Here is a 57,671-nt window from a genome sequence, read left to right on the forward strand (position 1 = left end):
TTTCTATGTTTCTAGAAATATACTTGACAGTGATTGCAATGGCAATCTATCATCCACCGATAATTCCATATTACTAGAAATATAGATATTTGGAGAATTAGAATGTCTTCTCAATTGCAAGAAACCCTAAACATGTTTGTCTTCCTTGCCATAGAATTATCAGCCTTATTCATTGGTGTGAGTTTATTGATAGGTCTTCTCCAGCGACATATACCTCCATCCAAGGTGGAAGCCTTACTGAGCGCTAACCGGAAAAGAGGATATTTTTTGGCTGCAGCTCTCGGATCTATTACTCCTTTCTGTAGTTGTTCGACTATTCCTATGTTGAAAGGGTTAATTCGTGCCAAAGCTGGTTTTGGCCCAATGATGGTATTTTTATTTTCCTCCCCTTTGTTGAATCCCATCATTGTTGTACTGTTTGTTGCTACTTTTGGTCTGACGTTAACAGCTATTTACGTACTATCTGCACTTCTAGTCTCACTTGGAGCTGGGTGGTTGCTACAAGTATTGGGATTTGAACGTTATATACGCCGTGAAGTGGTGTCTGGTGGCGGTGATTCTGGAAGTAATTGTGGCATTAAATCCACAATATCAAATAGTTGTGCATCAATAGCGACTTCCTGTTGTCCTGTTACTCAAACCACTACACAATCGACAAGTTGCTGTGATAGCCAAATTGTTAAAACTGATCGCCAAAAAAGTAAATACAGCGGTTTATGGCAGGAAGTTTGGTCAGATTTTAAGGGGGTACTACCATATTTATTTATCGGTATTGCAATCGGCAGTGTTATCTATGGTTATATACCGACCAGCCTGCTAGAACAATATGCTGGCTCAGATAATCCTTTTGCTATCCCCGTTGCTGCTGTCATTGGCGTACCGCTATATATTCGTGCCGAAGCTTTGATACCCCTTTCAGCAGCTCTGATGGCGAAAGGAGTCGGTGCCGGAACAGTTCTGGCGTTAATTATTGGTGGTGCCGGTGCCAGCCTGACTGAGTTAATTTTATTACGCTCCCTATTTACATTTAAGCTCTTGGCCGCCTTTGTCGCTGTTATCTTTGCTATGGCAACGATCGCAGGTTACACGACTTTCCTGTTTTTCTGAATATTCCCTTAGATGACAAGCAAATGAACATATTGAGCCGAGAGGCCACTAGAGTCATATCTGGCCTGAAGTTGGATTTTATTAGAGGAATGGAATGATGAAAACCAAAGAACAAGAATTATCTCAGCGAGTTGAAAATGTACAGCGTTACTATGGTACAACTCTTTCAAGTAAGGAAGATTTGGTAACTAATGTTTGCACTGTCGATGAATCACCTTCCGATGAGATAAAAGACATATTAAAGGCAGTTCACCCAGATGTGCAGAAGAGATTTTATGGCTGTGGTACTCCTTTTCCTCCTTTACTGACTGGTTTAACTGTGTTGGATTTAGGCTGTGGTAGTGGGCGGGACTGCTTCATTTTATCTAAGTTGGTAGGGCAAGAAGGGCATGTTATTGGCATCGATACTACACTTGAACAAATTGAATTTGCCAAGAGTCACATTGAATATCATCGGGATGCCTATGGTTACAACGAAAGTAATGTACATTTTATACACGGTAATATTGAGTCCTTGGATCAACTCAATTTACCGTCGAATAGTGTCGATATCATAGTTTCCAATTGTGTCATTAATCTGGCCGCTGCAAAATTTAATGTGCTTCAGGGGATGTTTCAGTTACTTAAATCTGGCGGCGAAATTTATTTTGCTGATATTTTTTCCGATCGCAGGCTCTCATCGGAGTTAAAACATGATCCATTGTTGATTGGAGAATGTATTGGCGATGTGTTGTATTATGGCGATTTCGTGAAAGTCGCTCGTGATGCAGGCTTTCGGGATATACGGGTTGTTTCAAGTCATTTAAAAACCATCAACAACAAGCCCATTGAAGAAAAGTTTGGGGGTGCAAAACTGTATTCAATGACTCTCAGATTATTCAAGATTGATCTAGAGGATAGTTGTGAGGATTACGGTCAAGTTGCTATATACAAAGGTAATCTTCCCGGTGCTTCCATTCGCTTTATGCTTGATCAAGAACATGTATTTGAGACAGGTAAAGCGGTGCCGATATGTCGAAATACAGCAGATATCATTTGTAAAAGCCGATATTACAGCTTGTTTAGTGTGATTGGTGAAGGACGCACCACATTATGGGTTTTTTAATTGTGGAACCGCTTTGAACAATTTTTCAGCATCAAGTGAGGTTCCCATGTGTGCACCGAGTGGCTGTAGTTGCTAAGCACTGACAAAATCAGATACAAAAGGTTATCTCATAAGGTTGCAAGAGGCCACTCCGGATATAATTTAGTGAAGTGGCGGATACTTTGTGACTTTTGTCTGGCAATCTATTATTGTTGGTTAGATTGCCGTTCCTGCAATCGACGGATAATTTGACTGAGATCCAGTTCCTGATCTTGCAATAAAACCAGCAGATGATAAACCAAATCTGCGGCTTCGTTGGTTAACTCTTCTCTATCATTCACTGTGGCTGCCAGTGCTGTTTCTACACCTTCTTCACCTACCTTCTGAGCAATCCGTTTTGTTCCGCTTGCGTACAATCGAGCGGTATAAGAGCTGTCTGGAGAAGAGTTTTTTCGGCTTGCCAGTAGTTGTTCCAATTGATAAAGAAAACCCCAGTCAGTTTGTGCAGGGGCAAAGCAACTTTCAGTGCCATTATGGCAAGTTGGGCCAATAGGATCTACGAGAATAAGTAAGGTATCGTTGTCACAATCAGGATAGATGGCTACCAGATTGAGGAAATGGCCGGAGCTTTCTCCTTTTGTCCATAATCGTTGCTTGGTACGGGAAAAAAAGGTCACTTTTCCAGAATCAAGTGTGACATTCAGTGCTTCCTGATTCATGTAACCCATCATCAATACTGATCCGGAAACGGCATGTTGAACGACAACAGGCATTAAGTTCTCTACTTTTTCCCAATCCAGTTTCTCGATTTCTTGTGTTGTGAATTGTTGTGTCAGCATGTTCTAACCTCGATACCCTGTGTAGCAAGATATTGTTTGAGTTCACTGATGTTGATGATTTTTTTGTGAAAAACAGATGCAGCCAGAGCACCATCGACATTGGCAAATTTAAAAGCATCCAGAAAGTGTTCGGGTGTTCCAGCTCCGCCAGAAGCGACCAGTGGCACAGAACAGATATCACGGACTCGTTTTAATTGTGTAAGGTCATAACCATTGCGGACACCATCCTGATTCATCATATTCAGGACGATTTCACCAGCTCCGCGTTGTTGAACTTCCTTGACCCAATCCAGTGTTTGCCTGCCCGTCATAGTTGTAAGTTGTTCATCTCCTGTAAATTGGTAAACTTGATAACTATTTGTTTTTTCATCAAACCAGGTATCAATTCCTACAACGACACATTGAACACCGTAGCGTTCAGCCAGACGGTTAATCAATTCCGGATCAGTCAGGGCGGGGGAGTTGATGGAAATTTTATCTGCACCGAATGATAAAATCTGTCCTGCGTCTTCAACCGTTTTAATGCCACCTGCCACACAAAAAGGAATATCAATGATTTCAGCAACTTTCGCCACCCAACTTTTATCCACCACGCGACCATCAGAAGAAGCGGTAATATCGTAAAATACCAATTCATCAGCACCTTCTTGAGCATAGCGTTGTGCGAGGGGAACAATATCACCAATAATTTCGTGATTACGGAATTGAACACCTTTGACGACGTGTCCATCACGGACGTCAAGGCATGGAATTATGCGTTTTGCCAACATTGGATAGCCTCCGTCAGTGTGAATTTGCCTTCAAGCAACGCGCGCCCGACAATAACACCCGCTACGCCAGATGCAGGCAGAGGAGAGATATCGGCGAGGCTGCCAATACCTCCGGATGCTTGAAACTGGATTTGCGGGTACTGTTGGCTAATCTCCTGATAAAGTGTGATGTTAGAGCCGCTTAATGTGCCGTCACGGGAAATATCAGTACACAATACATGTTTTAATCCGACAGGAAGATATTGCTCAATGACATTTTCAAGCGTGGCATTGCTGTTTTCCTGCCAGCCGCTGATAGCAATTTGTTTAATTCCATCTTTACTTATGCGAGTATCCAGCGCCAGTACAATCGATTCAGCACCATAACGTTGAAACCATTGCATAACTAACTCAGGCTGTGTAATTGCAATAGAACCCATCACAACTCGACTGGCACCGGCTTCAAGAAGTGCTTTGATATCATTTTCTGAGCGAATGCCTCCCCCGACTTGAATCGGAACGGTGACTCCCGCCAGCAGTTGTTTCAAAAGTGTAATCTGGCGATTGGCTGGATCTTTTGCTCCGGTGAGATCCACCAAATGCAGTAAGTTAGCACCTTCCTGTTCATATTGTTGCAAACGAGAGAGGGGAGAATTGTCATAATCCCGGCGCTGGTTGTAATCTCCCTGATGCAAACGCACCACATTACCGTCAATTAAATCTAATGCAGGTATAATCATGTGCTTATATCCCCAAAAAGTTTTTCAATAATTGTGCACCCGCTGCGCCAGAGCGTTCAGGATGGAATTGCACACCAAAGAAATTATCTTTCTCAATGGCACTGCTAAATGTGTTGCCATATTCCGTTTGAGCAATCGTATATTCACCAACAGGCACGGCATAACTGTGAACAAAATAGAAACGGGCATTGTCTGCAATATGCTGAAATAGAGGGTGTTTTTTCTGTACCTTCACTTGGTTCCAACCCATGTGTGGCAATGGAAAACCGGTGGTTGCCATTTTTTCGACAGGAGCATCAATTAATTTCAGCAGTGGGGTGTTATCACTTTCTTCACTGACGGAAGCTAATAATTGCATACCGAGGCAAATACCCAATACGGGTTGGGAAAGTGAGTTAATCAAGGGAATTAATTGGCGTTGTTCGAGTTGCTCCATTGCAGCTCTGGCTGTTCCTACTCCCGGCAACAGTAGTTTATCCGCTGAACACACAATTTCTGTGTCCAAACTAACAATCGGTTGATAACCTAATCGCTGAACTGCATAGGTAACAGAAGCAAGGTTGGCACAGCCTGTATCCAGAATAACAACGTTCATCATGGCTTCCTTTTAAGCATTGCCTTATAAAACACCTTTGGAACTCGGCAAAGTGTCACCTTCTACACGAATGGCTTGGCGTAATGTCCGACCGAAGACTTTGAACAGGCTTTCTGCCCGATGATGGTCATTCTTTCCTTTAGTTTTCAGGTGCAAGGTGCATCCCATCGTGTAAGAAAGGGAGCGGAAGAAGTGTTCAATCATCTCTGTACTTAAATCTCCGACGCGCTGATGTTTAAATTCGGCTTTATATTCTAGATGTGGGCGACCGGAAATATCTAAGGCACAGCGAGCAAGGCATTCATCCATTGGCAGCGTGAAGCCAAAGCGGGTAATACCGCGTTTATCCCCCAATGCTAGCTTCAGGGCCTCACCCAGCACCAAACCTGTATCTTCAACGGTGTGATGATCGTCAATATAAAGGTCACCTTTGACTTGTATGTTCATGCGAAAGCTACCGTGAGTTGCGATCTGATCCAGCATATGATCAAAGAAACCAACACCTGTATTGATGCGGCTTTCACCTTCACGATCCAGCCAAACTGCAATATCAATGGTCGTTTCTTTGGTTTTTCGTTCAACATGGGCGTGGCGATCTTTGTTTGGCTGTTTTTCACGGAGATGTTTTTCACAGATAAGTTTTTCACAAATAGCTGACCAGCCCAGTGATTCTGGCTGATAGCGAATGCCTTGAATCCTCATGTTTTGTGCTAATTGCAGATCGGTTTCCCGATCACCGATGACATAACTGTTTTCGGTATCCATGACATCTTTTGCCAGATATTTTTCTACCAAGCCGAGTTTTGGCTTACGGCAATTACAGTTATCTTCGGGTTTGTGCGGGCAGATCAATATTTCTTCAAAACGGATGCCTTGTGAGATGAAAATTTGCATCATAAGGGCATGCGGAGGCTCAAAATCAGCTTGTGGGAAACTGGCGGTGCCCAATCCATCCTGATTAGTAATCATGACCAGTTTGTATCCTGCTGTTTGCAGGGATAGCAGGGCGGGAATAACTCCTGCTTCGAATGCCAGTTTATCAAGGCGATCAACTTGATAATCATTGGATGGTTCAGTGATCAACGTTCCATCGCGGTCAATAAAAAGTAGTCTCTGTCTCATGGATTCTCAGTTTCCTTGATTTGTTGAGTTTGGCTTGAAAGCACATTGATGGCATTGATCAACTGTTCACATTCATTTCGGCTGCCAATAGTGATACGAAGACAATTATCTAATCCCGGTTGTTTGCGTTGATCACGTAATATAATCCCTTGATCCCATAGGGTATTGAATACCATTTCTGCATCAGTAAATTTCACCAGAATATAATTAGTTTCACTGGGAAATACGTTTTCAACCAGTTCTAATTTAGTCAGTTCTCGCGCAAGATAAGACCGATTGTTCACAATTTCCGCTACTCGGTTTCTCATCAAACAAATGCCAGTTTCTGTCAGTGCTTGTGCTGCGATATCTGCGACAGGTGTAGCAAGTGGATAAGGGGCAATCACTTTTAATATCAGCGTGATGATATCGGCAGATGCCAATGTAAATCCACAGCGCAATCCCGCCAAAGCAAAAGCTTTCGAGAGGGTTCGCAAAATGACTAAGTGAGGGTAGTCTTGCAGCCAAGGGGTGATAGTATGTTGCGGACAAAATTCGATGTAGGCTTCATCGATGGCAACAATGGCACGATTGCGGGAGAGTTCAATAATCTGGCGTAATGCTGCTGGATCGATCAGGTTACCTGTGGGATTGTTGGGGCTACAAATATAGATAAGTTTGACGCGATCAAGATTATTTTCGATAGCGGTAATGTCGGGTTGCCAGTTAGCGCTGACAGGGATTTTTTTCTGTTCTACGCCAAAAGATTCCGCACTAACACTGTACATGCCATAGGTTGGGGGGCAAAACAGGACGGCATCACGCCCCGGTTCGCAAAAAACACGGAGCAGCAATTCGATGGATTCATCGGCACCACGGCTGACAAGAACTTGCTCAGGTGTAAGGCCGACATAATTTGCATAACGTTGAATGACTGTTGCCGGCTGACTTTCAGGATAGCGATTCAGTGTGTTTTCGGTAAGTTGGTAATCGGTCGCTATCGGATATTCATTCGCATTTAACCAAATATTACCATTACCGCCTAAGCGTCGAGCTGACATGTAAGGGACTAAATTACGAACATTTTCTCTTGCCAATGAATTGATATCAAACACTGTATTCATGATTGATCCTTAGCTTTGTGATTCTGATTTTGTGTTATTCAAGGCTGCCATGCGTAATGTAACGGCATTTTTGTGGGCGATAAGTTGTTCTGCCTGCGCCAGTGTTTCAATGGTTGGAGCGAGGTTTATCAAACCCTGCGGTGTAATTTGTTGAACTGTCATTCTTTTTAGAAAGTCAGCCAGTCCTAAACCGGAATAGGTTGAAGTATAGCCATAGGTGGGCAGAACGTGATTAGTACCGGAAGCGTAATCTCCTGCGGATTCAGGTGACCAATCACCAAGGAAAATGGAGCCGGCACTGGTGATTTGTTCTACTAATTGCTCAGGCTGGCGGGTTTGAATAATCAAATGTTCCGGGCCGTATTGGTTGCTGATCTCCACGCATTGGGTGAGATTTTCAGCAATAATGATCCGGCTGGCTTGCAGCGCTTGGGTTGCAATTTGCTGGCGTGGTAATGCGTTAAGCTGGATTTCAATTTCACCAATCACTTGCCTGGCAAAGGTTTCATCAGGTGTTACCAGTATGACTTGAGAATCGGGGCCGTGTTCGGCTTGGGAAAGTAGGTCAGCCGCAGTAAAGATGGGATTGGCTCCGCTATCCGCGATGACCAACACTTCAGATGGGCCTGCGGGCATGTCAATTGTCGCACCATCAATGCATTGACTCACCTGACGTTTGGCTTCCGTGACCCATGCATTGCCGGGGCCAAAAATTTTGTCCACTTTAGGAACAGATTCAGTTCCAAAGGCCATTGCAGCAATGGCTTGCGCGCCTCCAATGTTGAAAATCTCGTTGATCCCGCATAGCTGTGCAGCATAAAGAATTTCATCGGCAATGGGTGGTGGAGAGCAGAGGATGACTTTACGGCATCCCGCAATATTGGCTGGTATACCAAGCATAAGTACTGTGGAAGGCAAGGGCGCAGAGCCACCGGGAATATAGAGACCAACTGAATCTATTGGGCGAGTGATTTGCTGGCAACGAACGCCCGGTAATGTTTCAACATCAATTTCTTCTGGTTTTTGTGCTTCATGGAATCGGCGGATATTGTTCATCGCCTGCTGTATCGCCTGCTTAATCTCTGGTGTCAGGCGGCTGGTGGCTGCATCTACTTCATTGGCTGCAATTTGGATAGTCTCAACGGCTATTTTATCTAAGCGTTGGTTGAATTCCCGCAATGACTGATCACCACGTGCCTTTACCGTTTCCAGAATCTGTTTAACAGTATATGAAATATCTTCAGATGCAGCGACAGCAGGGCGTGTCAGCAAAATTTTTTGTTGCTCTGGTGTACATTCTTGCCAGCGAATGATGGCCTTGAAATTAGTGTTCATCAAAGTTACTCCATCATTTTTTCGATTGGCAGAACTAAAATGGAACTGGCACCCAATGATTTGAGTTTTTCCATCGTTTCCCAAAACAGTGTTTCACTACTGACCATATGCATAGCGACACGATTTTGCGCGCCAGCCAGTGGCAAAATGGTGGGGCGTTCAGCTCCCGGCAGCAGGGAAATAATCTCTTCGAGCTTATCACTGGGTGCATGTAGCATGATGTATTTGGATTCTCGTGCCTGAATGACACCCTGAATGCGGATCATCAATTTGTCGATAAGCTGTTGTTTGTCTTCTGGCACCTTTCCATCACGTTGGATCAGACAGGCTTTTGAACGATAGATGACTTCCACTTCCCGCAAGCCATTGGCTTCCAGTGTTGCGCCTGTTGAGACTAAATCGCAGATAGCATCTGCCAGCCCAGCACGAGGAGCAACTTCGACAGAACCATTGAGGAGGCAGGATTTGAAACGTATACCTTTTTGATCGAGATAACGTTTCAATAAGTGAGGGTAAGATGTAGCGATACGGGAATTTTGCAGGCATTCTACACCGGTATAGTCGCAGTCGAAGGGCGCGGCAAGGGAGAGACGGCAGTCGCCGAAATCGAGACGGTGTAAGGTTGAATAACGGGGATCTTCTCCTTGTGCCCGACGTGTCAGTAATTCTTCTTCAAGAACATTTTCACCGATAATACCTAAATCGACAACACCATCCATGATAAGGCCGGGAATATCGTCATCGCGGACGCGCAAGATATCAATGGGCATATTTTCTGCAAATGCGATCAGGCGTTGCTGTTGCAAATTAATTTTAATACCACAGCGTGCAAGTAACGCCCGTGAATCATCACTAAGGCGACCTGATTTTTGAATGGCTATCCGTAAGCGTGTTTTATCTAACATGTTGTGTTTTACCCTATCTCAATTTTCGGTCGTATAAATCAGAAATAAAAAACCCCCGGAAGATCTTCCGAGGGTTTTTCTTTGTATTCATACCACCGGAAGACGGGTTAAATGTCTTCCAGCACACAGCAGCCTGAAAGACTAGTCAGGATGATGGTGATGATGATGGTTAAATTGAATACGGTTCATAATATGTAAGCTCTCTGTCTGCTTTTTTGAGTTTAATTCTACGTTCGGCACTGCTTTCAAAAAGATGAATTGTGCGTTAAATAATGCTGTTTACAGTGCCTATAATGAAAACTCTGTTTGCGAATAAGCGTGTGGTTGCCTGTTGTTTAACCTATACGATTTTATGTGTAAAAAGCAAACTTTTTTTGGGAAAGGTATTTATTATGATCTAATTATTTGTTTTTTTATACTGAATGTGTGTTGTTGTCATTAGGGCGCTATATGAGTAATGTTAGCTATGTTTCTGGAGGATTTATTCTCAGGACGTAAATGACACGTAATTGGAATCTATGAATATACCTGTCTAATAATCAAAATAATGTCATTTTCAAGAAAATTATAGTTTTCGGATGAGATGGTATTTTTGAGAGGAGCATAGTACTTGGGGGAAGCATAGTACTTGGGGGAAGCATAGTACTTGAGGAAAGTATAGTACTTGGATGAGTCATAGCTTTTTGGAGGGTGGAGTGAGAAAAGTTTCCATTATCGGATTGGGTTGGTTAGGTATGCCACTGGCGCAAGCACTACAAAGCAGGGGAATGCAAATTGTTGGCAGTAAAACAACACCAGATGGCGTTGAAGCTGCATGTATGTGTGGTATAGATTGTTATCTATTGAACTTGAACCCCCAGATTATTTGTGAAGCGGATAATCTCGATCAATTGATGTCCGTCGATGTGTTGGTTTTGACGCTACCCGTTAGTGGTGTTGCTGGTGGCGGGGAAGGGTACGTTAAAGCAGTGCAGCTGGTTGTTGATACAGCACTTTCTTATTCGGTTCCCCGGATTATTTTCACTAGTTCAACCTCAGTTTATGGTTCGGCTGTTGGTTATCTCAATGAAGATGAGTCCTTTTCCCCTGAAACACGATCTGCAAGGGCATTGGTTGAATTGGAAAATTGGCTGCATCAACTACCCAATACATCGGTTGATGTATTACGTTTGGCTGGTTTAGTAGGCAATGGGCGTCATGCAGGGCGTTTTCTCTCTGGGCGTAAGGCTGTTGAAGGTGGGGATAATGTGGTTAATCTGGTTCATCAGGATGATGTGATTTCTGCCATTAAACTTCTTATCCAACAACCGGAAGGTGGGCATATCTATAACTTGTGTGCACCAATACACCCTAAAAAATCAGAATATTATCCATTGGTCAGCCGTCAACTCGATTTGGTGCCACCGGAATTTTTACAATCAGAAGATAAAAATATTGAAAGTAAGATAATTGATGGTAGCCGTATCTGTCGGGAACTGGGATTTGTGTATCAGTTTCCAGATCCCGGTAGAATGCCAATGACTTAATGACTAACTTATTTCGGTCATAACAATTTTTTGAAAAGCCGATCTTTTGGTCAGTAATTGATACCAGCGCTCTAAATTTGGCAGTGGTGATCTCTCTATCTCTACGTTTAGCCACAGATAAACCAGTGGAGCCAGAGTAATATCAGCCATTCCAAACTTTTCACCGGAAAGATATGATTGGTTGTTGAGTGTTCCATTAACAATTGTCAGCAACCTTTCAATCTCTGATAAGATTCTAGAGAGGGTTTCCGGGTCTTGTTGATCTTTTGGTGTTCTGACAAAACTGATCATAAATTGTTTGATAAGCGGAAACAGATTGCAACCTGCCCAATCCATCCATTTTTCAACATTGGCTCTTTCTTGCAGGTCGGCAGGATAAAGACTATCGCTGCCAAATTTTGCGGCGACATAACGCACAATTGTGTTTGATTCCCAGAGGATAAAACCCTCTTCTTGCAAACATGGGATAACTGCATTGGGATTCATACGTAGATATTCAGGCTCGTTGAGCTTGCCAAATTTTCCCCCAATATCAACTTGTTGATATGGAACGTTTAATTCTTCGAGACACCAAAGGACTTTTTTTACGTTTGATGAGTTTTTACGACCCCAGATCGTTATCATTATTTTTCCCCTGCATCAGGTCATTCTGAATTATCAATAATATGACAATAACATTAGATGAATAACAGGGGAAACTTTACTTTATTGGGTTGGAGTCTTTCTTCATAACATCCTATATTAATAAGGGTTTTTATATTTTCTTTGTAGATAGAAATTTATTTGTAAATAAAAAATCGGGTAGTAGAGAAAAAGGGCGAGCGATGATGAAAAAAAGACGACAGACACCGGTAATAAAATCTTTTGCTGTTGGCTTGAGTGTTTTTTGGCTGGCGAGTGTCAATATATATGCAATGGACGAACCCGCAGCACCCGAAATTGATGCTAAGGCCTATGTTTTAATGGATTATTCCAGCGGGAAAATTTTGGTCTCAAATAACGCTGATGAGCGGTTAGACCCAGCCAGTTTGACAAAGATGATGACCAGCTATGTCGTTGGGCTGGCGATCGCGTCAGGAAAAATTTCCACAGAAGATATGGTGACAGTAGGTAAAGATGCTTGGGCGACGGGTAATCCAGTGCTTAAAGGTTCGTCCCTGATGTTTTTGAAGCCCGGGGACAGAGTTAAGGTTATTGATCTGAATCGTGGCGTTGTTATCCAATCAGGTAATGATGCCAGTATTGCTTTGGCGGATTATGTGGCTGGCAGTCAGGATTCTTTTGTCGATTTGATGAATAAATACTCGAAAACACTGGGGTTAACGAATACTCATTTCAAGACTGTGCATGGTTTGGATGCAGCGGGACAGTATAGTACAGCCCATGATATGGCACTTTTAAGTCAAGCTATGATCCGTAATGTGCCGGATGAATATGCGTTGAATAAAGAAAAAGAATTTACTTTTAATAATATCCGCCAGCCTAACCGCAATCGTTTATTGTGGAATAAAAATATGAATGTGGATGGTATAAAAACCGGACACACCAGTGGTGCTGGCTATAACCTTGTTGCATCAGCAACGGAAGGGCCAATGCGTCTGATTTCAGTGGTATTGGGTGCTCCCAATGATCGGGTTCGTTTTTCTGAGAGCGAAAAACTATTGTCGTGGGGATTCCGTTTTTATGAATCGGTGACACCATTGAAAGCCTCTGACACACTGATGACAGAAAAAGTGTGGTACGGGACTCATTCCGAAGTAGCTTTGGGAGTGGAAAAAGATGCTTCGATAGTAATACCCCGGGGACAGGTCGGAAATTTAAAAGCTAGTTTTACATTGAGTCAAGAATCCCTTGAAGCACCATTGATGAAAAACCAGGTGGTGGGAACTGTGAATTTTATGCTGAATGATAAAATGATCGATCAGCGTCCATTGGTTGTTAAAAAGGCTGTCGAGGAGAGTGGCTTCTTTGGACGTATATGGGATTTTGTTGTCAAGACGGTTAGTGGCTGGTTTAAGTCGATTTTCAGTTAGTGGAAGTGCGAAAGATGTAAGTTGTCAACAAATAGAAAAATGCCAGTCATTGATAAAGATGACTGGCATTTTTTACGGGGTTGCTCAGCGATAAAGATCAACCCAAATCTTTGGGCTAAAGCAGAGAATAAACAGCAGCAGAAATTGCAATACTTCCCATCACAACAACAAAGATGTTGCTGAGTTTGCCGGAGTATTTGCGCATAGCTGGAATTTTGCTGATAGCATACATTGGCATGATGAACAGGATCATAGCAATGATTGGTCCACCCAAGGTTTCGATGATATTCAGGATACCTGGATTAAGAGTTGCAATCGCCCAAGCACTCACCAACATAAAGACACTAGTGATACGATTCAGCGTTTTATGCTGAATAGTTTTGCCCTGAGTGCTTAATGCCTTGTTTACGATACCGTTGAAACCTTCACGAGCACCCAGATAGTGACCCAGGAAAGATTTAGTAATTGCGATGAAAGCGATAAATGGAGCAATGTACTCAATAGTTGGCACACGGAAGTGGTTAGCCAGATAAGACAGGATGGTAATGTTCTGTGCTTTTGCTTCTGCCAAATTTTCAGGTGACAGGCTCAGTACGCAACTAAAGACAAAGAACATGACTGTCAGAACCATCATGATATGGGCATAGGCAAGAATACGTGAACATTTTTTCTCTGCGTTCTCACCATATTCCTCACGTTTTGCCACTGCAAATGCAGAGATGATTGGAGAATGGTTAAAAGAGAAAACCATGACAGGAATTGCCAGCCACAGAGTGAACAGAAGGCCATTACTGCTTGTTGAAGACATTGCGCTATCCAGTGACAAGGTGTCAAAGATAGTCATGTTCCAGTGTGGGATAAGATACACGGCCAATAGCATCAAAACAGTAACGAATGGGAATACCAGTACACTCATTGCCTTGACGATGGTTTGCTCACCGAAGCGGATAATGCTCATCACGCCAAGAAGCAATACCAGAGCCAATAGTGCACGTGGAGGGGCATCCATTTGCAGCTGGTGGATGATAAAACTCTCTACGGTGTTGGTCAGCGCAACACTGTAAACCAGCAGAATAGGATAAATAGCAAAAAAGTAGAGGATCGTGATCAGAAAACCTGCAACTTTACCAAAATGTTCTTCTACTACACCGGTGATATCTTCACCTGTGGTTTTGCCAGACAGAACAAAACGGCACATCCCACGATGAGCAAAAAATGTCATAGGAAGAGCAAGTATTGCCATGATAATGAGTGGAATTAAACCACCAATACCTGCATTGATTGGGAGAAACAAAACACCAGCACCAATTGCAGTGCCATATAATCCCAACATCCATACAGTGTCTGATTTACGCCAGGTAGTGTAATCGCTTTTGCCGGAAGCAGTGGCTGTGATTGTGCCTGATTGAGATGTGTCCATAAATATCTCCGAAATGACGCGATAAAAGTAAAATTTGAAAACTAGTAAACCCGCACATTATTTAAATGCGCGAGTTGGATTTTTTATATGAATAATAAGTTGTCAGATATTGTGCTGATGTTTATCTAAACGTTTTTATTACTACATTAATAAGCCGGCTAAAATATGTTCACCTAAATCAAAAAATTTAATTCCAGACTTTTGATAAGGGAAATATAATTATTTTTAGTGAAATGTACCGTGATCATTCTCGCAATTGCAAGATTTATATAGAAAAGAAATTATGTTATAAACTTACCTAAAATGTTAATTAAATATTAAACAAAATAAACGGAAAAATTGAGAGAAGGTTTATCATTATTTTTATTTAAAATTGTTGCATCGCTTAAATTACCTTTCATTATTATTTACATATTAACATTTTTGGTATAATTAAATTAATGAAGTTCTAAATAGGATGATAAATATCAATGTTTTTATTTGCAATACCCTTGCAGGTAATGATTTTTTATTTAATGCACTGATAATAAATGGTGTTTTCTGTTGTTTCATTGAAGTACATGGAGTGTTTTTCTAAGAAAAAATTTCCTTTTTATTGATTATTCATTAATAAACATTCTGTGAGTGAGTTTGTTATGTGTGTGAAATTTATCCATACACCCTGATTTTATAAAGGAATGGTAATCATTTCATGGTCATATATGTTAAATATAACAGATAACCTTGTTCTAATGTTTTCTCTGATCTCCTAATGTAAAGTAAATGTTAAAACTAGTCTGGTAAAATAAAGCCTCAAATTTATTAAGGTTATCTGACTTAAGGTAAATTTAATTAAATCTCAGAAGGGGAAATGTAAATTTTATTGATAGCATGGATTTTAAGCAAAGTATCTATACTCAATAGATTTCAAGTTGCAACATCATAGTCAGCAGAGCTGCAACTTGAAAAATAAAGATATCTATTTGTATTCGATTAATTTCTTATCCATCCTTTTCGGATCAAGAATGCGCAGCAGAATTGATAAAGTTGAGTAAGTTTGTTTTGTAAGAACTGACCATATAGATTCCAAAATATCTGGGAAAGTGCACATCCCAATAGGCTGACTAAAAATGCACCAATCATATCTATCGGCCAATGAACACCCACATAAACCCGAGACCAGGCAATTGCACAGGCAAGAATCATTAAGCATAAACCTGACCAAAGACGGTGCCAAAAAAGAAATGCTAATGCGAAAGTGAATACTGCAGTACCATGGTTACTGGGAAAAGACTCCGTAGGAGCATGATAGAGAAAATTATAGCCAACGCCTTCAACAAAGGGGCGGGCGTGAGGAACAAATATTCCAATGGCATATGATGTTGCCATTCCCAAAGCAAAAGCAATACAGGATTTACTGACTACAATGCGTTGATGTGTTATGGATTCTTCTTTTCCCCAAAGCCAGCAAATGGCTAATGTGACAGGATAAATAAATACGCAATATTTCGAGATAAAGATTGCGAGCCAGATCATAGCTGGTGATGAATCTGGAGTTGCATTGATAAAAGTAAACAAATTATGGTTAAGTTGTTCTAGCAAAGTAAGCCTCACAAGCGCGATATTTACGTAAATATGATCAATCTATTTTATCAACTCATTGTTAAAATGAATATTTTATAATTCCGAAATGTAAAAAAGATTATTTTATTTCATAATTTTATTTAACGATTGTTGATGTTGCATGAGTAAATAATATAGCAGTGATAGTAAAGAAAGATAGCCGATATTTTCTTCATCTCTCTATCAAAGAATAAAAGAATAGCCCTGTTTACCTATGCTTTTAGAAGGCTGTTTTCTTGCCAGTGTGCACAGATCTAACATTATGGGACGTATATTGTACATGCAACAGGATAAACGACAAAAAACCCGATAGCCTTTAACCAAAGTGGATGACTACCGGGCTCCTCAAAATGGGGACATCAAAGAAAAGCAGTGGCAATAGTTAAGACTGCACTGTGATATAAAAGTTCTCATCATTGAGAAAAAAACGCAAAATTTTTTCAGTAAAATGATATTTGGGATTAGCGAGTATGGCTAAACTTACCGCTATCCCGTAGGATGGGGACGATTTGGTTGGATAGCGGCTTTTTTGGGATTTATTTTTAACTATTTGTATATAGTTCCAGATTTTCTTTAGCATAAGCTTCAAAATCAGTGCAACCACCGATATGGTTCTCATCAATGAAGATCTGAGGAACCGTTTCAACGGGTTTACCCACCGTTTTTGATAAGTCGTCTTTGGTGATGCCTTCTGCCCATATATCGACATAACGATAATCAAAGTCTTCGCGGTTTGTTTTTAATTTTTCAGCTAGCTCTTTGGCGCGAACACAATATGGGCAACCTGGGCGGCCAAAAATGACAGTATACATACAGACTCCTTTAATGGTAATGATCATGAACTTCATGGATTGTCATCCAGAGTTACTATGCCTGTAAGCGGAGGTAAAAAAAAGCAGGAATTACCTTTTATTGTAATTAGCCCTGCCAATTGAAGGGATTTGTTCCGCTTACTATATGATAATTTTGCGATAACCTACGGAGAGTCTGTTTTTTCAGGATGGGAAACAGGTAAAGTATGAAAGAAAATTCGTCAAAAGAGATGCATTCATTGGCTGATATGCCTAAGTTAGTCATTTTATTGGAAGCATTGGGAATAGGCTTATTAGTTCTGGCGTATTTGTCGATAAGTGATAGCATAATTCTATCACCTTTATTAATGACGGCAGAAGCGCACATTGCTATGATCTTACTGGGTATCGGTTGTTTGATACCAGCAGCTATCCATATTATCTGGCGTGCGGTCTATAATCTTTCCTTTCTGGGAATTGATCATAAGAAAGCAGATAAAAATCATCAGACTGTTTCTGATGATGAAAAAACAAAATAGTTAATTATTGGTCATACTGCTACCCGGCAGGGAATGTTTCCCCAAGGTAGCATGTGTAACTTTCTGGTCATATGAGGTTAATTCGATGGATTCTATGGTTATTCCCGATATGTCAATATTGCGCACATGGCTTGAACAGCTAAAAATCTCTTACTTTGAGAATGATTCATGTTCAGTCTTACACTTACCTCATATGCAGAATATTGATGGCTTGTTTGATGCCAAGATCGATCTGTTGGGTGATGTTCTATTGTTTTCTGCTCTTGCAGAAGTAAGACCAACTGCGATAATTCCATTAGTTGCCAATTTGAGTCAGATTAATGCTAGTTCCCTCACCGTTAAGGCATTTCTTGATGTTCAAGATGAAAATTTACCCAAATTGATTGTTTGTCAGGCATTTTCTGTCGCTGCGGGCATGACTTTCAGGCAGTTTTCTAATTTTATGAAACAAGGTGAAGAACAAATTGCTAACGTGATCTTTGAAATTCATAGCAATAATCTTCTCTATGTCAATCATGATATGGAAAGTGAGATGGAAGTAGAAGATGAAGAAGCATTAACCTCAACGGAAACATCAACGTTTACCTTGCACTAATATTTTTTGATACGGTTTTTTACAATGCAATGTGTGCAGTATACCGCGGGGCATTGTCACTCCTGCCAGTGGCTCGATAAGTCCTATTCACATCAATTATCTGATAAACAACAACATTTAAAACAACTTTTACAGGAAGCATCAGTAATACACTGGTTATCACCAGTAACGAGCAAGACAAGTGAATTTCGTAATAAGGCAAAGATGGTTGTAAATGGCAGTGTTGAGCGCCCTTTGCTCGGCATGTTGCATCGTGATGGTAGAACGGTAGATCTTTGTGATTGTCCATTATATCCACACTATTTTCAGCCAATTTTTGAAGTAGTAAAAGTATTTATCGCTAAATCTGGCTTGGTTCCGTACAACGTGGAACGTAAAAAGGGAGAATTGAAATATATTCTTCTGACGGAAAGTCGAGCCAATAATGAAATGATGCTGCGGTTTGTTTTGCGATCAGAAACAAAATTAGCTCAGTTCGAGCGGGCATTACCGTGGTTGAAGGAACAATTGCCACAAATTACGGTGATTTCCGCGAATATCCAGCCGACTCATATGGCAATTCTCGAAGGTGAGAAAGAGATTATTTTTACTGAACAGAAGATGTTAAAGGAAACTTTTAACAATATCCCGTTGTATATTCGTCCGCGGAGTTTTTTCCAGACTAATCCAGATATTGCCTCGGAACTGTATGCAACCGCGGGGCGTTGGGTCAGAGAGCTGAATATCAGCAGTATGTGGGATCTGTTTTGTGGTGCTGGCGGCTTCGGGCTGCATTGTGCGGATAAAGAGACTAAGTTGACGGGCATTGAGATCAGTGCTGAGGCTATTGATTGTGCTAAAAGTTCAGCTAAAAGTATGGGATTGGAATTCGTGGAATTTAAGGCATTGGACTCTACCCATTTTGCTCTCGATAAATCGCAGATACCTGAGCTGGTGTTGGTAAATCCTCCCCGAAGAGGCATTGGCAAAGAGCTTTGTAAGTACCTTAGCCGTATGTCTCCTAAGTTCGTGCTTTACTCCAGTTGCAATGCTCAGACGATGGCGAAGGATATTGCTATGCTTAAACAATATCGAATAGAAAAAGTACAGTTATTCGATATGTTTCCTCATACTGAACATTATGAAACTCTGGCATTATTGGTTCTCGATATTAGCTAACTAACTAAGCTTGCTTGCCTTACCCTGTGATAACAATGAGTTATCACAGGGTAAGGCAGAATATATTCTGTGTAATTGAAGGTCACTTTCGATATTCAAATGATAGGGCACGTTGTTCAAGCATACGCATGAACAGTGTCAGAAGACCATTAATGCAAAGGTAGATTATTCCGGCGGCAACAAATACGGTGACATCATAACTACGTCCGAACTGCAGTTGGCTATATCCCATGATATCCAATAAGGTGATCGTACTGGCAAGTGAAGTACTCTTGAAGATCAGAATGACTTCATTGGAATAAGAAGAGAGTGCTCGCTTGAAAGCATAAGGCAGCAGAATACGCATAGAGTGAATTTTGGACATCCCGAGAGCGTGACAAGATTGCCATTGTCCTGTTGGTATAGCTTTAACGGCACCATAAAATAGTTGAGTCGAATAGGCTGCGCTATTCAATGCCAGAGTAATCATCGCGCAGAGCCAAGGTTCTGACATGAATTTCCATAACCACGGATATTCTTTGATTGATGGAAATTGTCCCGGACCGTAATAAATCAAAAAAAACTGAACGAGGAGGGGAGTTCCGGTAAATAACGTGATATAGCCTTTTACCAATTGGGAAAGCACGGGTAGTTTCATTGTCAGAATCATGGTCAAAACAACCGACAATATAAATGCGGTCAGTAGTGCCGTGAAAGTCAGACTGAGGCTGGTTTGTAATCCCGGTAAAATTTCCCTGATATATTCAAACATTATGAAATACTCCGTTCAAAATGAGTGGCACGCATTTCAAGCTGTCTGAGAATAAATTGACTCACGAGCGTAATTACCAAATAGATGGCGGCAACAATTACATACCATGTGAAAGGTTCTTGTGTGCGAGTTGCGATACTTTTTGTTTGTAGCATCAGGTCATTAACACTAATCAGTGAAACCAAAGCCGTATCTTTCAGCAAAACCAACCATTGATTTCCCAGACCAGGCAGAGCATGACGCCACATTTGTGGCATAATCAGGCGAAAAAAAATGCGCCTTTGGCTTAACCCCAATGCTTGACCCGCTTCCCGTTGCCCCATTGGAACTGCTTTCAAGGCACCTCTGATCGTTTGAGAGGCATAAGCGGAATACAGTAATGAAAGAGCAATCACTCCACAAAGGAAAGGGCTGACATCAAAGCTATCAATTTCCATCTGCACTTTAAACTGCCAGACGATAAGATTAACTTCAAAACCGTCTGACAGAGTTATTAGAAGCTGTGAACTTCCAAAATAAATAAAGAGAACAACTAAAATTTCAGGCAGTCCCCGGATCAATGTAACCCAACAGGAGCCTAAAAAAGCGATCGGTTTCCAGCGGATAGATTCCCATGCGGCAAAAAGCATTGCCAGAATCAAACCAACCATAAGCGAGGAGACAGCAAGGCCGACGGTAACACCGGCGGCGCCGATTAAAGATTGAAGTTCACTCATCGGGACTCAGTTTATTATTCAAACCATTTTTTATAGATGGTGTCATAAGAACCATCTTGTTTAACTTCTGCGAGTGCTTTGTTCAGTTTGTCCAGCAATTCTGTATTGCCCTTGCGAACAGCAATGCCTAAACCTGTACCAAAGTAATTTTTGTCTGTCACTTTATCACCAACAGTGCTTAATTCTTTATTCTTTCTCAGCCACTCGTCAACAACCGCAGTATCGCCAAACACAGCATCAATACGGCCATTTTTCAGATCAAGGATCGCATTTTGATAGCTATCATAAGGTACAGTTTTGATTTCTTTATGCTGCTCCATCAAATACTTCTGATGAGTAGTACCGTTTTGAATACCTACTTGTCTATTTTTCAGATCGGCAATATTGGAAAATTTCCCTTTGATAGCAATGAAAATAGCCGAGTTATCATAATAGGTATGGGTGAAATCAACTTGTTTCTGACGCTCTGGTGTAATATCAATGCCTGCCATAAGGGCATCAAAACGGCGGAATTTCAGACTGGGAATGAGGCTATCAAAAGCCTGATTGGTGAATGTGCACTCTGTGTTGATCTTTGCACATATGGCATTCGCTAAATCGACATCAAATCCCTGAATCTTATTGTTTTCATCAATAAATTCAAATGGGGGATAGGTCGCCTCTGTCGCAAAACGAAGAGTGGCTTTCTCTGCTGCGGTTGCTGATAAAGTTATTGCACTCAATAAGGCTGCAAATAAAAATTTTTTCATAGCCATATCCTGTCGTTCATGAGTATTGTGGTTGGTGTTTGTTTTATGTTCGCTTATCGATATAACAGACTCAATGTGATAATGATATATCAATGTGACAAGTAATGAGCAAAGGCTTCTGTTCGAGGTTGAGTAAAATGAGTTACATCACCTTTTTCGATAATATTCCCTAGTTCCATATATACAATTTGGCTTGCTGTTTTGCGAGCCAGCTCTACTTCATGGGTCACGATAACTTGGGTGATACCGGTTTCGGCCAACTCTTTGATAATATCAACAACTTGAGATGTGATTTCGGGATCAAGCGCCGCAGTGGGTTCATCAAACAACAGAATTTGAGGTTCCATCATTAAAGCCCGCGCAATAGCAACACGTTGTTGCTGTCCACCAGAAAGATGAAGCGGAAAACGGTCAGTGAATTCATCCAGACGAAGACGGGAAAGTAATTTTGTTGCTTTTTCCCGTGCCCGTTGTTTAGATTGCTTCAATACCCGACAGGGTGCTTCAATCAAATTATCCATCACGGTTAAGTGTGGCCACAGATTGTATTGTTGGAAGACCATGCCGACTTTTTGCCGCAATGCCAGAATTTCTTTGTGGTTTGGTTGCTGTTTGAAATCAAACTGATGGGTTGCCACATTAAGTTGCCCAGAGTGAGGCATCTCCAGTAGATTCAAAACACGTAGCAAAGAACTTTTTCCGGCACCGCTTGGCCCTAGTAATACCACGGTTTCCCCTGATGCACATTCAAAATTGATATCGAACAGTGCCTGATGTGTACCATAGAAACAATTTATGTTTTTTAATTGAATGTTCATGCTGAAAATGTGAATAGTTAATATTTTGACTGGATGTTAATCTTATAAGAATAACTATGCAATAATATATGCATAAAATTGTTGTTTTTATTAGATTGGTGGCTTAACTAATCAAGTTATAGACATTTTTTAGAACGTCTTTTGTTCTTATTTTGATGACTGAGATTGGTTTTTATACTGAAAAAGTTTCTTTTTAGTCAGTTTATACTTGATGAATCTCAAGATACAACTTGAAATTCATCAAGTAGATATGTCAGGCCTAAACTCTCGTTATTGGGTAAAAAATGCGATAAACAAGGGGGTCATCAAGCTCAATATAAAACCATGAACGATAGCGGCTGGTACAATCTCTACTCCACCACAGCGTTGTAAAATGGGTAAGGTAAAATCAATTGAAGTCGCTCCTGTTAAACCCAATGCCATTGAACGGTAACGATTTATAAGCATAGGGATAAGTATAATTGACGCAAGCTCCCGAACTAAATCATTGAAAAATGCTGCGCTTCCGAGTACGGGACCATAAGCATCCGAAATTAATATACCGGAAAGGGAGTACCATCCATATCCAGAAGCAATAGCAAGGCCTGTTTTGGTGGGTAATCCGAGTAAAAATGCTGCTAGCACGCCACCTAACAAAGAACTGACGGCGACTGTTATAGCAACAATTGTGCCGCGGCGATTCAGTAGCGTTTGTTTTAAGCTCATGCCGTTATTGCGTAATTGAACTCCGACCAGAAATAGCAAAATAATCAAGACAATTTCGCTGGCATTATTGGAGAAACGGAACCATGACCAGCCTGTTAATCCGATAATAAATCCGAATATCAATGCACTGCATAATTTGACGGAATCTAACGCCATATGTAATCGGGAAGGGGGTTTTTCCTGCTTATGCGTATTAACAATCCATGGATCTCGTTTATCCAAGAGGAAAAGCGCTAGCATATTAAAAATAAAGATACATAGAAAAAATGTCGTCGCATATAGCAGGATAGAAAGTAAATTACTGCCTAAGTTTTCCAGCATAGCGAGGCTAATGCCCATAAGGAGGAGAATAATATAGACCATGGCATTGAGTAGCCGATGAGCTAGAGCTAACACTGATTTATTATTCAAGTGAATAAGGTAGCCTAGACTTAATGGTAGGAGAATAATTAATAATCCTGAATACATGATTCATATCCTTATCCAAAAAATATCTTTTTATCTATTTTTAATAACTGAAAGCAGTCACAAAGACTAATAAATTCATATAAACAAAATAGTTACACTAAAATAACAAATAGGGTAAAGGTAAATACACTGAAATTCAACGCTTTTTTATTCTAAAAAAATATAAATGTTATAAATAAAATTAAATAAATGCTGTACATAAAAAGGGGAGTGTGTGTTCCTGAACGTATGGAAATTTCCGGCTTAAGAGGTATAAAATAGATTATCATTTATACTTGACGATAATATGTCCTGATAGTTGAAAATGCGTCGTGTCTCGTTCCATATTCACTTTAATTGACCATCTTTTCGTGAAGGAGAACCAACACTTCTAAACCTGATTTGACCATTGCTGTTGCTAATCATGCAGCAGAACGTGGTGTTACTGTTATTCCTCCTCTTTTTGAGAAACACGTTTTCCGGGATTGTTGGGTTGACGAGAGGAAAAGTCAATTAAACGTGTAGTTTTGACTCATTTCTATTGATTATTTTCGGGCAGGGTAAGGTGCACTAGAAATTTTTCTTATCAAAAATATCTTGTTGAGAGGATGTGTTGATGTTGTATACAGTACATTTAGATAATTAGATAGCGTGTTCTAATTGTGGGTATTTGTTGATGAATTTTCTTAATGCTAAGCGTCGCTGGATTTTTGCAGGAATTGTCCTCATTGTAGTGGCATTCGCATTAAACTATTTCTTTCACCAAAATAAAATCATTAAATATCAGACTAGTGCGGTGATGAAAGGGAACTTTGAAAGAAATGTTTTAGCGACAGGCAAACTCGATGCTGTCAGTAAAGTTGATGTCGGTGCTCAGGTTAGTGGTCAGTTGAAAGAATTATATGTGAAGTTAGGGGATACCGTTAACAAAGGTCAACAGCTGGCAACAATTGATCCTCAAACAGCGAAAAATACTGTGATAGAAACGGAGGAGACAACAAAATCACTGAAGGCTGATCTGCGTGGGGCACGGGCAGAATTTAAACTTGCTTGGCTCAAATTCAGGCGACTGAAACGATTATTTAAATTACATGCAACGTCAAATCAGGAACTGGATAATAGCATAACGGATATGCACTCTAAGGCTGCCAGAGTGGATAATTTGATAGCACAAATTAAAAAAAATAGAGCCAATCTTGATACTGCGAAAACAAACTTACAATATACCAATATCATCGCCCCAATCACGGGCATTGTGACAGATATCAAAACATTTCAGGGACAAACCGTAATTGCTGCACAAGAAGCACCAACGATCCTGACACTGGCCAATCTCGATACTATGATTGTCAGTGCAGAAATATCAGAAGCGGATGTTATCAACTTAAAGCCCGGGCAAAAAGTATCATTTACCATATTAGGCGCCCCTGACAAACAATTTCATGGTGTTTTAAAAGATATTTTGCCAACACCGCAAGTCGTCAATAAAGCTATTTTCTATTATGCCCGTTTTGAAGTACCTAATCTTGAGCATATTTTACGTTTACAAATGACGGCTCAAGTTAAAATAGAACTTCAATTGCTGCATAACGTATTGATGATCCCTATTTCAGCTTTGGAAAAACAGATATCGCCTACCGAATACGAAGTTAGTGTGCTGCATAATGGTAAAGAAATAAAACGTAAAATAACAACAGGCGTTTTTAATAATGTCAATGTTCAAGTTATCACTGGATTACAAGAGAACGAACGCGTGATCACCGCTCGCAGTGATGATACTGAGGATACTGAGGCATTATGATAAAAACTTTACTGGAACTGAAAGGCGTTAACCGTAGTTACCTTGCTGGAGGAGAATGCGTGACTGTGTTGGATAATATTTCATTATCCATTCAGGCGGGTGAAATGGTAGCTATTGTTGGTGCATCAGGTTCGGGTAAATCTACCCTGATGAATATACTTGGTTGTTTGGATAAACCAAGCAGTGGGGAATATTGGATTTCAGGAACAAATATCGCCAATTTTAATAGCGATGAGCTGGCGGAATTACGCCGGGAATATTTTGGATTTATTTTTCAGCGTTATCATTTACTGAGCCATTTAACTGCTGAGCAAAATGTTGAAATTCCGGCAATTTATTCAGGGACTTCTAAAATACTGCGTCGTGAGCGAGCAATTGAATTACTCAAACGCCTCGGATTGGGTACTCGCATTAGTTATCGGCCAAGCCAGCTTTCAGGAGGACAGCAACAGCGCGTAAGTATTGCCAGAGCACTTATGAATGGGGGACAGGTTATTCTTGCTGATGAGCCGACAGGGGCTTTGGACAGCACTTCCGGTCAGGAAATGATGAATATATTGAAACAACTGTGCCAGCAGGGGCATACGGTTGTTATTGTGACTCATGATCCAAAAATTGCAGCGCAGGCTCAAAGGATAATTGAAATTAAAGATGGGCGTATCATGAGTGATTCACGCGTTTCTGATAATAAAATAGTGGCTCATTTTTCTCCGGTGGAGATAAAAACTTCTTCAATTCAACAAATCTGGGGAAGTTTCAATGAGGCACTGTGGATGGCATGGCGCGCCATGGTCGCCAATAAAATGCGGACTTTGCTGACGATGCTTGGCATTATTATTGGTATTGCTTCTGTCGTCACTATCTTAGTGATAGGTAATGCAGCAAAATCGAAAGTGTTATCACATATTAAAGCTATTGAAACCAATTCCATTGCGGTATATCCAGGGGAAAATTTTGGCAGTGATGACAGTTTAGGCATGCAATCGCTGAAACTTACTGATATTCCGGCAATAAAATCCCAGTATTATGTTCAGGCTGTTTCCCCTGAGATTGCTCAAAGTGGGAATTTACGTCACGGTAATGTTGATGCTGGTGTCAGTATATCTGGTGTAGATGGCGATTTTTTTCGTGTGTATGCCATGAAGTTTTCGCAAGGTATGCCCTTTACCCCAGAAATGATTTATCAGCAAGCTCAAGTCGTTATCATTGATGATAATACACGTAAAAAACTATTCCCTTATCAACATGATGTAATAGGTAAAGATTTACTGCTGGATAATATGCTGTTGACCGTGGTTGGGGTGATTGAGCGTGGGCCGCGTTTTTATGGTAATTCATTACAAATTTGGTTGCCTTATAGCACGATGAATAGCCGTATGCTAAACCAAGATTATTTGGGTTCGATTGTTATCAGGGTGAAAGATGGCTATTCTTCTGATGAGGCGGAAGAAAAAATTACCCAATTGTTGGCATTTCGCCATGGTAAAAAAGATTTCCATATCTACAATGCGAATACAATAATTGCCGCGGTAGATCAAACAACTCAAACTATGCAAATATTTTTAACACTGGTAGCGGTTATATCTTTAGTTGTTGGTGGTATTGGCGTGATGAACATTATGCTGGTATCAGTAACAGAGCGCACCCGAGAGATTGGCATTCGCATGGCTGTTGGTGCCAGAACCAGTGACATTATGCAGCAATTTCTTATTGAAGCCATTCTGGTCTGTTTGATGGGAGGAGCATTGGGTATCTCCCTGTCATATAGCTTTGCTTTGATTGTGCAATTAATCTTACCGAAATGGGATTTCGGTTATAATCTCACTGCATTTTTCATCGCCTTTGGTTGCTCAACTACAATTGGAATAATATTTGGTTTTTTACCTGCACGAAACGCTGCCCGTCTCGATCCTATCGAAGCCCTGGCAAGGGAATAGCTACGAAACTGCGGTTAAATCAAAATTATCTCAGGCGATCTGGACATGCCATGTATATGTTAAAACGAAGAGAAAAAATGAAGTGCGCTAATAGCACGCCGCAAATAAGCCCACTGTTTATTTGTGGCGTGGAATTATAATTTTATTGAGTCGCTCTTTTTTTTGATTTTGAATCGTTTTCTTTCGATTTTGAATCACTTTCCAGAGGCACAATAAGGCTAGCGTGATTACCTTTGGGGCCTTGATTAACACTAAAATTCACTTTTTGCCCAGCTTTCAGAGTCCTATAACCATCCATCTGAATGGTTGAATAGTGAGCGAATATGTCATCTCCTCCGCTGGTCGGGCAAATAAATCCAAAGCCTTTTGCATTATTGAACCATTTAACAGTACCTGTTTCCATACTTCTCTGTCCCTCGTATTACGATTTCGGATTTAGGAATCATAAAAAAATTAAAAATATGAACAGAAACCCAGACAGGGCTGGTGTTCACAAAATATACTGTAGTGAAATTCATTACGCCGTCAAGCATATAAATAACGTCAGGCTGTCTCAAATGGCTAAAGTTTGATATAGATAACGATATCTAATTTTTAAGCGAATTCTTTATCCGATAACCGAAGGGGGTAAGCAGAGTGCTTTATGAAGTGATAAAATATATAGCAGTATAATGGATTAGTTCATACTAAAATCCAACGGAAAGCTAACACCCAGCGGAAGAATGATGACTGAGTTTTATAACAATTTGAAAGTTAAAGAATTTATTAAGGAAGACGCAAAACAAAAGTTACAACCCCCATCAATGTATAAGGTTGTTCTTAACAATGACGATTATACCCCCATGGAGTTTGTGGTTGACGTATTGCGAAAGTTCTTTTCTTATGATGTTGAACGAGCAACGCAACTAATGCTGGATGTCCATTATAAAGGGAAAGCAGTTTGCGGAATTTATACGGCAGAGGTCGCAGAAACTAAAGCTGCGCAAGTGAACATGTATGCTAAGGAGCACGAGCATCCGTTACTTTGCACGCTAGAAAAGGTCTGATCTGGCTCACTGATTTTAGGAGGAGATGCTTATGCTCAATCAAGAACTGGAGCTTAGTCTCAATATTGCTTTCGCCAAAGCAAGGGATAATAGACATGAATTTATGACCGTAGAGCACCTATTGCTGGCGTTGTTAAGCAACACATCAGCGCGGGAAGCTTTGGAGGCTTGTAAAGTCGATCTGGCGATGTTACGCCAGGAATTGGAAAGTTTTATTGCCCAAACAACCCCTTTGTTATCTGAAAATGATGACAGAGATACACAACCTACATTAAGTTTTCAGCGTGTATTGCAACGAGCAGTATTTCATGTTCAGTCTTCAGGGCGCTCAGAAGTTTCTGGGGCAAATGTTCTGGTTGCCATTTTCAGTGAACAGGAATCTCAGGCTGCTTATTTGCTGCGTAAACATGATGTCAGCCGCTTGGATGTTGTAAATTTCATTTCTCATGGAACACGTAAAGATGAGCCTGATCATGATTCTCACCACAGTATTAATCCCGTTCAAGAAGAACAGATAATCAGCGAAGATAGACTGGAGAATTTTACAGCTAACCTGAATCAATTGGCACAAAAAGGTCAGATCGATCCACTCGTCGGGCGTCAGCATGAATTGGAGAGAACTGTTCAGGTACTTTGCCGTCGTCGCAAGAATAACCCACTGTTCGTAGGTGAGTCTGGTGTTGGTAAAACTGCCATTGCAGAAGGGCTTGCATGGCGTATTGTACAAAAAGATGTTCCTGACGTTATGCTGGGCTGTACTATCTATTCCTTAGATATTGGTTCACTGCTGGCTGGTACAAAGTATCGTGGTGATTTTGAGAAGCGCTTCAAATCATTGTTAAAAACCTTAGAGCAAGACAGCAAAAGCATTCTCTTTATTGACGAAATCCATACTATTATTGGCGCTGGTGCAGCTTCTGGTGGGCAAGTGGATGCAGCCAATCTTATTAAACCTTTGTTGTCCAGTGGACGGATCCGGGTAATTGGTTCGACGACCTATCACGAGTTCAGCAATATTTTTGAAAAAGATAGGGCGTTAGCTCGTCGATTCCAGAAAATTGATATTCTTGAACCTTCGCCAGAGGAAACGATACAAATTATCAATGGGTTACGTGCTAAGTATGAAGCGCACCATGATGTTCGCTATACGGCAAAAGCTATTCGCGCCGCAGTTGAGTTATCTGTGAAATATATTACAGATCGCCATTTACCGGATAAAGCTATTGATGTTATTGATGAAGCGGGAGCAAGAACAAGATTAATTCCGGTCAGCCGTCGTAAGAAAACAATCAACGTTGCTGATATTGAATCTATTGTAGCTCGTATTGCCCGCGTTCCAGAAAAAACTGTGTCGGCCAGCGATAAAGATGTATTGAGAACGCTGGATGATCGTTTGAAGATGTTGGTCTTTGGTCAGGATAGAGCCATTGGTGCATTGACGGAAGCGATTAAAATGAGCCGGGCTGGGTTGGGGCAGGAACATAAGCCAGTGGGGTCTTTCCTGTTTGCCGGGCCTACAGGGGTCGGTAAAACGGAAGTTACGGTTCAGCTTGCTAAGGTATTGAATGTCAAATTGTTGCGATTTGATATGTCGGAATACATGGAACGCCACACTGTCAGTCGATTGATTGGTGCTCCGCCAGGTTATGTGGGATATGATCAGGGAGGATTATTGACCGACTCAATTATCAAACATCCTCATTCTGTACTGTTGTTGGATGAGATTGAAAAAGCCCATCCTGATGTATTTAATCTGTTGTTACAGGTTATGGATAATGGCACATTGACCGATAATAATGGCCGCAAGGCGGATTTCCGCAATGTTATTTTAGTAATGACAACCAATGCAGGAGTGCGTGAGACTCAGCGTAAATCCATTGGTTTCTCTGAGCAAGATAACAGCATAGATGGAATGGAAGAAATTAAACGGATCTTCACGCCTGAATTCCGCAATCGACTTGATGGCATAATTTGGTTTGATGCACTTTCCTCTGAAGTTATTCAGCAAGTTGTTGATAAATTTATTGTTGAATTACAAGCTCAGCTGGATGAAAAAGGAGTTTCTCTTGAAATCAGTGCAGGTGCCCGTCAGTGGTTATGTGACAAAGGCTATGATAGGGCTATGGGAGCACGTCCTATGGCTCGTATTATTCAAGATAATCTGAAGAAACCACTGGCAAATGAACTACTATTTGGCTCTTTAATACATGGTGGCTCCGTCAAGATTAATCTTGATAAAGTTAAACAAGTATTAACATACGATTTTAAAAGCTCACAGAAATCAAGTAAAAAGAGATCAGAAGATGCCGTGTTATAAGTAAATTATAGGAATTGGCATTAAAACCAGAGTCACACCACAGGTGCTATTGAATAAACATCACCTGTGGTGTTCAAGTTACTTAATTAGCGGCTACGGAAGGTGATACGACCTTTGTCCGTGTCATATGTAGTTAGCTCAACAGTAACCTTGTCTCCAGTCAGGATGCGGATATAGTTTTTACGCATTTTTCCTGAAATGTGAGCAGTAATGACGTGTCCGTTCTCTAATTCAACACGGAACACGGTGTTTGGCAGTGTTTCTAACACAGTACCTTGCATTTCAACGTTTTCTTCTTTGGCCATCTAATCCTCTAAATGTAACAACCATAAGTTTTTAATCGGCAAGATAATGCCGAAAAACCATCATCATGTAAAGGAATGTCGTATTTTAAGCCATCATTTTAGGCCTGATAGATAGTGACATTCCCACCGTAAACAGCATTAATCCTTAAGGGGTAATGATAAATCAAGCACCTGATTAGACCAGCAGCCTGATTGTAGTGGCTGGTCTCGTAACTGGTAAAGATGCTGGAGAAATTCTTCCCTTGGAATATTTTTGGCACCCAATGATTCTGTATGATGGTTTAATACCTGACAATCAAACAGTTGGCCACCATGACGTAAAAAGTGGTGATAAAATGCTATAAAAGCGCACTTGGATGCATTCTCCATTCGGCTAAACATCGATTCACCGCAAAATAATGCACCTACACAAACGCCATATAAACCGCCCACCAATCGGTGCTTATGCCAGACTTCAATTGAATGGGCCAAACCTTTGTGATGCAGGGTTTGGTAACCTCTCTGAACTTCCGAACCGATCCAGGTACCTTCTGGCCGTTGGGCGCAACTATACATTACTCTATCGAAAGCATAGTTTACCGTAATTTGATAAATATGTTTGCGAATAAAACGACGTAATGTTCGGCCCGTATGCAATTCCCCAGGAATTAATACAGCCCGAGGATCTGGAGACCACCATAAAGGAGGCTCGTTGGGCGAATACCACGGAAAAATTCCCTCATTATAAGCCACTTTTAAACGTTCTGCACTCATATCTCCACCAAATGCCAGCAAACCATTGGGTTCAGCCAAGGCATTGGTTGGATGAGGGAATTCGTATGAAATATCCAGCTGAGCTATTGACATAAAGTGTGTCACTCCTGCCCAGAGTAATTTTGTCGCTGATAAAATTGGTAATAACGCCCTTGTTGAGCCAGCAGAACGTCATGTTTGCCTTGCTCAATAATGCGTCCCCCATCCATAACACAGATCCGATCCATATGTTGTAAGCCAGTTAATCGGTGGGTAACAGTAATCAGTGTCTTGTTTTGGCAGCTATGGCGTAGCAGCGATAAGATTTGTTGCTCAGTATCCGCGTCAAGTCCTTCAGTTGGTTCATCAAGAAGCATTAAAGGAGCATCATGTAACAATGCTCTGGCAATCCCTAATCGGCGTTGCTCTCCACCAGAAAGCTGGCGTCCGCCTTCGCCCATCCAACAGTTTAGATTTTCATCATTTTCTAGCAAGTTTCCTAAACCTACCTTCTTCAATATGGTTATTAATTCATTATCACTTGCATCTGGTTTTGCCAATAAAAGATTTTCGCGCAGGGTATGGCTGAATATATGTATTCTCTGGGGAACGATAGACATCATTGAGCGCAATGTTGTCTCATCATAGCGGGAAATAGGTTTCTGATTTAGTTGGATCTCACCGTTATTGACATCCCATGCACGGGTCAATAGCTGTAAAAGCGTCGATTTACCACATCCTGTTTTTCCCAATAAAGCAATATGTTCACCCGAGACCAAAGTGAGAGAAATATTTGTTAACACTGGCAGAGGTTGGTCAGGATAGGTGAAATCAATGTTTTTTATTTCAATGCTGATATCACCATCTGTCTTAGGCCCATTAGCAGGGAAAGTAACTTCCGGCTTTTGATGCATTAATTGGGAAACACGAGTAGCGGATGAAATAACCTGCCCCATGTGCTGAAATGCTATGGTAACTGGCCCGAGTGCTTCAAAAGCAGCAAGGGTACAGAATGTAAATAGAGCTATTAACGCCCCTGGCTGGCTCTTTTCCCCCACACCGTCGGCTGCTAGCCAAAGCATCAGCGTTACCGCTATACCTGTGGAGAAAATCATAATCGCCTGCGAAAGCCCGGTTAAATTGGCCTGTTTTTGCTGACTCTTCAGCCAATCATATTCAACTTCTACCATAGATTGACGAAAACGCTTGAGTGCTCCGAATACGGTCAATTCAGCCTGCCCCTGTAAGGCACTAGTCAGTAATGTACGATATTGGGCCCGTTGTAAGGTGATGTTTTTGCCATAGGGTTTACCGGCGTGGTAAAACCCGAAAGGCAATATCAAAAGCAGCCCTAACATAATACTGCCGAGAATATAGGCGAGCGAGACATCAAGGAACCCCAAGCCAAATGTCAGTACTAAAATTACGACAAATGCGGCGAGAACAGGGGAAATAACGCGCAGATAGAGATGATCCAACGTTTCGACATCAGCAACGAGCCTGTTTAACAATTCACCTTGACGAAAACGGGCAATTCCTCCCGGAGAAAGTGGCAGAATTTTTTGAAAAGCAAAAACGCGTAAATGTGCCAGAACACGGAAAGTTGCATCATGGCTGACAAGACGTTCACCATAGCGGCCAGCAGTGCGGAAAATGGCAGCTCCACGGACACCAGCAGCAGGTAGCATATAGTTAAACGTATACAACCCCGAAAATCCCGCCAGAGCTGTGCCGGCAAGGAACCATCCGGAAAGTGTCAACAGGCCAATGCTGGCTAACAGGGTTACAATCGCCAATACCATTCCTAAACTAATGAGAAACCAGTGGCGACGGTAGAGGGCGAGAAAGGGGAGTAATATACGCATGGTTAAAGCTCCACACTGCGGTGAGACAACAGACGGAAAAATGCACCTTGAGATCGGCTTAGACTCTGATAATCACCTGTTTCAATCAATAGTCCATTCTCCATTACCCAGATCTGATCATATTCCAGAGTTTCTTCTAACAAGTGAGTAACTAATAGGGTGGTTTGTTGATAGGCGGCTTGATTTAAGGCCATCATCACGCGCTGTTCACTATGGGCATCAAGGCTGGCGGCAGGTTCATCCAATAACAATAATTGACTGGGATTTAATAATGCCCTTGCTACCGCGATACGTTGAGCTTGCCCGACAGACAGACGAGCCGCATTGTCACCAATTACCGTATTGACGCCATCTGGTAGCGCGTGAACAAACTCATCAACATAAGCTTGTTTCATCACATCATTGATTTGTTCTTGCGTTGCATTATATTGACCGAGACGGATATTATCTAACAGAGTCTGCTCTGGCAGATGAGGATTCTGACCAACCCAACTCAAACACTCACGCCATGTAGTGAAATCGAGTTCACGCAGTTCAATACCATTGATTTTCAGTGAGCCATGATAAGGCAAAAACCCCAGCAACAGATTGATCAACGAACTTTTGCCAGCACCACTTTTGCCAACCAGCGCGATTCGCTGATGTTTATCAATCGTAAAATTCAAAGGACCAGCAAGACGGTGACCATCGTGAGACAAAATCACCAATTCGTTGGCTTCAATAGCCACTGATTTTTCATCAGGTAGCCTTTTTTGGCCGCTGATAACAGCCTGTTCTCCATCACTGCTGAGTAGGGTGAAAAGTGATTCAGCCGCTCCAATTGCCTGGGCTTTTGCGTGATAAAATGTCCCAAGATCCCGTAAAGGCTGAAAAAATTCAGGTGCGAGGATCAGCGCAAGGAAGCCGGAAAACAGTGTGACGCCCATTCCGTAGCTGCCAAAGTGCAGTTCTCCCAGATAGGAAAAACCAAAATAGACGGCAACAACGGCAATGGAAACCGCAGCAAAAAACTCCAATACAGCTGAAGATAAGAATGCCATGCGCAGCACTTCCATTGTTCTGCGGCGGAAATTTTCTGTTGATTGAGTAATCTGCTTAACTTCAGCTTCTCCCCGGTGGAATAAGCGTAAAGTTTCCAGACCCCGTAAACGATCGAGGAAGTTGCCGCTTAAACGGCTGAGTGCAACAAAATTTCGTTGGTTAGCATCTGCCGCACCTAATCCTACCAGAGCCATAAATAGGGGAATCAATGGTGCGGTCACAAGCAAAATCAACCCAGCTGCCCAATTAACCGGAAACACGGTAATCAGAATTAACATTGGGATCATGGCGGCCAGAGTCATTTGGGGCAGGTAGCGAGAATAGAAATCCTGCATATCTTCGATTTGTTCCAGGATAATGGTCGCCCAACTGCCGGCTGGTTTCCCCTTAACCCATACTGGCCCCAATTTTTCCAATTTATCTAAAACCATACTGCGAATTTGCTGGCGTACAACTTTGCCACAGATAAAACCCACACGTTCCCGGACGGCATTGATGATTGCACGAAATATAAAGGCAGCTACCAGCATCAGAAACTGATTGATGAGGTTTTCACGGGGAACATTATCCATAATCAGGGCTTGAAGGATTGAGGCTAAAAGCCAGGCTTGAGAAATGATCAGTAATCCACCGATCAGCCCTAGTATCATGGATAGACGAAGCCACCGTCGGGCTGGGGCACTTTGTCGTCTCAGCCATCGAACAAGTTCAGATTGTCTTGTTTTGTCCATAAGAAAAATTTCTGATTAGCAGGTGATGATACGAAATATCAAAACAAACCTTGTGTTACTTATTTAAAAGCGCTATTGAAATAGCGCTTTTAAGGAGGATGGATTACTTGGTTGCCAAACCATCAAGAAAACGTTCAGCATCCAGCGCAGCCATACAGCCTGTACCGGCGGAAGTGATTGCTTGACGATATATATGATCCATCACATCTCCGGCGGCAAAAATGCCCGGAATGGAGGTTTGGGTAGCATTACCGTGCAATCCAGACTGGACTTTGATATATCCATTTTCCAGTTCAAGCTGCCCGTCAAAGATACCTGTATTTGGGCTATGGCCGATGGCGATGAAAACACCAGCGACATCCAGTTCTTCGGTATTGCTGCTTTTCGTATCGCGAAGGCGGACCCCCGTAACCCCCATATCGTCACCCTGAACTTCATCCAAAGTTCGATCGATATGCAGAATGATATTACCGTTTTTCACTTTTTCCATCATACGGTCTATCAGGATTTTTTCTGAACGGAAAATATCACGGCGGTGAATCAAGTGGACTTCAGAGGCAATGTTTGCCAAATAAAGTGCTTCTTCAACAGCCGTATTACCACCACCAACGACGGCAACTTTCTGTTTGCGATAGAAAAAACCATCACATGTTGCACAAGCGGATACACCCCGACCTTTGAAAGCTTCTTCGGAAGGCAATCCTAGATAACGGGCAGAAGCACCTGTCGCTATGATCAACGCATCACAAGTATATTCCTGATCATCCCCATATAAACGGAGTGGTTTGTTTGAGAAATCAACTTTCTTAATATGGTCAGAAATCATCTCAGTTTGAAATTTCTCAGCATGTTGGAACATACGCTCCATCAAGTCTGGACCAGTAAGCCCTTCAGGATCACCGGGCCAGTTTTCAACCTCAGTCGTGGTGGTCAATTGGCCGCCTTTTTCAATCCCAGTAATGAGAACCGGATTTAGATTAGCGCGGGCTGCATAAACGGCAGCGGTATAACCAGCAGGACCTGAGCCAAGAATGATGAGTTTACTGTGTTTGGCTGTGCTCATGAATACCTCATTTCCATTATCTCATATTGCGAATTTAGGGATTGTAGGAGAAATAATAAGTTAAAAAAAGCGATTATCAGATAAAATATTCATGTTATTAACGATTTTACCGATAGATAGTAACTATGATGTGATCGAAATGTAAGGGGGAATTGTTTAACCTTCTGAATCGAACATCATTTATACATTTAAGATATGAAACTAGTTATTTGAACGTCTTACTGAAAATTTGTTTGGTATGTTGTTCTGGTTTTCGCTCATTTACTTTGACAATCGGCTGTGCATTTGCGAAAACATCTGTGTAAGAGATAATTATCTACCTCGCTAATCAATTGTTTCTATAGAATAGACAAATTGAGGTGGATAATTTTCTCATAGAATATTAAAAATTGCCGTTAAGCTACTTTCTGAAAGACATTGTGTTTTGGGAGATAATATCCTGGAAAATGGTGTTCTGGTTAATCGAACGCTGGAAAACCACATACTGGGAAATTGTAGTAGGCCTCAAAACTTGGTTACAGATTGGGCTTTACCTTTGAAGACATCTTTTCCAGCTCAGTTGCTTCAAAGAGATAGGGAAAAGTTATGGGTGTAGGAATATAGAGAGAGAGCAATAAGATGATTGATAATAAGAAGCGTCCAGGAAAAGATCTTGATCGTATAGATCGCAATATCCTTAATGAGTTGCAAAAAGACGGTCGTATTTCTAACGTGGAGTTATCCAAACGTGTTGGTCTGTCACCGACACCTTGTCTGGAACGTGTACGTCGTTTGGAGCGCCAGGGCTTTATCTCTGGTTATACAGCTTTGCTGAATCCTCACTACCTGGATGCATCGTTGCTGGTATTCGTTGAAATTACGCTGAACCGTGGAGCAACAGATGTGTTTGAACAATTCAATACGGCTGTCCAGAAATTAGAAGAAATCCAAGAATGTCATTTGGTCTCTGGTGATTTTGACTACTTGCTGAAAACGCGCGTACCAGATATGTCCGCATATCGTAAATTACTCGGTGAAACCCTGTTGCGTCTTCCGGGGGTTAACGATACGCGTACTTATGTCGTTATGGAAGAAGTGAAACAGAGTAATCGCCTAGTGATTAAGACTCGTTAAGCTTTTGTCTAAAATGTACAGATGCAAAACAGGAAAAACTTAGGTACACTCCTGTTTATGCATACAGTTTCAACGCTGAGCTATCCTCAGCGTTGTTCCGTTTAATCAACAGGAAAACCTGGAGAGTCTTTCTTGAACCAGGAATATACAGAAGACAAACGTGTTAAGTTAAAGAAAATAAGCAGTGGCCGCCGGCTTCTGGAAGCCGTTCTGTTGGTAATTGCTATTTGTGCTGTGTACTTGATGATAACGCTCATTAGCTTTCACCCATCCGATCCAAGCTGGTCACAAACTTCATGGCATGAACCCATCCACAATTGGGGTGGAAGCGTAGGTGCTTGGTTGTCAGACACGCTGCTCTCGGCATTTGGTATTCTTGCCTATGCAGTCCCGCCGTTAATGTTTTTAGGTTGTTGGAATGCTTTCCGCCAGAAAGATAGGCAAGAGTACGTTGATTTTTTTACCCTCGCATTACGTGTTATCGGCGCTTTAGCCTTGGTACTGACTTCATGTGGCTTGGCAGCACTCAATATTGATGATTTGGATGATTTTGCTGCCGGTGGTGTTGTGGGTAATTTATTCAGTAATGCGATTCTGCCTTGGTTCAATATACTTAGTGCAACATTAGCCCTGCTTGGTATTTGGGCGGTTGGTTTTATTTTGTTTACGGGTTGGTCATGGCTCACTATTGCAGAAAAGATTGGTGCAATCATTCTGGATTCTATAAGTTTTATGGTAAACCGCAGTCGTAATGCATCAGAATATGACCGTAATGAGTTGGAAGATGAATATTCAACCAGTGAGCATCAACGAGCCGAACATATTGACCAAAATGAACTGGCTGAGACAACGATTGAAACAGAAGCGGTAAGCGCAAACGAAGATGATGTGTTGTTGACTGCTCCAACGGTAATTGAATTAGCAAATACAGATTCAGCATTACCTACTGCTTCAACTTCTCCTAAAACAGAATTTATTGAGAAAACACAGGAAAAGAGTTCTCCTGAGCATATCTCCGTACAGACAGTACCAACCCAAACTGTGTTACCAGAAATGTCTGAGCAATCATTCAGCAGTAGCAGTGATGAACACATACCGCAATCAGTAATACAACCATTGGTAACTTCGTCAGAACCTGTACAAACTGAAATAACGCATAATGCAAAAGATGAGCGAGAGAAAAAGTCTGTTCGTTATTTCTTTGAATTACCAAACGATTATCAATCAAATTCAGAACCAGACAATCTTTCGCCAGTTATTGCTGATACTGACAGTACCAACCTGAAAAATACGGTTGCGGATATTGCCGGCATTTCTGCCATAACGAAAAACCCTCAGATTAAACAGGGTATTGGCCCTGAAATGCCACGCCCTAATCCTGTCAGAATACCTACACGTCGTGAATTGTATGGTATTAAAGTGCCTTCTCATCGTTTGGCGGAACATCTGCAACGGGAAGAAAAAGAAAAGCAGAATGAACTGATCGCAGAAACTCATGAACAAGACATGGATGAGCAACAGCAAAATATGTTGCGTCAGCAATTTCTTGAACAACAACGTGAACGTTATGGCAATAATTTTGAGACAGAAAGTAGAGAAGCACGCGAGGAAGCTGTATCTTTATATCGGCAACCAACAGTAACTGTATTTACAGAACAGAATAATCTGGAAAATAGTGTAGATGAACAGGAAGCGCAGCAGGAAGAAGCGCTGCGAATGGCATTTGAGCAACAGCAGAGTGAGCGTTATCAAATGAACCAACCTGTTATTTCAACACACATTTCAGAACAAGATGAAGGAGCTGAGTTAAATTATTCTCCTCAGGTTGATGATCTTGATAAATCTGAATCAACTGAGCCTGCATTCAGAGTACCAGAGCCATTGATTCAACAAGAGATTCAGGTGAAAAAAATAGTTCCTGCCCCTGCTTCCCATGAATCGGGAATTCAGCATACTCTTGCGCAGCAACCGCAGCAACCGCAGCAACCGCAGCAACCGCAGCAACCGCAGCAACCGCAGCAACCGCAGCAACCGCAGCAACCGCAGCAACCGCAGCAAGACAGCTTGTTCCATCCATTTTTGATGCGCAATGATCAGCCATTGCCGAAACCAACAACACCTATGCCTTCTTTAGACCTTTTGGCTAAGCCGCCAATAGAAGAAGAACCTGTCGATATGTTTGTTCTAGAACAAACCTCTCGTTTGATTGAATCGCGTCTAAATGATTATCGCGTCAAAGCAGATGTTGTTGGATTTTCGCCTGGTCCTGTGATTACAAGGTTTGAGCTGGACTTAGCGCCGGGTGTCAAGGCTTCCCGCATATCTAACTTATCACGTGACCTTGCCCGCTCTCTTTCCGCAGTAGCTGTCCGTATTGTGGAAGTTATCCCCGGGAAACCTTATGTCGGGTTGGAACTACCCAATAAAAAGCGCCAAACAGTTTACCTGAGGGAAGTACTGGATTGCGATAAATTCAGGGACAATCCATCGCCGTTGACTATTGTTCTTGGAAAAGACATTGCAGGGCAACCTGTTGTGGCTGATTTGGGTAAAATGCCTCACTTACTTGTTGCAGGGACAACGGGTTCGGGCAAATCGGTGGGGGTTAACGCCATGATCCTCAGTATCCTGTATAAAGCGAAACCGGAAGATGTTCGTTTTATCATGATAGATCCGAAAATGCTTGAATTATCAGTGTATGAAGGAATTCCGCACTTATTGACTGAAGTTGTCACTGATATGAAAGATGCGGCCAACGCCTTGCGCTGGTGTGTGAATGAAATGGAACGACGTTACAAACTGATGTCAGCTTTGGGGGTGCGTAATCTCGCCGGTTATAACGACAAGATTAAACAAGCGGAAAATATGGGACGGCCAATCCCTGATCCGTTCTGGAAACCGGGAGATAGTATGGATGCAACGCATCCTATGCTGAAAAAAGAGCCTTATATCGTCGTTATGGTTGATGAGTTTGCAGACCTGATAATGACAGTCGGGAAGAAAGTGGAAGAACTGATTGCCCGTTTGGCCCAGAAAGCGCGTGCAGCAGGTATTCACTTGGTGCTGGCAACACAGCGTCCTTCTGTTGACATCATTACGGGATTGATTAAAGCCAATATTCCAACACGTATTGCATTTACAGTGTCCAGTAAAATCGATTCTCGTACCATTCTTGATCAAGGTGGTGCAGAATCATTGCTTGGCATGGGAGATATGCTTTATTTGGCACCAAATTCTTCCATTCCTGTACGTGTTCATGGTGCATTTGTCCGTGACCAAGAGGTTCATGAAGTCGTTAATGACTGGAAAGCTCGTGGGCGTCCTCAATATATTGATAGTATTATCAAGGGCGGAGAAGATGGTGATGGCGGCTTAGGGTTTGATAGCGATGAAGAGCTGGATACTTTGTTTGATCAAGCAGTTGAATTTGTGGTTGAAAAGCGCCGTGTTTCCATTTCGGGCGTGCAACGTCAATTCCGTATCGGATATAATCGGGCGGCTAGGATTGTCGAACAAATGGAAGCACAGCAGATTGTCAGTACACCCGGACATAATGGCAACCGTGAAGTTTTGGCACCTCCGCCACACGAACATTAATTAATGCTGTTAAATGCAATGCAGTATCAGCCACTGATGCTGGCAATAATACGAATTGAAGGTACTCGCACATGAAAAAACTGATGTTGATTGGTTGTCTGATTATGGGTGTGAGCGTAGGTTCTGCATGGGCTGATGCTACGCAAGACCTGCAAGGGCGTTTAGGAAAAGTAAATAGTTTTCATGCTGGTTTTACTCAAACAGTGACTAGCAATGATGGGGCTACAATCCAAAAAGGGGAAGGAGAACTTTGGATCAAACGCCCTAATTTATTTAACTGGCACATGACTTCGCCTGATGAAAGTGTTTTGGTCTCTGATGGTAAAACTCTGTGGTTTTATAACCCTTTTGTTGAACAAGTAACGGCAAACTGGTTAAAAGATGCGACGGGGAATACACCATTTATGTTGATTGCCCGTAATGATCCCGCAGATTGGAAACAGTACAAAATTGCACAAAATGGTAATCATTTTGAGCTGACTCCGAATAATGCCAATGGTAACTTGAAACACTTTTCAATTACCGTAACACCAGAGGGAACTATCCAGAAATTTACGGCGGTTGAACAGGATGGGCAAAAAAGCGCTTATCAATTGCAAAAGCAGCAAAATACCAGCGTAAATGCGGATAAATTCAAATTTACAGTACCAGATGGTGTTACGCTGGATGATCAGCGCCAGTGAGGTTTAAGTGGATAATCTTTCACTCGATTTTTCACAAAATGAATTTCAGCCACTGGCCGCAAGAATGCGTCCAGTCACATTAGATCATTACATTGGGCAGCAGCATTTATTGGCAGAAGGCAAACCTTTGCCAAAAGCGATCCGGGCTGGTCACCTTCATTCCATGATTTTGTGGGGACCACCAGGAACAGGAAAGACAACGCTGGCTGAAATAATTGGTTATTACGCCCAAGCTGATATCGAACGAATCTCGGCAGTGACATCCGGCATTAAAGAAATCCGTGAATCAATAGAAAAAGCACGCCAAAACCGGAATGCAGGTCGCAGAACCATCTTATTTGTCGATGAAGTTCATCGATTTAATAAAAGCCAGCAGGATGCATTTTTACCACATATTGAAGATGGAACGATCACCTTTATTGGTGCAACGACCGAAAATCCTTCTTTCGAATTAAATTCAGCCTTGTTATCACGGGCGCGAGTTTATTTATTGAAATCTCTCTCGACGACAGAGATTGAGCAAGTGCTTATTCAGGCCATGAACGATAAAGAGCGAGGGGTTGGCGGGCAAAAGATCGTATTACCGGATGATACCCGCCAAATGATTGCTGAACTTGTCGCTGGAGACGCTCGCCGCTCACTGAATTTGCTGGAAATGATGTCAGATATGGCAGAAGTGGATCGGCACGATCAGAGGGTTCTGACACTTGAACTACTAAAAGAAGTCAGTGGGGAGAGAAGCGCACGCTTTGATAATAAAGGTGATCGGTATTACGATTTAATTTCTGCCCTGCATAAAGCAATCCGTGGTTCAGCACCTGATGCCGCACTTTACTGGTATGCCCGAATCATTACCGCAGGTGGTGATCCACTTTATGTTGCTCGCCGGTTACTGGCGATTGCTTCTGAAGATGTTGGTAATGCCGATCCACGCGGAATGCAGGTCGCGATTGCTGCATGGGACTGTTTTACACGAGTAGGACCGGCGGAAGGAGAGAGAGCGATTGCACAGGCAATTGTGTATCTTGCTTGCGCACCGAAAAGTAATGCGGTTTATACCGCATTCAATGCGGCAATGGCGGACGCACAAAATAAACCGGATTATGATGTGCCTATCCATCTGCGTAATGCACCGACGAAACTGATGAAGGAAATGGGCGTGGGTGAAGCATATCGCTATGCTCATGATGAACCGAATGCGTATGCTGCCGGTGAAGTTTATTTCCCACCTGAAATGCAACAAACACGTTATTATTATCCGGCCACCAGAGGGCTGGAAGGGAAGATTGGTGAGAAATTAAACTGGTTGCTGGAACAGGATCAAAATAGCCCGATAAAACGCTATCGTTAATCTTATTGATACGGTAAGGTTTATATCCAATAGATTTCACTACGTTATTCTCAATAACAAGTATCTCAATAACAACTTTTCAATAACAACAAACACAGGACTAGCATGCTCGATCCAAATATGCTGCGTAATGAGCTAGACGCAGTCGCCGAAAAACTGGCTCGCAGGGGTTATACCCTTGATGTGGAGATGCTGCGCAAACTAGAAGAGCGCCGCAAAGTTTTACAAGTTGAAACTGAAACCCTGCAGGCAGAACGTAATTCCCGATCGAAGGCTATTGGTGCAGCGAAAGCCCGTGGTGAAGATATTGAACCACTGCGTCAGGAAGTGAATCAGTTGGGAGAAAAGCTGGATTCAGCAAAAGCTGAACTGGAAACATTGCAGACTGAAATTCGTCATATTGCTTTAAGTATGCCGAATATTCCTGACGATTCCTCCCCTGACGGGAAAGATGACAGTGATAATCTGGAAATCAGCCGTTGGGGCGAACCACGCCAGTATGGTTTTGAAATTAAAGATCATGTATCGCTGGGTGAACTGAGCGGTGGTCTTGATTTTGCGGCAGCGGTTAAATTAACTGGCTCACGTTTCGTGGTTATGAAAGGTCAGATTGCTCGTCTGCACCGTGCTATCGCACAGTTCATGCTGGATTTACATACTGAACAACATGGTTATTTGGAAACCTATGTACCTTATTTGGTTAACCACGATTCTTTGTACGGTACGGGGCAATTACCTAAATTTGGTGAAGATTTGTTCCATACCAGACCGTTGGAAGAAGAATCTGCCAGTAACTATGCTTTGATCCCGACTGCGGAAGTGCCTGTTACTAACTTGGTTCGTGATGAAATTCTGGATGAAAGCGAATTACCATTGAAAATGACTGCCCATACACCTTGCTTCCGTTCTGAAGCGGGTTCTTATGGTCGTGATACCCGTGGTCTGATCCGTATGCACCAGTTTGATAAAGTTGAACTGGTTCAGATTGCTCATCCAGAAAAATCTATGGAAGCACTGGAGGAATTGACGGGTCATGCAGAAAAAGTATTGCAGTTGTTGAACCTGCCATACCGCAAAATGCTGCTGTGTACTGGTGATATGGGTGCAAGTGCAAGAAAAACTTACGATCTGGAAGTTTGGTTGCCAGCACAGAATACTTACCGTGAAATCTCATCTTGCTCGAATATGTGGGATTTTCAGGCGCGTCGTATGCAAGCACGTTTCCGCTCGAAGGACGACAAAAAACCACAGTTGGTACATACACTGAATGGTTCTGGACTGGCGGTAGGCCGTACTTTAGTTGCTGTGATGGAAAACTATCAGCAGGCAGATGGACGTATCGCAATTCCAGAAGTATTGCGTCCTTATATGAACGGATTGGAATACATCGGTTAATAACCTATACCCAGTGAATTTTGAGCTGAAGCTCGGAAAACGAAGGGTGTATATTTTTAGTAAAAAAGCGCCGAGTGTGAAGTAACGGCGCTTTTTTATGAATATATCCCATGCCTTAATTTTTCATGGCCATTTCATCCTTCTTTATTTCATGTAAATAAAAAACATTGCGATAAGAAGAATAATGGCTTGCCATACGGAGTGGTGTAGTAAATAAAAGCCCTAATAATAAAGGAAGGGAAGAAACAAAAATCAAAAGATTAATGAAGAAAAAGAATAGTAATGCACCTAAGAGGTTTTTACATATGCTATTTAAACTGGTTGAAAGTGCTTTTTTTACACTAAAATTATTCAACATAATCAATGTAGGAGCGAACCAAGAATATGCAGTAGATAAAAACAAAGCAATTATGATAGAAAATAAAGATAAAAATGATAAGGATGAATCATCTACGGAAATGGTTGAATCGTAGTTTCTATATAAAGAAATTGAATACATATCATCAAAAACAACTTGAAATAAATCATCACCATCGATAAGTGCAGCAGAGATATACCCCAATGATTTTATTCCGCAAACAACTATTCCTATTAAAAATAATGAACCACATTTATGTCGAAAACCATAAAAAAGCCGTTTTAATTCGAATTTATCTGTGATTCTTTGGTTTTCACATATAGAGATAATTCCGGCGATAAATAGAGGATCTAGTAGACTGGAAAGGATAAACCCAAGATAAGGAATTAGCATAATGCCAAAATTGATAGTACTATAAATAATCCCCATTAACACCCACATACCAAGTTTAGGTAATATAAAGTCCCAGGCATCGCCTATCGAACCAATGGCAGTATTTATTTTAATTGCCTGTCCATTGGGAACAAAGATAGCATTGTTTTTAATAGGGTTATTGGACAAATTTTCTAAATCTGAGTTGATATTTTGTATTTGCATTATTTTATTTGCAATGTTGATGAATAATAAAAAAGCGCCAGTTATAGCACTTTTTGTATACAGATATCTATTGATAAGTAGTTAGCTGCTTAAGCTAGATTTTGTTTCTTTCTCTTCTGGGACATAAAAAATGCTACGATAGATTGTATAATAAGTTGCCATATACAGAGGAATTGTAACAATAAAACCCAAAAATAATGGGATTATTGATATAATTACGATAATTCCCATCAACAATAAAAAGAGGATAATACCGAGCAGATTTTTCTTCACTGCACTCAAACTCATTGATACGGCTTCACCAAATTTTAGATCATTAATGATGATCAAAGCAGGCGCAAATAAACTAAATGGAATGGCAATGAGGCTGAAAAGCATTATCACAAGTCCTATAATCAATAAAGTAGATGCACCATTTATTAATAGGGCTGATTCTGGATCTTGCCCAATTAGAACCGCTTGTAATAGGCTTGCACCGCCGAGTATAAAGACTGCGAAAAAGGCAAGAAAATATATACCAAAAACGAGAGCTCCAACTGCAACTAATGAACCAAGTTTATTTTTAAATCCATAAAAGAGATATTCTATTTCAAAACTGCCGGATATCCTCTGTTTCTCACTAGCAGCAATAAATCCCGCAATAAATACAGGGCCAAAAAAGGCTGTTACGAAATTGACGAGAGGAATAAACTGTAAACCTATCGAGACAACTATATAGATTAAGGTCAGCAGTATCCATTTCATGGGTTGAGCTTTAAACATCTCCCAAGCACTACCGATCCATTCTGTTGCAGCCCCAGCTCCAACAGCCCGGCCACCAGGAATGAATGTATCTTTCTCCTTGCTTAGAGAAACACTATTTTTCCCTGAATTGAAATTAATATCTTGAGTGTCCATTTTTTTCCGATTTATCTTATTGAGTGATGAATTTTGAATTGGTTTTTCTCTATTAGCATTCCATAAATACAAGTTTATAGAGAAAACGACTGAATTATTATATAAAAATTATTAATCAACAAGTGCTATTTGTGATTCTTATCTGCGAATTAATGCATGATTTTTATCGGTATTGATGTATATACTGAATGATTTTATGATTGTAATTATATGATTTTAGTTTAATTTTCTTGTTTATCTTGATGTAAAGTAAATTATTTTGTTTTTAATATGTCATTGCAGGTTTTTTTGGATGAAAACATTTTAATTTGATATCAGAGTTCTGTTCTGGTGTTTGAGTTAGGTAAAGTGACAAAACATATAAAATATCATTTCGTTATAACCAACTTGAGTGATTAAATTAGAAGATAGTTTGATGTTTTATTTAAATAATAACAAAGCGAAATTAACCGAATGAAATAATTTAAAAAAACAATAAATAGTATGGATGATTTGTTATTTTGTTTATAAATTCTGGGTAAATCCATGTGTTATATTGATTAGAGCTTTAAATTAAGGATGGTTAATATGTCTTTATAGTCAGTTATTTCAATTTTTCTGGTATCTTAGAATTAAGACATTTTTACGAAGAAAGTTGGCCTCAATTTATTGAGGCTCTGTTCTTATTGATATTAATTGATTGTTTTACTGAAATATTGGTGTGGAAAGGTGCAGGATATATACCCAATGAGTTTTGAGTTACTGTGCGGCGGAAGGGGAAGGAATCCCCAGAAGCATAGCTAACTATGTAACTGGGGGAATAAATACAGCCAACAAAGAGGTAGCTTGAAAACGATAAATCTAATAAATTACATGGTGTCCATAACTATTCAGAATTTCTTTTACCCTATCCATTGTTTCTTTTGAAGGAGGGTGAACATCTTCTAATTTATATTCTTCACCCATGGCAATCCATTTATGCTTGCCCAACTCGTGATAAGGTAATAATTCAATTTTTTCAATGTTTTTCATGCACTTGGTGAATTCACCAAGCAAATGGACAGAGTTATCGTCATCTGACCAGCCGGGAACGACAACATAGCGAATCCAGGTTTTTTGATTTCGTTTTGCCAGATATCGGGCAAATTCGAGAGTTCGATGATTAGAAACGCCGACTAATTTCTGGTGGATATCATCGTTAATTTGTTTTAAATCCAGCATAACAAGATCAGTATCATCCATTAGCTCATCGATCACCGGATCATAACGGCGGACAAAGCCATTGGTATCTAAACAGGTATGAATACCTTCCGCATGGCAGGCTCTGAACCAGTCACGGACAAACTCGGCCTGGAGAATTGCTTCGCCACCAGAAGCTGTGACTCCACCACCTGAAGCATTCATAAAATGACGATAGGTCGTCGCTTCTTTTACTAACTCTTCAACAGTGACCGTTTTTCCACCATGAGTATCCCAGGTGTCGCGGTTATGGCAATAGAGACAACGCATTAGGCAACCCTGGAAAAACGTGATAAAACGGATACCCGGGCCATCAACGGTTCCACAAGATTCAAAAGAGTGGATACGACCAAGTACGGACATGAAAGGATTTCTCCAAAAACTGACAAGTATTAAAGGCCCCAATTATTAAGGGGCCTTTAGTGTATGTCATTTCATTTCAATGGAAAATAATGACATTTTGAGGTAACACAGCTCTGTTTAACGCTACTCTCACATGCTTAGCCATTACATTGTTTGGGTGAAGGTGCGGGTGATAACGTCTCTTTGTTGCTCTTTAGTCAAAGAGTTAAACCGTACCGCGTAGCCTGATACACGGATAGTCAACTGAGGATATTTCTCAGGATTTTCCATTGCATCCAGTAACATTTCCCGATTCATGACGTTAATGTTCAGATGCTGACCGCCTTCAATATCTGCTTCATGATGGAAATAACCATCCATCAGACCTGCCAGATTGGCTTTACGGACATCATCATCTTTACCCAGTGCATTAGGTACAATGGAGAAAGTGTATGAGATACCATCTTTAGCATACGCAAATGGCAACTTAGCCACTGAAGTCAGTGAAGCTACAGCGCCTTTCTGGTCACGCCCATGCATCGGGTTAGCACCTGGTCCGAATGGTGCGCCAGCACGACGTCCATCAGGAGTGTTACCTGTTTTCTTACCATAAACCACATTAGAGGTAATGGTGAGTACAGACTGAGTTGGAGAGGCATTGCGATATGTTTGCAGTTTCTGGATTTTTTTCATGAAGCGTTCAACCAGATCACAAGCGATATCATCGACACGTGAATCGTTGTTACCAAATTGTGGGTATTCTCCTTCAATATTGAAATCAACGGCCAAGCCATCTTCATCACGGATTGGGGAAACTGTTGCATATTTAATCGCAGACAGTGAGTCAGCAGCAACGGATAACCCTGCGATACCACATGCCATGGTACGGAATACGTCACGATCATGCAGTGCCATCAACGAAGCTTCATAACTGTATTTGTCATGCATATAGTGAATGATGTTCAGGGCGGTGACATATTGTTTTGCCAGCCAATCCATGAAGTGATCCATGCGATCCATAACTTTGTCGTAATTCAGCACGGCATCTCTCATTGGCTCTTCTTTCGGGCCAACCTGCATTTTCATTTTTTCATCCATACCGCCGTTGATGGCATACAGCATGGTTTTTGCAAGGTTCGCTCGGGCACCGAAGAACTGCATTTGTTTACCGACAATCATTGGGCTGACACAACATGCGATAGCATAATCATCGCTGTTGAAATCAGGCCGCATTAAGTCATCGTTTTCATACTGCAGAGAAGAAGTATCGATAGAGACTTTTGCCGCAAATTTTTTGAAGCTAATTGGCAGCTTTTCAGACCACAGAATAGTCATGTTCGGTTCTGGTGATGGTCCCATGGTGTACAGCGTGTTCAGGAAACGGAAGCTGTTTTTGGTCACCAGAGTACGACCGTCCAAGCCCATACCTGCCAATGATTCGGTTGCCCAGATTGGGTCACCAGAGAACAGTTCATCGTATTCAGGAGTGCGCAGGAAACGTACCATACGCAGTTTCATTACCAAATGGTCGATCAGCTCTTGAGCTTGTTGTTCAGTCAGTTTACCTGCTTGAATATCACGTTCAATATAGACATCCAGGAAGCTGGAAACACGGCCGAAAGACATTGCTGCACCATTTTGAGATTTAACAGCTGCCAGATAAGCGAAGTAAGTCCATTGTACCGCTTCTTTGGCATCAGTCGCCGGATTGGAAATATCATAGCCATATTTAGCGGCCATCTCTTTGATTTGGCCGAGAGCACGGTGCTGTTCAACAAGCTCTTCACGCAAGCGGATAGTGGATTCCAGATCCTCTCCGTTTTCCAATTTTTCTTGCAGGGAAGTGAACTGGGCAAATTTATCATCACGCAGGAAGTCAATACCGTACAATGCGACACGACGATAATCACCGATGATGCGGCCACGGCCATAGGCATCTGGCAGACCAGTCAAAACACCCGATTTACGGCATTTCAGGATATCAGGAGTATAAACATCAAACACACCCTGATTATGGGTTTTGCGATATTCAGTAAAAATTTGTTTCAGTTTTGGATCGAGATTGCGATTGTAGGCTTTGCAAGAACCTTCAACCATTTTAATGCCACCAAATGGAATAATGGCACGTTTCAGAGGAGCTTCGGTTTGCAGTCCAACGATTTGTTCCAGATCTTTTTCAATATAACCAGCATCATGAGAGGTAATTGTAGACGCAACATCAGTATCAAAATCTACCGGTGCATGAGTGCGGTTTTCGATTTTGATACCTTCCATGACTTTTTCCCACAAAACATCTGTCGATTTTGTGGCGCCTGCAAGGAACGATTCGTCACCTTCATACGGGATATAATTTTTCTGGATGAAGTCACGAACGTCGACTTTATTCTGCCAGCTACCTTCGTTAAATCCTTGCCATGCAACAGAAAATTTTTCATTTAACTCGGACATGATACTTCTACCTTTTAACAGTGGAACTTTTAAGAAATCTGGCGTGGAGGCGAATTAATTCTTTTTGCCACCGCGTAAATAGATGATCCAATAAGCCAACCCAACCAATACAGCACCACCGATAATGTTACCTATCGTTACAGGGATCAGATTATCGGTAATAAAATTCGAAACGGTGAGTTGCGGAAACTGCTCGGGAGTAACTCCTACTTTCAGCCAGAATTCTTCAGGCGCGAAATTTTTGATGGTGATCCCGAACGGAATTAAAAACATGTTAGCGATACTGTGTTCAAAGCCACTGGCGACAAACATGCCAATTGGCAGTATCAGCGCGAATAGTTTATCGATTAGGCTGCGTCCGGCATAGCTCATCCAGACCGCAAGGCATACCATCAGATTAGCTAAAATGCCTAAACAAATCGCTTCAATAAAGGAATGGTGCATTTTATGATCAGCTGTTTGTAATACATTCAGCCCCCAGATACCATTGGCAACGGTATATTGTCCTGAGTACCAGATTAAGGCCACGAAAAACAGTGCGCCAATCAGATTACCAATATAAACGTTAATCCAGTTTTTTAGCATCTGTGACCAAGTAATACGCCCTGTCGCTTTTGAAATGATTGTCAGTACGGTAGAAGTGAAGAGATCGACACCACATACAACCACCAGCATTAGGCCAAGAGAAAAGCAGAGTCCACCCGTTAATTTTGCCAATCCATAAGGAATGGAAGAGGTTCCTGTTGTTGCCGTAATATAAAAAACAAAAGCAATGGAGATAAACACACCCGCCATGATTGCCGATAAGTAAGTCACTGCGGGGTGTTTATTGACTTTATATACACCACTATCATCAGCGATTTGTGCCATTACAGCAGGTGGAAATAAATTAAAAGGGTTGTCAGTTTTCATCCTAACACTCTCTTTATCCTTAATTAATATAGCACGCAATGATAGTAACAAACCGATACTGCTCTGAATTTGATATGGATCATATTAGTCTTAAAGTCTGGTGAAATATGATGACCCGAATATGGCTTTTTGACTTTAATATATTGATTTATATGTATAAAATATTTTTTAAAATTTATAAAAATATTTTATAGGGACAGATAGAGGGATTTCAGACATAAAAAGTAAAATAACAGGTTAAATTGTCATTTATTTGTTGTTTTAATATAAACTATATTTAACCTGAATTTTACTTTTAATAAACTTTAATCTAATCGTTTATTTATTTGCCCAAAATTTACGTTTGGCTTTTTGCAATTTTTCATAGGCATTCAATAATGCCTGATGTGCTGGTAATGATTTCAACTCTGAATCGATAGACCATAAACCGTAGAAACAGTTCTCTCCGGCAATAGCAGCGGAAGCTGCATCAACAGTATCCTGACCATACATTTTCACAAACGCCTGATAATATTGTTCTGGTTTGCGATCCTCTTCTTGGGTCAATAACAATAAAGTTTGCAGGCAGCGATAATAATTCGCTCGCTCAGCGGTGAAAATAGAAGCATTGAAATCTTGTGTCCATTCAACCCAAATCAGCGCTTGTTCCAGATCGTTACCAGCCAATGCCAGCATGGATTTCAATTCACCGATACGCAGGTTGCTCCAACCGTTATCTTTGCCCGCAGCAATTCCCAGCAATTCACGAACACGGGTGAAATCATCTAACCCCTCATCATCCAATTGTTCAAGGAAAGCGAGATATTCTTCTGGTTGCCATTGGCTTACCGGTAAGGCCAGAATGGTATCACGAAGATGAGTCCCCATGGTGTTATTGGCAATATGCAGATCTTCAACTGGATAAATATCTGACATACCCGGGACCAGAATACGGCAGGCATAAACGCCAAGATGCTCATAATCAGCAATGTAGACGTCAGCATCCAGTGTATTGAAGATCCCCATCAAAGTGTCAAATTCTTCTTCTGTTGTTCCGTTGAAATTCCAGTCAGCAAACTCATAATCAGCATCTTGTTTAAATAGATCCCAACTGATCGCGCCGCTTGAATCAATAAAGTGAGTTTCCAGATTAGTATGCTCAGAAACTTCTTCATCATCGAAACTGGGTGGAGTGAAGACATCCAGATCTTTCAGGCTGCGCCCTTGCAGCAACTCTGTGACAGTACGTTCCAGTGCAACGCCAAAATCAGGATGGGCACCAAAGGATGCAAAGCAAGTTCCATTATTCGGATTGAGTAATACAACGCAAATGACCGGGAATTGGCCGCCGAGTGAAGCATCGTAGCAATAAATCGGGAAGCCTTCTTCCTGCAATTTATCGACGGACTCAACTACGCCAGGGTAGCGGTTCATAACGTCTTGTGGAATTTCAGGCAAGCTGATGAGTTCTGCAATAATGCGGTTTTTCACATAGCGTTCGAACACTTCAGATAATCCCTGAACGCGCGCTTCGTTAATGGTATTACCGGCTGACATGCCATTTGAAACATACAAGTTTCCGATAATGTTCATCGGAATATAAATAGTTTGATTATCTGACTGACGAGAGAATGGCAGGGCACAGATCCCGCGATCTTCATTGCCTGATTGAAGATCAATCAATTGGCTGGCATTGAGGGCGTTGTCTGGGTTGTAAAAATGATGGAGACGTTCGTCTAAAATGCCTTCTGGCAGGGAATCATCTTCTGGTAATGGAAACCATTTTTCATTTGGATAATGAATAAATTCACCATTGGCTACCGCATCGCCAAGATAAAAATCAGCAAAGAAATAATTTGTCGATAAGCGCTCAAAATATTCTCCCAGTGCAGAAGCCAAAGCGGCTTTCTTGCTGGCACCTTTGCCATTAGTAAAGCACAGTGGGCAATCGCGATCACGGATATGTACTGACCAAACATTAGGGACAGGATTCAGCCAAGAGGCTTCTTCGATATTAAAACCAAGGGATACCAGCTTGTCTTGGAAACGGTTAATGGAGTCTTCTAATGCGGCATCTTTGCCCGAGATATAGGTTTGCGTCATCGTAATTCACTTCAATTCATGTTAGAAGCCATATATCATACGGCGTTTTTTTTGTCCGCTCTATCAATTCCCAAAAATTATTGTTAATTAGAGTTTATTTATTCTTGCTTTACATAATAAAATAGTTTTTTTACAAGAGGTTAAATAATGAAAAAGACTAAAAAAACAGCAATAGCCGGTTTTCTGGCTTTAGTTAGTGGTTCTGCTTTCGCTTTGCCAAGCATTACCGTTTTAGCAACAGGGGGGACAATTGCCGGAGGCGGTGAATCCGCAACTCAATCTAGTTATACGGCGGGTAAAGTGGGAGTTGATTCTCTGTTAAACGCTGTGCCAGCTATCAAGAATATTGCTGATCTGAAAGGTGAACAGGTTGTCAGCATCGGTTCTCAGGACATGAACGATCAAGTTTGGCTGACTTTGGCGAAAAAAATCAATTCAGACTGTGATAAAACTGATGGCTTTGTTATCACTCACGGCACTGACACTATGGAAGAAACTGCTTACTTCCTCGATTTGACGACTCAGTGTCAGAAACCTATCGTGATGGTTGGCGCAATGCGCCCATCGACTGCTCTGGGTGCTGATGGCCCATTGAACCTGTACAATGCAGTTGTTGTTGCATCTGACAAAAACTCTGCAAACCGTGGTGTTCTGCTTGCGATGAATGATTCCGTTATTCATGGCCGTGATATCGCTAAATTGAGCACAACTGCAGTGCAGGCGTTCCAAGCTGTCAATTCAGGTGATCAGGGCTTTGTTCACAACGGTAAAGTCAACTTTTACTCTGCGGCTCCTGTAAAAGCAAATAAAGCCGTGTTTGACGTTAGTCAACTGGATAAACTGCCAAAAGTTGGCATCGTTTATAACTACTCCAACGCGTCTGATCTGCCAGCAAAAGCGTTTATTGAAAACGGCTACCAAGGCGTGATCAGTGCAGGTGTAGGTAATGGCAACATCTATAAATCTATTCTTGATACTCTGGCTAAGGCCGCTAAAGATGGTGTGGTTGTAGTTCGTTCCAGCCGTATTCCTTTCGGTTATACTACTCAGAATGCGGAAGTTAACGACAGCAAATACGGTTTTGTGGCTTCAGAGCGTTTGAATCCACAGAAAGCGCGTGTTCTTCTGCAATTGGCTCTGACCCAGACTAATGATGCAGAAAAAATTCAGGAAATGTTCAGTAAGTATTAATTGCTGATATTGAATACTTAATTTCCGATATTAAGTACTTATTCCTGATATAGAAAAACAGAAAGATGCGTTTAATGCGTCTTTCTGTTTTTTTTAGTTAAAAACTATACCTTATGACAGAGAATTGTTTTGTATCCAATAGGTGATATAGCGTTCCAGTAACTGATTATTCATAGGGGAATAGAATTGAGCTCTCCTTTTAATGCTGATTCTGTATTTTTAGTATCAAATACAGGTATATTTCATAGATTAAACAATTTAAAAAATGGAGTTATATCGATGGATTTTTGATTGGCAGGAGTTAACAGATAATATGCTTTTCCTAATCTATTATTCTAATTTTTGGTAATTCACAGTACGTTGTTGCGATAATTGTTGTGAGATTCTCAGAATATTCCGTGGATTTCTGTATAACAATATCAATTAAACCAGAGTGAGTGGATCTTTTTGATTTTTTTCATACATTGAATGTCATAAATAACCTCTGTATGTTTTTAATCATGATAAATTAATTAACACGTCATTGTTGATGAGGCATTATACAATTTGGTTCGTTATTTATAGATATCTTTAATATTTTCTATAAGTCGAAAATAATATCACCCTGACTTTTTTATTGATTTTTTTAATATACAGAGTATTGATGAGACTCTCTATCAGTAAGTTATACATCAGATAGCAATAATCTTTTAATAACCATTGCAGCGGCAGGGCGGGAGTGATAAAACCAATGTATCCGGTTTTATTGTATCCATTGATAGGGTGAAATTAATGAATCAGGTATATAATTTCAGCGCTGGTCCAGCAATGTTGCCAGCAGAGGTATTACGTCGCGCAGAACAGGAGCTTTGCAATTGGCATAGTCTGGGAACATCGGTGATGGAAATCAGCCACCGCAGCAAAGAGTTTATTGCAGTGGCATCTGAAGCAGAAAAAGATCTACGCGATTTGTTAGCGATACCTGGGAATTACAAGGTGCTGTTTTGTCACGGTGGAGCTCGTGGGCAATTCTCGGCATTACCTCTGAATTTACTTGGTAACAAATCGACAGCAGATTATATCGTTAGTGGTTATTGGTCTGAATGTGCTGCGAAAGAAGCAGAAAAATATTGCACACCAAACGTTATAGATATCAGGACTGAATCGGATGGCATTAACAGTGTAAAACCGATGAGTGAATGGGTCTTGAGCAGTGATGCTGCTTATGTCCATTATTGTCCTAATGAAACCATTGAAGGTACAGCTATTTTTGAAGAACCTAATTTTGGCGATGATAAAATTGTGATTGCCGATTACTCTTCAACGATTCTTTCCTCGCCAATTGATGTGAGCCGTTACGATGTTATTTATGCTGGAGCACAAAAAAATATTGGGCCTGCGGGAATTACAGTTGTTATTATTCGCGAAGATCTGCTGGGCCAGGCTCACAAACATACTCCATCTATTCTGGATTACACTGTGCAGGCTAAAGCGGATTCTATGTATAACACGCCACCGACATTTGCATGGTATCTCTCTGGTATGGTATTTAAATGGCTGAAAGAGCAAGGCGGATTACAAGAAATCAGCAAACGTAATCTTGCGAAAGCAGAATTTCTCTACCGTGCCATTGATAGCAGTCATTTGTATATCAACTACGTTGCTCCTCAAAATCGCTCTATCATGAATATCCCATTCCAATTATCCAACCCTGAGCTGGATAGCAAGTTTTTGGAGGAGGCCTATTCCAATGGGCTGCATGCTTTGAAAGGGCATAAAGTTGCTGGTGGTGCCCGGGCTTCCATTTATAATGCTATGCCATATGAAGGTGTAAAAGCATTGGTTGAATTTATGGCTGATTTTGAACGTCGCAACGGATAATAATGTTTTTATCATCGGGAGGATAAAACCTCCCGATATTAAAATTTTTGATTTAATCTAAAAATTCAAATTAAAGATAATATTACCCGGTAAATTTCTGAGCCATGGCCGGAAAGATGAAGGGTAGAACGTATTAAAAACCGGAGACTCATCTCTATTATGCAATTCCTGACGTTACAACCTATTTCTCGTATTAATGGAACAATTAATTTACCCGGCTCTAAAAGTGTTTCCAATCGTGCCTTATTACTCGCTGCTTTTGCCAAAGGAACAACTCGGCTGACCAATTTATTGGACAGTGATGATATTCGTTACATGCTCAATGCCTTGACTGCATTGGATATTTCTTATCGTCTCTCTGCCGATCGTACTGTTTGTGAAGTAGATGGTATGGGCGGGCATATCACAGGGAAAAGGGGTCTGGAATTATTTCTGGGTAATGCAGGTACGGCAATGCGACCATTGGCGGCAGCGTTGTGTTTGGGAGATAACAACGTGGTGTTGACAGGGGAGCCACGGATGAAAGAGCGCCCAATTGGTCACTTAGTGGATGCATTACGCCAAGGTGGCGCGAAAATTGACTATCTTGAGCAGGAAAATTATCCGCCATTGCATATTCAGGGCGGTTTTTCTGGAGGAAGAGTTACTGTTGATGGCAGTGTTTCCAGCCAATTTTTGACAGCTTTGCTGATGATGGCACCACTGGCAGTGAACAAAACGGAAATTCATATCCAAGGTGATCTGGTTTCTAAACCATATATTGATATTACGCTGGCACTGATGAAAAGTTTTGGCGTAACGGTAGAAAATCACCAATATCAGATTTTTTACATTAAAGGACAGCAGCAATACTTATCGCCTGGGCAGTATTTGGTAGAAGGCGACGCTTCATCGGCATCTTATTTTCTGGCAGCGGCAGCGATTAAAGGTGGAACAGTCCGTGTCACAGGCATTGGCAAGAATAGTCTGCAAGGGGATACTAAGTTTGCCAATGTATTGGAACAGATGGGAGCAACGATCCGCTGGGGTGACGATTTCGTCGAATGTGAACGCGGTACATTGACAGGTATAGATATGGATATGAATGCTATTCCTGATGCGGCAATGACCATTGCAACAACTGCGCTGTTTGCACAAGGTGAAACTGTTATCCGCAATATTTATAACTGGCGGGTGAAGGAAACGGATCGGCTCAATGCAATGGCAACTGAATTACGTAAAGTAGGGGCCGAAGTGGAAGAAGGCCACGATTATATTCGTGTCATACCGCCAAAAAAGCTCAACCATGCTGAAATTGAGACTTATAACGACCATCGAGTAGCGATGTGTTTCTCGTTGGTGGCGCTGTCAAATACGCCTG

Annotated in this window: 49 protein-coding genes and 1 other annotated feature (1 of these 50 only partly in view); of the genes, 19 read left to right on the forward strand and 30 right to left on the reverse strand. The window is 41.3% G+C overall.

The window, feature by feature from the left end:
• Positions 1 to 102: 102 nt before the first annotated feature.
• Positions 103 to 1,107, forward strand: a complete 1,005-nt coding sequence (locus AC5JQI_RS06740; RefSeq protein ID WP_493914144.1) for a permease — start codon at positions 103 to 105, stop codon at positions 1,105 to 1,107.
• A 94-nt stretch (positions 1,108 to 1,201) separates the two neighbouring features.
• Positions 1,202 to 2,212, forward strand: coding sequence for a methyltransferase domain-containing protein (locus AC5JQI_RS06745; protein ID WP_493914145.1), 1,011 nt, complete (start codon positions 1,202 to 1,204; stop codon positions 2,210 to 2,212).
• A gap of 185 nt (positions 2,213 to 2,397) precedes the next feature.
• Here AC5JQI_RS06745 and hisIE read toward each other — a convergent pair whose 3' ends face one another.
• The 9 genes from hisIE to hisL form a co-directional block, all read right to left on the reverse strand.
• A complete protein-coding gene (gene hisIE, locus AC5JQI_RS06750) occupies positions 2,398 to 3,030 on the reverse strand; it encodes a bifunctional phosphoribosyl-AMP cyclohydrolase/phosphoribosyl-ATP diphosphatase HisIE (protein ID WP_493914146.1) in 633 nt (210 codons plus the stop codon).
• Positions 3,024 to 3,800, reverse strand: a complete 777-nt coding sequence (gene hisF, locus AC5JQI_RS06755) for an imidazole glycerol phosphate synthase subunit HisF (RefSeq protein ID WP_493914147.1) — start codon at positions 3,798 to 3,800, stop codon at positions 3,024 to 3,026. The genes hisIE and hisF overlap by 7 nt, the downstream gene beginning before the upstream one ends.
• Entirely contained in the window at positions 3,782 to 4,519 is a 738-nt protein-coding gene (gene hisA, locus AC5JQI_RS06760; protein ID WP_493914148.1) for a 1-(5-phosphoribosyl)-5-[(5-phosphoribosylamino)methylideneamino]imidazole-4-carboxamide isomerase, read from the reverse strand. The genes hisF and hisA overlap by 19 nt, the downstream gene beginning before the upstream one ends.
• A 4-nt stretch (positions 4,520 to 4,523) precedes the next feature.
• Complete coding sequence (gene hisH, locus AC5JQI_RS06765; RefSeq protein ID WP_493914632.1) at positions 4,524 to 5,114, reverse strand: imidazole glycerol phosphate synthase subunit HisH; 591 nt, start codon at positions 5,112 to 5,114, stop codon at positions 4,524 to 4,526.
• A 24-nt stretch (positions 5,115 to 5,138) separates the two neighbouring features.
• Positions 5,139 to 6,236 carry a bifunctional histidinol-phosphatase/imidazoleglycerol-phosphate dehydratase HisB gene (gene hisB / locus AC5JQI_RS06770; RefSeq protein ID WP_493914149.1) on the reverse strand — a complete coding sequence of 366 codons (1,098 nt, stop codon included), beginning with the start codon at positions 6,234 to 6,236 and terminating at the stop codon, positions 5,139 to 5,141.
• Positions 6,233 to 7,339: a histidinol-phosphate transaminase gene (hisC, locus tag AC5JQI_RS06775; RefSeq protein WP_493914150.1), complete on the reverse strand. Its 1,107-nt coding sequence runs from the start codon at positions 7,337 to 7,339 to the stop codon at positions 6,233 to 6,235. Before hisC ends, hisB begins: the two co-directional genes overlap by 4 nt.
• Before the next feature lie 9 nt (positions 7,340 to 7,348).
• The gene (gene hisD, locus AC5JQI_RS06780; protein ID WP_493914151.1) at positions 7,349 to 8,677 is read right to left on the reverse strand and encodes a histidinol dehydrogenase; all 1,329 of its coding nucleotides are present in this window, start codon (positions 8,675 to 8,677) and stop codon (positions 7,349 to 7,351) included.
• A 2-nt stretch (positions 8,678 to 8,679) separates the two neighbouring features.
• The gene (hisG, locus tag AC5JQI_RS06785; protein WP_237385297.1) at positions 8,680 to 9,579 is read right to left on the reverse strand and encodes an ATP phosphoribosyltransferase; all 900 of its coding nucleotides are present in this window, start codon (positions 9,577 to 9,579) and stop codon (positions 8,680 to 8,682) included.
• 43 nt (positions 9,580 to 9,622) lie between these two features.
• Positions 9,623 to 9,745, reverse strand: a sequence feature (His leader region).
• Positions 9,721 to 9,768: a his operon leader peptide gene (gene hisL, locus AC5JQI_RS06790; RefSeq protein ID WP_113967449.1), complete on the reverse strand. Its 48-nt coding sequence runs from the start codon at positions 9,766 to 9,768 to the stop codon at positions 9,721 to 9,723. It overlaps the preceding feature by 25 nt.
• Before the next feature lie 506 nt (positions 9,769 to 10,274).
• Here hisL and AC5JQI_RS06795 point away from each other — a divergent pair.
• Positions 10,275 to 11,105 (forward strand): SDR family oxidoreductase, encoded by an 831-nt coding sequence (locus AC5JQI_RS06795; RefSeq protein WP_493914152.1) that lies wholly within the window; start codon positions 10,275 to 10,277, stop codon positions 11,103 to 11,105.
• Between the two features lie 3 nt (positions 11,106 to 11,108).
• Here the strand turns inward: AC5JQI_RS06795 and AC5JQI_RS06800 are convergent, their stop codons facing one another.
• Positions 11,109 to 11,729: a glutathione S-transferase family protein gene (locus AC5JQI_RS06800; protein WP_493914153.1), complete on the reverse strand. Its 621-nt coding sequence runs from the start codon at positions 11,727 to 11,729 to the stop codon at positions 11,109 to 11,111.
• Positions 11,730 to 11,929: 200 nt separating this feature from the next.
• Here AC5JQI_RS06800 and AC5JQI_RS06805 point away from each other — a divergent pair, with 200 nt between their 5' ends.
• Positions 11,930 to 13,138, forward strand: coding sequence for a serine hydrolase (locus AC5JQI_RS06805; RefSeq protein WP_493914154.1), 1,209 nt, complete (start codon positions 11,930 to 11,932; stop codon positions 13,136 to 13,138).
• A 115-nt stretch (positions 13,139 to 13,253) separates the two neighbouring features.
• Here AC5JQI_RS06805 and AC5JQI_RS06810 read toward each other — a convergent pair whose 3' ends face one another.
• The 3 genes from AC5JQI_RS06810 to AC5JQI_RS06820 form a co-directional block, all read right to left on the reverse strand.
• Positions 13,254 to 14,558: an HAAAP family serine/threonine permease gene (locus AC5JQI_RS06810; RefSeq protein ID WP_237385293.1), complete on the reverse strand. Its 1,305-nt coding sequence runs from the start codon at positions 14,556 to 14,558 to the stop codon at positions 13,254 to 13,256.
• A gap of 972 nt (positions 14,559 to 15,530) precedes the next feature.
• Entirely contained in the window at positions 15,531 to 16,139 is a 609-nt protein-coding gene (gene ybjG / locus AC5JQI_RS06815; RefSeq protein WP_237385292.1) for an undecaprenyl-diphosphate phosphatase, read from the reverse strand.
• Positions 16,140 to 16,702: 563 nt separating this feature from the next.
• Positions 16,703 to 16,972 (reverse strand): GrxA family glutaredoxin, encoded by a 270-nt coding sequence (locus tag AC5JQI_RS06820; RefSeq protein WP_493914155.1) that lies wholly within the window; start codon positions 16,970 to 16,972, stop codon positions 16,703 to 16,705.
• A gap of 206 nt (positions 16,973 to 17,178) precedes the next feature.
• Here AC5JQI_RS06820 and AC5JQI_RS06825 point away from each other — a divergent pair, with 206 nt between their 5' ends.
• From AC5JQI_RS06825 to rlmC, 3 genes are all read left to right on the forward strand, one after another.
• Complete coding sequence (locus AC5JQI_RS06825; protein WP_237385290.1) at positions 17,179 to 17,490, forward strand: YbjC family protein; 312 nt, start codon at positions 17,179 to 17,181, stop codon at positions 17,488 to 17,490.
• Between the two features lie 85 nt (positions 17,491 to 17,575).
• Positions 17,576 to 18,085: a type III secretion system chaperone family protein gene (locus AC5JQI_RS06830; protein WP_493914156.1), complete on the forward strand. Its 510-nt coding sequence runs from the start codon at positions 17,576 to 17,578 to the stop codon at positions 18,083 to 18,085.
• A 24-nt stretch (positions 18,086 to 18,109) separates the two neighbouring features.
• Entirely contained in the window at positions 18,110 to 19,243 is a 1,134-nt protein-coding gene (gene rlmC, locus AC5JQI_RS06835) for a 23S rRNA (uracil(747)-C(5))-methyltransferase RlmC (protein ID WP_493914157.1), read from the forward strand.
• Between the two features lie 82 nt (positions 19,244 to 19,325).
• Here the strand turns inward: rlmC and artM are convergent, their stop codons facing one another.
• The 5 genes from artM to AC5JQI_RS06860 form a co-directional block, all read right to left on the reverse strand.
• A complete protein-coding gene (gene artM, locus AC5JQI_RS06840; protein WP_237385287.1) occupies positions 19,326 to 19,994 on the reverse strand; it encodes an arginine ABC transporter permease ArtM in 669 nt (222 codons plus the stop codon).
• A complete protein-coding gene (gene artQ, locus AC5JQI_RS06845; RefSeq protein ID WP_493914158.1) occupies positions 19,994 to 20,710 on the reverse strand; it encodes an arginine ABC transporter permease ArtQ in 717 nt (238 codons plus the stop codon). The genes artM and artQ overlap by 1 nt, the downstream gene beginning before the upstream one ends.
• A gap of 14 nt (positions 20,711 to 20,724) precedes the next feature.
• Positions 20,725 to 21,459, reverse strand: coding sequence for an arginine ABC transporter substrate-binding protein (gene artJ / locus AC5JQI_RS06850; protein WP_493914159.1), 735 nt, complete (start codon positions 21,457 to 21,459; stop codon positions 20,725 to 20,727).
• An 89-nt stretch (positions 21,460 to 21,548) separates the two neighbouring features.
• The gene (artP, locus tag AC5JQI_RS06855) at positions 21,549 to 22,277 is read right to left on the reverse strand and encodes an arginine ABC transporter ATP-binding protein ArtP (protein WP_493914160.1); all 729 of its coding nucleotides are present in this window, start codon (positions 22,275 to 22,277) and stop codon (positions 21,549 to 21,551) included.
• 270 nt (positions 22,278 to 22,547) lie between these two features.
• Positions 22,548 to 23,450, reverse strand: coding sequence for a LysO family transporter (locus tag AC5JQI_RS06860; protein ID WP_493914161.1), 903 nt, complete (start codon positions 23,448 to 23,450; stop codon positions 22,548 to 22,550).
• Positions 23,451 to 24,105: 655 nt separating this feature from the next.
• On the opposite strand from AC5JQI_RS06860, the gene macA reads away from it, so the two are divergent.
• The gene (gene macA / locus AC5JQI_RS06865; RefSeq protein ID WP_493914162.1) at positions 24,106 to 25,230 is read left to right on the forward strand and encodes a macrolide transporter subunit MacA; all 1,125 of its coding nucleotides are present in this window, start codon (positions 24,106 to 24,108) and stop codon (positions 25,228 to 25,230) included.
• Positions 25,230 to 27,167: a macrolide ABC transporter ATP-binding protein/permease MacB gene (macB, locus tag AC5JQI_RS06870; RefSeq protein ID WP_493914633.1), complete on the forward strand. Its 1,938-nt coding sequence runs from the start codon at positions 25,230 to 25,232 to the stop codon at positions 27,165 to 27,167. The genes macA and macB overlap by 1 nt, the downstream gene beginning before the upstream one ends.
• A gap of 142 nt (positions 27,168 to 27,309) precedes the next feature.
• On the opposite strand, the gene cspD is transcribed toward macB, so the two are convergent.
• Entirely contained in the window at positions 27,310 to 27,570 is a 261-nt protein-coding gene (gene cspD, locus AC5JQI_RS06875; protein WP_493914163.1) for a cold shock-like protein CspD, read from the reverse strand.
• Positions 27,571 to 27,892: 322 nt separating this feature from the next.
• On the opposite strand from cspD, the gene clpS reads away from it, so the two are divergent.
• Both clpS and clpA read left to right on the forward strand, forming a co-directional pair.
• The gene (gene clpS / locus AC5JQI_RS06880; RefSeq protein WP_237385280.1) at positions 27,893 to 28,213 is read left to right on the forward strand and encodes an ATP-dependent Clp protease adapter ClpS; all 321 of its coding nucleotides are present in this window, start codon (positions 27,893 to 27,895) and stop codon (positions 28,211 to 28,213) included.
• A gap of 31 nt (positions 28,214 to 28,244) precedes the next feature.
• The gene (gene clpA / locus AC5JQI_RS06885) at positions 28,245 to 30,530 is read left to right on the forward strand and encodes an ATP-dependent Clp protease ATP-binding subunit ClpA (RefSeq protein WP_493914164.1); all 2,286 of its coding nucleotides are present in this window, start codon (positions 28,245 to 28,247) and stop codon (positions 30,528 to 30,530) included.
• 86 nt (positions 30,531 to 30,616) lie between these two features.
• Here clpA and infA read toward each other — a convergent pair whose 3' ends face one another.
• The 5 genes from infA to trxB form a co-directional block, all read right to left on the reverse strand.
• Positions 30,617 to 30,835, reverse strand: coding sequence for a translation initiation factor IF-1 (gene infA, locus AC5JQI_RS06890; protein ID WP_092552189.1), 219 nt, complete (start codon positions 30,833 to 30,835; stop codon positions 30,617 to 30,619).
• Between the two features lie 138 nt (positions 30,836 to 30,973).
• Positions 30,974 to 31,681, reverse strand: a complete 708-nt coding sequence (gene aat, locus AC5JQI_RS06895; RefSeq protein WP_493914165.1) for a leucyl/phenylalanyl-tRNA--protein transferase — start codon at positions 31,679 to 31,681, stop codon at positions 30,974 to 30,976.
• Positions 31,682 to 31,689: 8 nt separating this feature from the next.
• A complete protein-coding gene (gene cydC / locus AC5JQI_RS06900; RefSeq protein ID WP_493914166.1) occupies positions 31,690 to 33,432 on the reverse strand; it encodes a heme ABC transporter ATP-binding protein/permease CydC in 1,743 nt (580 codons plus the stop codon).
• Positions 33,433 to 33,434: 2 nt separating this feature from the next.
• On the reverse strand, positions 33,435 to 35,204 hold the full coding sequence (gene cydD / locus AC5JQI_RS06905; RefSeq protein ID WP_493914167.1) for a heme ABC transporter permease/ATP-binding protein CydD: 1,770 nt from the start codon (positions 35,202 to 35,204) through the stop codon (positions 33,435 to 33,437).
• Positions 35,205 to 35,307: 103 nt separating this feature from the next.
• Positions 35,308 to 36,267, reverse strand: a complete 960-nt coding sequence (trxB, locus tag AC5JQI_RS06910) for a thioredoxin-disulfide reductase (protein WP_493914168.1) — start codon at positions 36,265 to 36,267, stop codon at positions 35,308 to 35,310.
• 618 nt (positions 36,268 to 36,885) lie between these two features.
• On the opposite strand from trxB, the gene lrp reads away from it, so the two are divergent.
• The 5 genes from lrp to serS all read left to right on the forward strand — a co-directional run bounded on the left by lrp (position 36,886) and on the right by serS (position 44,406).
• Complete coding sequence (gene lrp, locus AC5JQI_RS06915; RefSeq protein WP_092552174.1) at positions 36,886 to 37,380, forward strand: leucine-responsive transcriptional regulator Lrp; 495 nt, start codon at positions 36,886 to 36,888, stop codon at positions 37,378 to 37,380.
• A 132-nt stretch (positions 37,381 to 37,512) separates the two neighbouring features.
• On the forward strand, positions 37,513 to 40,977 hold the full coding sequence (locus AC5JQI_RS06920) for a DNA translocase FtsK 4TM domain-containing protein (RefSeq protein WP_493914169.1): 3,465 nt from the start codon (positions 37,513 to 37,515) through the stop codon (positions 40,975 to 40,977).
• Between the two features lie 71 nt (positions 40,978 to 41,048).
• A complete protein-coding gene (lolA, locus tag AC5JQI_RS06925; RefSeq protein ID WP_493914170.1) occupies positions 41,049 to 41,660 on the forward strand; it encodes an outer membrane lipoprotein periplasmic chaperone LolA in 612 nt (203 codons plus the stop codon).
• A 7-nt stretch (positions 41,661 to 41,667) separates the two neighbouring features.
• Entirely contained in the window at positions 41,668 to 43,011 is a 1,344-nt protein-coding gene (locus tag AC5JQI_RS06930; protein WP_493914171.1) for a replication-associated recombination protein A, read from the forward strand.
• 105 nt (positions 43,012 to 43,116) lie between these two features.
• A complete protein-coding gene (gene serS, locus AC5JQI_RS06935) occupies positions 43,117 to 44,406 on the forward strand; it encodes a serine--tRNA ligase (protein WP_493914172.1) in 1,290 nt (429 codons plus the stop codon).
• A gap of 115 nt (positions 44,407 to 44,521) precedes the next feature.
• On the opposite strand, the gene AC5JQI_RS06940 is transcribed toward serS, so the two are convergent.
• The 6 genes from AC5JQI_RS06940 to ycaO form a co-directional block, all read right to left on the reverse strand.
• Positions 44,522 to 45,361: a BPSS1780 family membrane protein gene (locus tag AC5JQI_RS06940; protein ID WP_493914173.1), complete on the reverse strand. Its 840-nt coding sequence runs from the start codon at positions 45,359 to 45,361 to the stop codon at positions 44,522 to 44,524.
• Positions 45,362 to 45,442: 81 nt separating this feature from the next.
• A complete protein-coding gene (locus AC5JQI_RS06945) occupies positions 45,443 to 46,258 on the reverse strand; it encodes a BPSS1780 family membrane protein (protein WP_493914174.1) in 816 nt (271 codons plus the stop codon).
• 840 nt (positions 46,259 to 47,098) lie between these two features.
• Complete coding sequence (pflA, locus tag AC5JQI_RS06950) at positions 47,099 to 47,839, reverse strand: pyruvate formate lyase 1-activating protein (RefSeq protein WP_493914175.1); 741 nt, start codon at positions 47,837 to 47,839, stop codon at positions 47,099 to 47,101.
• 144 nt (positions 47,840 to 47,983) lie between these two features.
• Positions 47,984 to 50,266 (reverse strand): formate C-acetyltransferase, encoded by a 2,283-nt coding sequence (gene pflB, locus AC5JQI_RS06955; RefSeq protein ID WP_493914176.1) that lies wholly within the window; start codon positions 50,264 to 50,266, stop codon positions 47,984 to 47,986.
• Between the two features lie 54 nt (positions 50,267 to 50,320).
• Positions 50,321 to 51,178, reverse strand: coding sequence for a formate transporter FocA (gene focA, locus AC5JQI_RS06960; protein ID WP_493914177.1), 858 nt, complete (start codon positions 51,176 to 51,178; stop codon positions 50,321 to 50,323).
• A 318-nt stretch (positions 51,179 to 51,496) separates the two neighbouring features.
• Positions 51,497 to 53,260: a 30S ribosomal protein S12 methylthiotransferase accessory factor YcaO gene (gene ycaO, locus AC5JQI_RS06965; protein ID WP_493914178.1), complete on the reverse strand. Its 1,764-nt coding sequence runs from the start codon at positions 53,258 to 53,260 to the stop codon at positions 51,497 to 51,499.
• A 147-nt stretch (positions 53,261 to 53,407) separates the two neighbouring features.
• Here ycaO and ansB point away from each other — a divergent pair, with 147 nt between their 5' ends.
• The 3 genes from ansB to aroA all read left to right on the forward strand — a co-directional run.
• A complete protein-coding gene (gene ansB / locus AC5JQI_RS06970) occupies positions 53,408 to 54,451 on the forward strand; it encodes an L-asparaginase 2 (RefSeq protein WP_493914179.1) in 1,044 nt (347 codons plus the stop codon).
• A gap of 771 nt (positions 54,452 to 55,222) precedes the next feature.
• Positions 55,223 to 56,311, forward strand: coding sequence for a 3-phosphoserine/phosphohydroxythreonine transaminase (gene serC, locus AC5JQI_RS06975; protein WP_493914180.1), 1,089 nt, complete (start codon positions 55,223 to 55,225; stop codon positions 56,309 to 56,311).
• A 159-nt stretch (positions 56,312 to 56,470) separates the two neighbouring features.
• Positions 56,471 to 57,671, forward strand: the 5' portion of a protein-coding gene (gene aroA / locus AC5JQI_RS06980; RefSeq protein WP_493914181.1) for a 3-phosphoshikimate 1-carboxyvinyltransferase. It continues 86 nt past the right edge of the window; 1,201 of the gene's 1,287 nt are visible here — the first part of the coding sequence; the start codon lies at positions 56,471 to 56,473; its stop codon lies off the right edge, out of view.

The organism is Xenorhabdus sp. XBWT, assembly GCF_059072735.1.

What these genes read in the sequence shown, in the direction of transcription:
- infA (WP_092552189.1), bottom strand. Translation starts at nt 30,835, where the DNA reads ATGGCCAAAGAAGAAAACGTTGAAATGCAAGGTACTGTGTTAGAAACA.
- focA (WP_493914177.1), bottom strand. Translation starts at nt 51,178, where the DNA reads ATGAAAACTGACAACCCTTTTAATTTATTTCCACCTGCTGTAATGGCA.
- trxB (WP_493914168.1), bottom strand. Translation starts at nt 36,267, where the DNA reads ATGAGCACAGCCAAACACAGTAAACTCATCATTCTTGGCTCAGGTCCT.
- lolA (WP_493914170.1), top strand. Translation starts at nt 41,049, where the DNA reads ATGAAAAAACTGATGTTGATTGGTTGTCTGATTATGGGTGTGAGCGTA.
- AC5JQI_RS06940 (WP_493914173.1), bottom strand. Translation starts at nt 45,361, where the DNA reads ATGCAAATACAAAATATCAACTCAGATTTAGAAAATTTGTCCAATAAC.
- pflA (WP_493914175.1), bottom strand. Translation starts at nt 47,839, where the DNA reads ATGTCCGTACTTGGTCGTATCCACTCTTTTGAATCTTGTGGAACCGTT.
- AC5JQI_RS06830 (WP_493914156.1), top strand. Translation starts at nt 17,576, where the DNA reads ATGGATTCTATGGTTATTCCCGATATGTCAATATTGCGCACATGGCTT.
- AC5JQI_RS06825 (WP_237385290.1), top strand. Translation starts at nt 17,179, where the DNA reads ATGAAAGAAAATTCGTCAAAAGAGATGCATTCATTGGCTGATATGCCT.
- AC5JQI_RS06860 (WP_493914161.1), bottom strand. Translation starts at nt 23,450, where the DNA reads ATGTATTCAGGATTATTAATTATTCTCCTACCATTAAGTCTAGGCTAC.
- hisG (WP_237385297.1), bottom strand. Translation starts at nt 9,579, where the DNA reads ATGTTAGATAAAACACGCTTACGGATAGCCATTCAAAAATCAGGTCGC.
- AC5JQI_RS06810 (WP_237385293.1), bottom strand. Translation starts at nt 14,558, where the DNA reads ATGGACACATCTCAATCAGGCACAATCACAGCCACTGCTTCCGGCAAA.
- serS (WP_493914172.1), top strand. Translation starts at nt 43,117, where the DNA reads ATGCTCGATCCAAATATGCTGCGTAATGAGCTAGACGCAGTCGCCGAA.
- clpA (WP_493914164.1), top strand. Translation starts at nt 28,245, where the DNA reads ATGCTCAATCAAGAACTGGAGCTTAGTCTCAATATTGCTTTCGCCAAA.
- artQ (WP_493914158.1), bottom strand. Translation starts at nt 20,710, where the DNA reads ATGAGTGAACTTCAATCTTTAATCGGCGCCGCCGGTGTTACCGTCGGC.
- rlmC (WP_493914157.1), top strand. Translation starts at nt 18,110, where the DNA reads ATGCAATGTGTGCAGTATACCGCGGGGCATTGTCACTCCTGCCAGTGG.
- hisH (WP_493914632.1), bottom strand. Translation starts at nt 5,114, where the DNA reads ATGAACGTTGTTATTCTGGATACAGGCTGTGCCAACCTTGCTTCTGTT.
- cydC (WP_493914166.1), bottom strand. Translation starts at nt 33,432, where the DNA reads ATGCGTATATTACTCCCCTTTCTCGCCCTCTACCGTCGCCACTGGTTT.
- hisF (WP_493914147.1), bottom strand. Translation starts at nt 3,800, where the DNA reads ATGTTGGCAAAACGCATAATTCCATGCCTTGACGTCCGTGATGGACAC.
- artM (WP_237385287.1), bottom strand. Translation starts at nt 19,994, where the DNA reads ATGTTTGAATATATCAGGGAAATTTTACCGGGATTACAAACCAGCCTC.
- AC5JQI_RS06945 (WP_493914174.1), bottom strand. Translation starts at nt 46,258, where the DNA reads ATGGACACTCAAGATATTAATTTCAATTCAGGGAAAAATAGTGTTTCT.
- pflB (WP_493914176.1), bottom strand. Translation starts at nt 50,266, where the DNA reads ATGTCCGAGTTAAATGAAAAATTTTCTGTTGCATGGCAAGGATTTAAC.
- artJ (WP_493914159.1), bottom strand. Translation starts at nt 21,459, where the DNA reads ATGAAAAAATTTTTATTTGCAGCCTTATTGAGTGCAATAACTTTATCA.
- AC5JQI_RS06820 (WP_493914155.1), bottom strand. Translation starts at nt 16,972, where the DNA reads ATGTATACTGTCATTTTTGGCCGCCCAGGTTGCCCATATTGTGTTCGC.
- artP (WP_493914160.1), bottom strand. Translation starts at nt 22,277, where the DNA reads ATGAACATTCAATTAAAAAACATAAATTGTTTCTATGGTACACATCAG.
- hisIE (WP_493914146.1), bottom strand. Translation starts at nt 3,030, where the DNA reads ATGCTGACACAACAATTCACAACACAAGAAATCGAGAAACTGGATTGG.
- AC5JQI_RS06800 (WP_493914153.1), bottom strand. Translation starts at nt 11,729, where the DNA reads ATGATAACGATCTGGGGTCGTAAAAACTCATCAAACGTAAAAAAAGTC.
- cspD (WP_493914163.1), bottom strand. Translation starts at nt 27,570, where the DNA reads ATGGAAACAGGTACTGTTAAATGGTTCAATAATGCAAAAGGCTTTGGA.
- clpS (WP_237385280.1), top strand. Translation starts at nt 27,893, where the DNA reads ATGACTGAGTTTTATAACAATTTGAAAGTTAAAGAATTTATTAAGGAA.
- hisB (WP_493914149.1), bottom strand. Translation starts at nt 6,236, where the DNA reads ATGAGACAGAGACTACTTTTTATTGACCGCGATGGAACGTTGATCACT.
- macA (WP_493914162.1), top strand. Translation starts at nt 24,106, where the DNA reads ATGAATTTTCTTAATGCTAAGCGTCGCTGGATTTTTGCAGGAATTGTC.
- ansB (WP_493914179.1), top strand. Translation starts at nt 53,408, where the DNA reads ATGAAAAAGACTAAAAAAACAGCAATAGCCGGTTTTCTGGCTTTAGTT.
- lrp (WP_092552174.1), top strand. Translation starts at nt 36,886, where the DNA reads ATGATTGATAATAAGAAGCGTCCAGGAAAAGATCTTGATCGTATAGAT.
- AC5JQI_RS06745 (WP_493914145.1), top strand. Translation starts at nt 1,202, where the DNA reads ATGATGAAAACCAAAGAACAAGAATTATCTCAGCGAGTTGAAAATGTA.
- ycaO (WP_493914178.1), bottom strand. Translation starts at nt 53,260, where the DNA reads ATGACGCAAACCTATATCTCGGGCAAAGATGCCGCATTAGAAGACTCC.
- hisA (WP_493914148.1), bottom strand. Translation starts at nt 4,519, where the DNA reads ATGATTATACCTGCATTAGATTTAATTGACGGTAATGTGGTGCGTTTG.
- AC5JQI_RS06805 (WP_493914154.1), top strand. Translation starts at nt 11,930, where the DNA reads ATGATGAAAAAAAGACGACAGACACCGGTAATAAAATCTTTTGCTGTT.
- cydD (WP_493914167.1), bottom strand. Translation starts at nt 35,204, where the DNA reads ATGGACAAAACAAGACAATCTGAACTTGTTCGATGGCTGAGACGACAA.
- aat (WP_493914165.1), bottom strand. Translation starts at nt 31,681, where the DNA reads ATGTCAATAGCTCAGCTGGATATTTCATACGAATTCCCTCATCCAACC.
- hisC (WP_493914150.1), bottom strand. Translation starts at nt 7,339, where the DNA reads ATGAATACAGTGTTTGATATCAATTCATTGGCAAGAGAAAATGTTCGT.
- AC5JQI_RS06740 (WP_493914144.1), top strand. Translation starts at nt 103, where the DNA reads ATGTCTTCTCAATTGCAAGAAACCCTAAACATGTTTGTCTTCCTTGCC.
- serC (WP_493914180.1), top strand. Translation starts at nt 55,223, where the DNA reads ATGAATCAGGTATATAATTTCAGCGCTGGTCCAGCAATGTTGCCAGCA.